Genomic DNA, 57,671 nt, shown 5'->3' with positions numbered 1-57,671 from the left:
AATTTAATGCAAGGCCGACAGACAGTCAAGATCGACCGACGAAGCAACGTCAACGAGACACTTCAAGATCATGTGATCATTGTCGGATACGGACGACAAGGTCGACAAATCGTCGAGACCTGCGAACAGTACGATCAAGAGTACGTAGTGATCGAGAACGATCCACTCCTATGGGAAGACGTTCGTATGACGTGTAGTAACTATGTTCGAGGCGACGCACTCTATGATTATTCTTGGACTGTCGCAAACGCATCAGATGCGACACTTATCGTCTCGACAGCCGATTATCGACCGACATCCGAGCAGATCATGTCCCTAGACATCGAGAGTGACGTAGTTTTGCGATCCCGATCAATTGTACAGGCAAGGGAATGGTTGGAACGCGGTGCGATCTACGTTGCAGTCCCAGACTTGCTTGCGTCTGATCAGCTGATCGACCACGTCGAAACTATCGTCGGCAAAAGTTCGACGACTGAAGAGCTTCGCGAAGATCACCTCAATGAACTGGGGACCGTCGATCGGGAAGTATCGACACTGTGAATCGCCTCGAGGTCCAGCACCGAAGTGATCGATCTGTTCCGTCTGTAGATGATGCAGCAGACATGTGGTGGGTCTGTTGTCTTACCTCTTTCAGGAATGTCTGTCGATTGAACTCACGGTACTGCAGTGAACTACCACGCCCTACTCGCTCCCTCCGGTCGCTCCTTAAGGGCGGGGGCTTGACACTCTCACCGCCACCGCTAATGAGCAGACATCCCAGGGACGATGTTAACAGCCTGTTGCTGGCAAATGATTAGAATCTGTTGAAATATACCGATATTTAGCATTACGTCGATACCCAACATCGTTTTTAGTGCCGGAGTTGTAGTTTTCACATGAATAGTTGCGAAATGGAATCTACGAATAAATGCTCAAGATGTGGAAAACCAATGAAGAATGAAGATACTTTGGTGACTCTTGGAAGGGTATTCAGATGTACAAATGACAACTGCATCCGAATCTTAGCTTCATACCGAATTGAATAATATCCCCTCTTGTTTTGTGTTCTCAACCCAAAGTCTGCGTATGTTCGATACCCTTCTCTTCCCGGTCGACGAGAACGATGGGACGACAGACGTATTTGAGCACGTCCTCGATATCGCGACCACACACGATTCGACAGTCCATATCCTCAACGTTGCGGATACAACGCGAGATAGTGTGACACGAATTCGAGGGGACGTTGTCGATACCCTCGAACAGGAAGGCAAGCAACTCGTTCGAGAAACAGCTGACCGTGTTGAGCAACGAGGCGTGAGCACTGTTACAGATGTTCGACAAGGAGACCCATACAGAATCATCATTGACTACGCTGAAGCGAATGACATTGATCTCGTCGCTATGCCCACTCACGGTCGGCAAGGCCTCGAGCGCTTGCTCCTTGGGAGTACCACCGAGCGGGTAGTCCGACGATCGGACGTACCAGTCCTCACAATTCAACCGGATGCAGCCGATGAACTCCAGTACCCATACGAAGACGTCCTCGTCCCAACTGATGGGAGTGACTGTGCGAATCAAGCACTCGCAATGGGCGTAGACGTCGTGAGCGCCGAGGAGGCAACGCTTCACCTCCTCTCTGTTATCGCCCTCACGAGTCTCGGTGTCGATGTCCGGAGCGACATCCAGCAGTCGATGTTAGAGGGAAGCGCGACCGAGTTGCTCGACGAGGCAGCGGAATTCGCAACGAACGCTGGCGTCGAGTCGGTTTCGAAGACGATCGAACACGCCTCTTCGATTCCCAAAGCGATTCTCTCGTACATTAACGACAACGATGTCAATCTCGTCGTCATCGGGACGCACGGTCGAACTGGCTTCGATCGATACATGCTCGGAAGCGTCACGGAATCGCTCATTCGGACGTCACCGATTCCCGTTCTGACGGTTCGAGAGCCTGTTGAGAACGGTGAGTGACGCACACAAACTGGTACCTGATAGTGAACTGCACTCGCTACATGCAAGCCGACAGTAGGTTTCGAGTCGTGGAAACTGCTACCTTTGTTCATACAAATGTCCACTGTCTGGTCGACTATGAGAGAATTCAAACCCGAAGAACCGAGAACGCGAGCAGCGGTTGCCACGTCCCCCCATCAATTGACTGGCCACTCGAAGACAACAGCCCAGTCACGCTCGAAATTGGGAGATGACGGGTGACGCGTGATTTCGTCGACTCGTTCACGTTCGAACGCGAGGAGAACGCTGACTGGTCACACAGAGATCCAAAACAGAGTATCGAAGCTGCGTTGGCCGATAGCGTGAAGCGACGACAGCCGAGGACAGACCACGGGATATCGGGACGGCTGTGGACCGATAGCGTTCCGGTATTCATCGGGCCACCGTCGGACCCCGTCGAACACCAGGAAACAGCTCAGCAACTCGAGGCGTGGGAGAGATACATAACCGAGCGCTCAGCAGCGACGAGGCAGGTAGTATGACGGGAAATCCTCGAAACGACCGCACAGAGCCGTGGCATGGCAAGTCCACAAGAGACACTCTCGAGACGCTCGAGACTGACGACGGTGGGCTGTCATCCGCCGAGGCGAGCCGACGGCTCGAGGAATACGGGGAGAATGACATCCGCGAGGCAGAGCGCACGTCGCGCGTCGAACTCCTGCTCTCTCAGTTTCGAAATCCGCTCATGTACCTGCTCGTCGTGGCGGCACTGCTTTCACTCGGCGTCGGGCTCTTCCCGGAGAGTGAACCGAACTACGCCGAAGCCGCGTTCATCGCGTTAATCCTGTGTGTGAACGGGCTATTCGGATTCGTCCAGGATTACCAGGCCACGAAATCGATCGAGGCACTTCGTGAACTCGCGAGCCCGAATGCGATCGGAATTCGTGATGGAACGAAGCAGTCCATCGATTCGAAACGGCTCGTCCCTGGTGACGTAATCTACCTCGAACAGGGCGACGCGGTTCCAGCGGATGCACGGCTCCTCGAAGCTGACGGGCTACGGACGAACGAATCCGCGCTCACGGGGGAGAGTACGCCGGTCGAGAAGAATCCGGAAGCCGTCGATGACGATACGCCACTAGCCGACCGGCGTAACATGGTCTACATGAATACGACCGTCGTGAAAGGGCGCGGGAGAGCCGTCGTTGTCGAGACCGGTATGGAAACGGAGGTCGGCGGGATCGCAACCCAGCTCGGCGAGTCCGACGACCGACAAACCCCGTTCGAGGCGGAAGTCAAACAGCTCGGAACGCAAATCGGCGCTCTCGTCGCTGTCCTCATCGTCCTCGTCACTGTCGTCCAGTTTCTCTTTACCGCGACGGGTATCGTCTCGGTCCTTCTCGTCAGTATTACCCTGGCCGTTGCGGGAGTCCCGGAGGGATTGCCTGCGGTAGTGACGTTTACGCTCGCGCTTGGAGGCCGAAAGATGGTCAATCGAAACGCCCTCGTCAGACGACTCCCAGTCGTCGAGAGCCTCGGATCGACCGACGTCATCGTCACCGACAAAACCGGAACACTCACCAAAGAACGGATGACGGTGACACGCCTCTACGCCGCTGGAACCGTCGTCGAGTCGTCCGATCTCAGTCCGGTATCGGCCGACGGGAACGGAGGGAGTCAGCGAACGGACACTCGGCACAGCCAGGACATCGACCAGGCACTCGAGTGGCTTCTCCGATGTGGTGCCGCGTGTAACAATGTGGAACGAACAGACGAGAACGAGTACAGAGGCGAGCCGACCGAGATCGCGGTCCAGCGAATGGCGGACGACGCCGGTGTCGATCGGCCCGGCGAGCGGATACGCGAGATTCAGTTTTCCTCAGAACGCAAACGGATGACAGTACTCGTCGATGTCGACGAGCCAACCGCCTACATGAAGGGTGCGCCGGAAGTCGTGCTCGAGCGGTGTGAACGCATCCTCGAGGATGGCAAAGTGTGTGAGCTTACCGACGCGAAACGACAAGACGTCCTCGAGCGAACCCAGTCGTTTGCGGGTGACGCGCTCCGAGTGCTGGGGTTCGCATCGAAGACGGTCGACGATCCAGACGCGGATGCGGACCAGATCGAGGACGGGATGGTGTTTCTCGGTCTCCAGGGAATGCTCGATCCGCCACGTGCGGAGGTCGAACAGGCGATCGCCGACTGTCAGTCCGCCGGGGTTCGTCCCGTCCTGGCGACAGGCGACAACCTTGCTACTGCCAAGGCAATCGGCGAGCAGATCGGGTTCGGTCCGGAAGGCGCGCTTACCGGCAGCGACATCGACGACCAGTCGGACGACACGTTGCGCGACACCGTCGAAGACGTTGACATCTTTGCACGAGTCACGCCGGACCACAAAGTCCGGATACTGACCGCGTTACAGGCGAACGGCCATAACGTCGCAATGACCGGCGACGGCGTCAACGATGCACCCGCACTCACACAGGCCGACGTCGGGATCGCCATGGGGAATCGTGGAACTGACGTCGCACGGCAAGCGTCAGATATGATCCTCCGTGACGACAACTTCGCGACGATACGGGACGCAATCGAAGAGGGGCGCGGAATATTCGAGAACGTTCGAAAGTTCGTCAACTACCTCGTTTCGACTAACACCGGGGAGGTCTTGGTAGTCTTTTTCGGTGTCCTGCTCGGCAGTCTGCTGTTTCCCGAGCGGTTTACGGGGACTTCCCAGGCACTGATTCTGACTCCCGTCTTGATCCTCTGGATCAACCTCATCGCTGATACGCTGCCTGCGCTCGCTCTCGGAGCGGATCCACATGCTGCCGGACTCATGGAGCGTCCCCCGAGACCGTCGGACGAAGGCGTGATCAATACGCGTGTGCTCGTGTCGATTGTCACGATCGCCGTCTTACTGGCGCTCATCGGGCTCGGGCTTTTCTTTTACGGCCTCGAGGCCACCGGCTCGCTCGTCCGTGCACAGACGCTTCTGTTTACGTTCATCGTCGTCGGGGAGATGATCCGGATCTACGTCATTCGCTCCCGGTACGGTCTAACCCTCGGATCCAATCTATGGCTGTTGACTGCTATCGGGCTCTCATTTCTCCTCCACCTGACAGTTCTGTACACGCCAGTACACGACTTCTTCCAAGTCGTTCCGCTCGCCGTTCACGAGTGGGGGTGGATCGGCGTTGCCTTCGTCGCATTCCTTCTTCTCAATGTCCTCACGTCTACCGTCTATGACCGACTTTTCCGCTCGACGACGGTAAACGAACAGGTGCAAGATGAGGCCCATCAAAAACAGGACGACAAGCAGCGATAATCCGCCGACACATCAATCACGACCTCCGTCTTGAGGTGATTTCATACTGTCGGACAGAACTATTTGAAGATCACTCGCTCAGACACGGCCGCCACCGCCGGAGACGACCGGTTCTCGCGAGCGACTTCTCACTGACTTCTGCCTGACAGTATCAGGCGCTAACACCACCCTCACGAACCGAGCGAGTAGGGGGTCATCTTCCAAGAACTAACTCGCTTCCTGTTGAGTCACCATACATGGGACCAATCCTGCTGGCCACTGATGGCAGCGAATACGCCAGACAGGCGGCCAAACAGGCAATCGAACTCGCAACAGATCGCGGGGTGGCGCTGCATGTCATCTGTGTCGTCGACCAGCGTCGCTTCGACGATACCGCCCTCAGCTCAGCGGAACTGGCGACTATCTACGCTGCCGATCACGCCGCAATATGCGTCGAAGAGGTCGCGGAGATGGCAGCAACAGAAGACGTTCGCGTCGTGGGAAACACTCGACACGGGAGTCCACACGATGTCATCCTCGAGTACGCCGACGAGGTAGACGCAGAAATCATCGTCGTCGGAGAACATGGCAACCACACAGAACACTTCTCGGGGGTTCGTCGAAAACTCCTCGAGGAGAGTGATTGGGAGGTTCGCATCGTCGAAGGGACTGGCGGGAAAATCATGGAGGAGTCTGGATAACACAATGGCGAGACAGTACACCTCAGAAACCACGTTCACGAGAGGACGACTATGACCTCGGACGAACACCAGCAATGGCCTCCATTCGAGATCTTTCTCTCGGCCCAGCAGACGGCACTCGAAGCGACCACAGATGTCGTTCGCAAAGCGACTGTCACCCAAGACCGGCTCCAAGACGCCGCGTCTGCCGATGTCGGTCAAACCCCGAGTGAAGTCGTCTACACGGAGAACAAGCTCGAGTTACTCCGCTACGAGTCACTTACCGAGAACCAGCATCAGATTCCGATTCTCATCGTTTACGCCCTCATCAACCGACCGTATATCCTCGATCTCCAAGAAGATCGATCGATCGTCCGCCGACTGCTGGAAGCCGGTCACGACGTGTACCTCATCGATTGGCACGAGCCATCACACCTCGATCAACGGCTCGGACTCCAAGACTACGTCAACCGCTACATCGACAACTGCATCGACGAGATACGCGAGCAATCGAATCAGGATGCTATAAACATCCTTGGCTACTGCATGGGCGGCACGATGTCGGCCATCTACGCCGCGCTCCATCCGGAGAAGGTGAATGCACTCGCGCTAATGGCAACTGGCCTGTACTTTGACGACACCGGCGGCGTCCTCGAGCTGTGGGGCGACGAGGACTATTATGATCCGCGGACAGTGACCAATACGTTCGGGGACGTCCCCGGGGAGTTTCTCGCTGCCGGCTTCGATGTGATGGATCCAGTAGCCAACAACGTCACGAAGTATGTGCAGTTTTCCGATCGGCTCGAAAACGAGGATTTCGTCCGAAACTTTGCGCGAATGGAACAGTGGCTCTCCGATAGCGTCGACGTCGCTGGTGCAGTCTATGCTGAGTTCCTCAAAGAGATATATCAGGACAATCTCCTCTACAAGAACGAACTGACCATCGACGGCGAACATGTCGACGTCACGAACATCGATATGCCCCTTCTACAAATCGTTGGTGAATATGACGTTCTCGTTCCGCCGACGGCAAGCAAACCGTTTAACGATGTCGTTGGGACTGCTGACGCATCAACCATCGAGTATCCCAGCGGCCACGTTGGTCTCGCGATGTCCAACGGGGCACATCGCGATCTCTGGCCCGAAGTCGCCGAGTGGTTCCTCGAGCAATCCGAGCGGCCAACACTTGCAGACGTTATCAGCGACGGTATCGAGGAAACGCTTGGCATCGACGTTGAAACCGATGTCACGGTTGGAGACATCCACGAACTGGAGGTCGTCCTCGCAGACGACGACGGTGTGCTCGAACGTGGACTGGTAGCTCGTGATGCGACAGCTATCAAAACGTTTCTCGAAGACGCACTCGGTCATGAAATCGGTTTGAATACTGGACCACAGGGGATCGCTGTCGAAGTCGAAACCGGCGAGGGGGTCGAGACGGTGGTCATTGAGAACGTCAGCGAGGCGACTCGTACCGAAGTCGAAGAGGCCGCTGACGAGGTCGCTGTCGCTGCCCCATACTCGTACGATCTTGATGATGTTGGAGGAATCGGACCGGTATATGCTGAACGGCTTCGATCCGCGGGAATCGAGTCAGTCTCCGAACTTGCCGTCGCCGACAGTACACACGTCGCGACGGCCGCTAACACCACCGAGGAACTGGCAGAGAGTTGGATTGACCGGGCCCAGAAACTGATCGGGGTGGAGGGATCGAATAAGAGAGACGAATGAATTGCTCTATTGAAAATGTGGTACGGCGGTACGATCACAGCTTCTTAGCGGTCTTTTTGATGTTATGGAGAGCGAACATGAGGCGACATCGAGGACGAGTTGGGAGACGTGCAACGACACGACTTCGTTGCGACGCAAACCCCACCCACACAGTGCAAGTACCAACAGTTCTTCGTCGGGACTCTCAACGGCGTCGTACAGCCGCCGAGATTGCTCACTAGAGAGGGTCGGATTGTCGGGTTCCGAGCGTTCCCATCATATTCATTTCACTGGTCTCGGTGGGATTGTACGCGGCTTTCCACCGACGCTGGAGATACTCGTAGAAATGTGATGCACCGCGACCAAATGATCGTGGTTGCATATGCCACAGGCTATGTTAGGGGGGAACCTAACGCTTATTGTGTTAGGTCTCATACTAACAAACAGGGATGAGTGATGACGTCACAGTTGTTCGTGACGAGATTGAAGCCTATGCGGACGGTACTGTCGCCCGTGTCCGCGTACTTGCGGTGCCCGAGTCCGAGAAGTTTCCAGACGGCATCAAGTACGCCTTCCATTACGGCGTCGCCGGCGCTGATAATCCAATCATCTGATTCGATAACCACCACGGAATTCACGAACTGCATCTTGACTCGGAGGTCTACGAGACCGACTATCCGGGACTGCAGACGCTGTATCGTGCTTGGCGTTCGGCACTTCCGTTCGCTAAACGAACCGACTGGTAATACACCGATCCCACACCCATGACCCAAACACTTCACGTCCGTATCAACTCATCGTCCGACCGTAGCGATCTCGAAGACACGCTTGCTGCTCTCGATGCTGGCGAGAGTGTCGACCCCAAGCCGTCGACGCTCTCCGTGGAGGACCTCGAGACGTTCGGTCGAATCTTTCGGCCGACGAATCTCAAACTCCTCGAGGCGATCGCTGATCATGAGCCAGACAGTATTCGTGAACTCGCGCGAATCGTCGGCCGTCATCCGCCAGAAGTCACTGAGAACGTGACTGAACTTGCCGACTACGGACTCGTCGAACTCGAGCAAAACGGTCGCGCAAAGCGTCCGGTTGTGTGGTACGATGAGATCGATATCGATCTTCCCATCGGCCAGCACTCTCCCGATGTTGCACCAGCGTGATATCCTGCTCAGTCTTCGCTCAATTCCTCATAGAGGCGCTTGCGAAGCCCTATATCTTCGTCCGCGATCTCAGAAAGTACACTCCGGAACTCTTCGGCGGACGCCGCTGCAAGGAGTGCATCTAGCGATTGATCACCGCCGACGGCTTCGATGTCACCGCTAGCCAGCACGGCTGCGACGATATGCTTACACGGCACTGCATCATCAGGACAGCTACACTGGCCACTGACATAGCTTCCCTGCGAGAGTGTAACCCGAACATCGTATGGACGGCTCCCTTGGACTGTTGCTTGGAGAGTATCGTCTACGTACTCGAGCTCAGTCACTGATCCACGTTCGTAGTAGCGGCTTCCTCGCTCATAGCGGCCTGGCTCGGTTACTTCTCGAAGCGTCTCGAGATCGACTGATTGAGATGGTGTCTGTGTTTGGAGACGTGGAAATGCGTCTTCAACGGGCTCGTCACCAGGAATAGAGGGATCAGCTGACCGACGGTGGATCCACCCTTGCTCCGGCCATCCGATCGGGTACCACTTGGTCGGATCGCTCACGACATCCCAACACGTTCCGATCACCGATGAACTATCCGCGGGAAATATTCCTTTGATCGTTGCCGTACGCGGCGTCATACCGATATCTAGCGTGACATCAGTCTGGTGGGCGGTGTCGTCAGCAACTTGATCGGCGTAGTTCGAACGAATCTCCTCGAGTGCAGCGATCCCGTCGGCTGAGAACGCGTGGCCGGTTCGCTCGAGTTCGAGCACCAGCTCAGCATATTTATTCTTTTCGCGGTATTTGATCAGTGGGCGATTGCTCCCGACCAGTTCGGTAGGGTCATAGTCCGGGAGTGTTGCTCCGAATACTATCGGTTCAACCGGCTCTGTTGGCGTTTTCGGCAGGAGATCTTCGTCTGGCGCATTTTCAGCAGTTGGCTCACCGAGTGGTGTTTCGAAGAGGCGGCCACAGGCTGGACAGACCGTACAGTTGAGCTCACTACTGTGCCATGTCGTGAGTTCGTGGGCGCGGCACCAGTCACAGGGGCGTTTAGTCTCCTCTTCAACCATCTCCCAATCGATGTCACGAACCGGCGTCACTCGCTTGAGTTGAGTGATGACTTGTGAGCGCCGCTTCTGCTGCTGTTCTAGTTGTAGGCGGCATGACTCACACACGTCAGGGCTCTTCTCACGAATGTCAGTCGGGAAGACAAGGCGCTGCTCAGTGGTCCGGCCCTGTAGAACGGGCCTCCCTGTAGAGGAGAGTGATCTCGAACGAGATTGAGTACTGTCTGGTGATTCAGGTGGTTCGTATGCGACAATATCTGTTGCTGTGATGGACTTATCTGGTGAGTTCCCTGTCTCATCAGCAAATGCTCGTCCATATCGGCATCCATCAGGCCCGACGATGTGCCATTTCCCAGATTGTGTTCGGCCAAACGTTGGCACGGTTGCTTGCGAGAACGAGACGAACCCTCATAGAGTCTTTCAAGCACTTCCAATCATCTTGTGCAAGAAGGAATTGGCCGACATATATCATAGTCGCCGTCGGTTCTCTTTCGAGTACTGTAGCCTACCCCGCTCGTTCAGAGGCCTTACGGTGGATTGCTCCCCGCATTGAGGGGTGCGTACGAGTCAGTGTGATAGGCAACACGCCAGAGTTTGAGGACAGCACGAGTGACTAGTTCTTCAGGAGACTGTTTAATGCAGGAGTCTTCAACATCGTCAGGATTAGAGCTAGCATCAGGCGGTGGATGGTAGTGTTCGAGATCAGAGACCGAAATGTAGTCGCCATCGTGGGGATGCTTCCCCCAACGGAAGTTCACATCCTTTGAGTCAGTGTAGTGGAACTTATAATCGGCCTGTGTTGTCCACTGAACGTCGATTCGAGCACTCGTGGCATCACAAAGCCCATCATCGAGAGTGACTTCGAGGACAGACGGGTTAAGGAAATCATCGAGCTGTGGTGTCGCGAGCGGCTCGGCCTCGTCGACGATATCGCGAATCGTGATGAGAGCTGGCCGATCGATCGGCCCACGGAGCGAGTGATCTTCCTTTGTCGCAGGTGTCTCACCCATCGTTACGCGGGAACGCTGCCATCAGTCAAGTGACGGTCACCATCAACGAAGCGCTGAGCATTCGCAATCGAGAGGGCGGCGTTCGCGAATGCGAGGTTACGGCGGAGCGTCTGCCATTCCTGGATCGTCTCAGCGTCGATGTCTCGTTGCGCAGAGGCTGATTCAGAGAGTGCTTGATTTGTCTGCTCAACGGCTAACTCTTCGGGCGAGTCGACACTGTACTCGGACTGGTAGCTGCTAAGCTGGTCACGCATTTCGGCGATACGCGTGGTGAGTTCGTCAGTTGAGACCTGCTCAAGAATGTCAGCAGCCTGTTCAACGACGAGTGATTCTGGCGAGCGACGATACGTCGTTCCACCATGTTCACCAGTCGCAGTGACGACGAACCCCTCGTTCGCGAGCGCATTCAAATGCTTACGTGCTGTCTTCGGCGATGTCCGTGCGTCGTCAGCGATAGCGTCGACAGAAACAGGCTCGTACGTATGCGCGATAACGTGGCGAACACGCTCGTAGGGAGTTGTCTCAGACACCCACTCCTCACTGACCGCTTCGTTGATATCCTCGAACTCGTCTGGTAAGGTTCGATCGCTCATATCAGTATTGACGAGGTGGAGTAATATAGTCCTTTGGCCAGATACTATTCTACAGTAGGCTGCTCAATCGTGGAAGAATAATGAACTAAGATGGATATAGACAGTCGTTTGAGTTGCATAAAACACCGCACTTCGCCTGAAATCGTGCATTTTAGCCCCGCTAACGGCCCTATAGTCTCAGCACCCGGCGGACAGAATTTCTATAGCGTTATAAGATTCATTAAGTATTGATTTGTGCCAGAAAACACTCGAGCAGTCCGAAATCAGCTGAATGAGCGTTTTCGGAATCCACAGTGCATTAGTGTGGTAATGCACAGTGAATTTATCTACCCCGACACTGTACGGGAAACCGAACGGATCACAGCGATTCAGCGGCGACACCCGGTGAACACGCTCTCGAGGCCGCATCAATGACTTCCTCGAGTCGGGCAACAAAGCTGGCAACTATCGCGATGCCCTCGAGCGCGTCTTGACCGACTGACGACAGCGCCTCGAAGCTCGTGGCATCGAGACGGTTGAACGCGTCTCGAAACGCGACATGGCGACGTATGCGAAAGCACTCTCAAACGACGACGCAAAGACTGCAGCGACCGCGTGGACGTATACGACTATGTCTCGGCGTTCCTTCCTACTACGTGAAATGGGACTTGCTCGAGGACAATCCTGCACAGAAAGGAATCGCACTCGACGATGCCACCGCGACCGACAAAAAAAGAGCGGTGACCAGCAGTTCCGGTCAGCTGAGGACCGCAAAGCGTTGCTTCGGTATGCCGATCGCTGTGCCCACGAAGCCGTCGATGAAAAGGGGTCGGCCGCACTCGAGGAACTGCGCGATCTCGCGCTCGTCTATCTGCTAGCCTACTCCGGCGCACGTGGTGGAGAAATTCTTGCGAACCCACGTGACGACCGGCGTAACGGCTTACGGTAGGGTGACATCGACCTCGAGAACAACCAATTCCAAGTGCTCGGCAAAAGTCAGTTCGAAGACGAGGAGGTCCAACTTCCACGACAAGTGCATCGGCCACTCGAGCGGCTGGAACAGGCCTTCGAGCCGCCGACACCGAGTGGCCCGTGTTCGCCACGAGCCATGCACCATCGCTGTACGGGAATCTCCCCGATAACGTAGATCCGTCCGCGGGCGAACCTCTCGAATTACATCAGAAACACGGGGTCGTTCCACCGTCGCTGTCGACCAACGGCGGCCGATCGGTCCTGAAGCGGCTGTGTGACGAGGCTGACCTCAAGATTGACCGCGACTACTTGAAACCCTACGGCGCACGGCGTGGCGTCGGTGAAGCTATCTATCGCGAGCACGGTGCGGCCGCAGCACAACGGGTGTTGCGCCACGCTGATCCTCGGACGACCTCACAGATGCACGCCCACATCGAGACCGAAGAATTGGCAGAGGAGACGTCTGAAATCTTCGGGAACGAGTGAAGTCGGGGTGTGTAAACTGCTGGTTGATCAAACGATCTTTATCTACGGTGTTATCTTACGCGCTTGTGTTAGAATGTAGATATAATGTCCCAAGTGCAATGACTGCTTCTGCTGCTTTTGAGACAACAGCCATTGGATTGAGGTCACCATTCATATAGAACGCCTCAATGCTGAAGCCTTGAAACATAAACAAACCCAAGATTGTTGCAATTGCATAGCCCGCTGCGACGAAATATAGTTCACTACGCCAGTAATTGGTTAGGTATAACACAGTACCCCCGAGAAAGCCAACCCCATTTAAGATGAACAGTACACCAAGTAGTTGACTGAATCCCATGACTTGTGGTCCGAGTAAGAGATGGATCACACCCGTTATAACTGCTGCAAGTATCACGAGATACCCGATTGGGTTTGATGGGAGATTGCTCAGTGAGTTGTTTTGCCTAGCCGCAGTTGATTGTGTTGCCATATTTTACCATGTCAGCAACCACCAATAAGTCTTAATGGTTTTATCCATATTCTCTTGATAGTAATAATATTCAAGCGACTATTGATATCTATCTCTACTGCACAGAGAACTATCGACTATCAATGCCGGTGATCGAGGACACTGCAGGTCTCGTCAAGATCGAAGACCAGCTGGTTGTCTCTGAGTTCGACGACGATTCGAGCAGTCGGTGAGTCACTTTTGGAAAGAGACACGTCACTCACTCGCGCCAGATCGTGTGGCCCGAGCTGAGCGTCCCGTGGTCCGAGCCCACAGTTGGCGTAGAGCGTCTCGACGGCGGGGTGACCGAGAATCGTGTGTGCGATCGGGATCGGATACGACAACCAGCAAATGTCACATGCCGCAGTCGCGTACGGTACATCATCGAGGAGGTACGTGTCCGGGACGGAGTCGCGAGGAAACGACAAACTGGCGGTTCCCCAGCAGTGTGGACAGACGCCCTCCCGAAGCAGTCGCACGTCGCAGGCGTGTTTCCGTAGCGAGCAGTCAATGACTTCGTCTATTGTCCGGCTCCGGGCCGCCCGTGGAGGCGTGGGATACGCGACCGCAGCACCATGCTCAGGACAGCCGACGTACAGCTGGTGGTTCCGGTAAGTCGCAACGAGCGCTCGATCACAGTGCAGGCACTCACAGTCCATCTCTCGTTGCTTGATGTCGCTCTCCTCGTCGCCAGCCCCAGATTCGCCATATGTGCCCGCCCGAATCGCGGCCACGATCTCGAGAGCGGCCACTCGTGGCAAATACCGCCCATCGACTTTGCGGACGAACTCGTCTTGGAGTTCGGTGAGGTGATAACTGAATCGGCTCGTGTCGTTCACACCGACCTGCGTGCGCAACTCTGAGAAGGTAGGCCACTCAGACTCCCATGCCTCATCGTATCGGTCCGCGAGCGCGAAGAGGATGCGAACGCGGGTCTCGTCAGTCAACACCGCGTAAGCCGCTTCCCGTGTACTGTCCTCGTCCGTCATACCCTGGATACCTGATTTCTGCCCCGTGCGTATTCCGGTCATACCTGTCAGCCTTTCAACTTAATGGTCATTGAGATAACACTTACAACCAATCCAGTACAGTCACTTACCGTGTCAGATTCGACCTCGATGCCGACCGCGGTCATCCCTAAGCGACTCGGCGACAAGACCGGAATTGCTCGCACAGGAATCTTCCTCGCTGGCGTGGTGCTGGCTGCAGTGGTCGGGAACTTCGCAGCATCACTGGCCGTTGTCGTCGCGATCGGCCGCGACGCGGGTGAGATGGCCACCTTCGTTGCGGGAACTCTCGGGACTGAACTGTCTTTCCTCCTGATCGGGGCGGCCTATCTTCGGGTTCAGTCGTCGTTCCGCCCGTCCGTCCAGATGCTCAAGAGAGGGACCGTTTCCTACCTGATTGGTGGCTTGCTCGCGTGTTTCGCTACGGCGTTTCTCTCGCTCGCGGTCACCGATGCGATCGTTCCGGCGATCGACCTCTCGCCAGGATACATGGAGTACAGCAATCTCGGCGAGCCAACTGGTGCAGGGCTGGTTGCCGCGGCAGTCCTGTCACTCGCGGTGATCGGGCCCGTTGAAGAGTTTTTCTTCCGTGGCGTGATCCAGAGTCGGCTTCAGGCAGCGCTCGGTTCCGTGAGTGCTATCAGCATCGCGGGCGCGACGTTCGCGCTGTTCCACGTCTACCCTGTCGCTCTGCTCTCGCCACCACCGATCATGATCGGCCACATGGCGGTGTACTACACGCTTATGGGAGCAATCTTTGGTTGGGTGTACCATCGAACAGACACCCTCATTGCACCCGCTCTCGTTCATGGGACGTTCAACGCTACTGTGTTCACTCTCCCGTTATGGACGTAATGGCAACCACACCGTCTCTTGGGAAGATAGCATCTACGGACACCACGACCGGAACGGCACGCGCGAACGGGACTGACTCACCGACATCGACCGACAAGAGAGACTTTGAGTTCGACGCACTGTCTAAGGCCCTCGCTCACCTCGTCGTTGGCGGTCAGTCTCTCAGTGAAGAATCTCGATCTCCCTGCACAGGCTGACCTTCGTCAGTGAGTCTCCCAACCGTAGTCGCGATTTCACTAGTTTTGGCAGTCAATTCCTCGTTGGCAGCGGCGACATCCTGGATCTTTCGGGAGACGTTTTGTGCCGACCGGGATGCGTCGGTGACCATCGTCTGCATCGCATCGGCACTCTCGGCGGTCTGATCGGTCGCAGCTGCGATCTCCTCCATGCCGTGAGAAGTCTCTTCGATCGCCTCGTGAATGTCGTCCATGTCGTCCATCACGGTCTCAGCCCGACCGATCCCCTCGTCGAGTCGCCTGAATGTGGTTTCGATCCGAGCGGTTGAGGCGGCAATGGTCGTCTTGAGGTCGCTTATCTGGGATTCGATTTCGTCGATCTGGTCGCGGGACGAGTTTACGAACAGCCCGATCTGCTCGGCGAGGGCGTTGGCGACGCCGCCATCCGCGTCGTTCTGCCGGGCCTTGTTCGTCGCAGTGTTGGCGATCATGTCCATCCGTCGAGCCATGTCGTCGAGGTCGTTTAGCACGTCGTCTATCGATTGAGCCTCTTCTGCCAGTGCTTCGATGTCCTCGGACACGGTCTCGGGCCTGATTTTGGACCATGCGAATTGACTCCATCGCCTCTTTGGCCGACTGGCGGCCATTGCGGGCCTGGCGTTCGGCGCGGTGACTCCGGCGCTCGACTTCTTCGGCAGTGGAGGCAATTTCTTCGATGGCAGCGCTGACGTCGGACACTTCTGCAGCGACCTCTTGGAGGTCCTCCGTGGCGCCGATTGCGTGGTCGCTGATCTCTTGGGTGCTGTCGGCGACCTCATCGGAAACCGAGTCTAGTTCCTCTAGAGGCATCTGGACGTCGGTTTTGACCTCTGCGGCCAATTGCTTACGGCGCTGGTTGGCCTTCTCCAGCTGCTGGTTGTACGAGTGAACGTACGTGTCGGTTGCGACCTGCATGTCAAGATTGAGAATGCGGAGCACAGAAAGAATGTCCCACAGCCCCCGGTGGATCTCCTCGCGCACTGTCTCCTCAAGCGACTCGGTGAGTTCGACCACCGTATCGTCGTTTGAGGACCGAAAAGCACCCAGTGCCCCTGCTAAGCCGCCACTGCTTTCGTTGTCCTCAGTCTGTTCAGCAGCCCACTCTTTGATTGCTGCGACGACGTTCTCTTGGACACGATCGTCAAGTTCGTCAAATAACAGTTGGTAGTACACCCCGTACTGGCCGATGTAGTGTTTCAGGGGCATCCCGAGAAAGTGGTGGAGTTTGCCGATGCGGGCGCGATTCCAGAAATAGTCGCGATCATACGACCCTGTCGCGAGCGTCAGGAGGTACGCTCGCTGGGTCTGTTTCAGCTGTTCGACCCCCTTTGAGAGCGACGGATCACCCCCATGGTCTCCTCGTGGGGAGTGAGGTTCGCGTAGAACCGCTCGGCGATCTCCTCCAGATTCTCTCGAAGCATTCCCTCGAGGTCCGATAGCCGACCCTCATCATCCGCGTCAAAGTGGACGAACTCCTTTCGCAACTCGATCTCTTGTTCATCCAGTCCAATCTCTGCGACGAGCGAATCAGGGTCGACTTGTTCGTTTAATTTACCTTTTCCAAAGGTGTCCAGCGGATCTGCATCCATCTTGTCGCGTAGACCGTAATATCCAAAACACAGATTAGTGTTTCTATACGATTAAGTGAAAGATCCACTGGGACCTGATTCGCTCAACAGGACCTCGTCGACGACCAGCAGACCGAACTGGTCTCCGTACTCGTTGATGTACCGGTAGGCCGAATCGTAGGTCGTCACCGTCACGTCTGTGATTGTGTGGCTGCCGCCACCAAGAACGCCGACGTCGTCAGGAAGCTGGTCTCCGAACGCGTTAGTGAGCGTCGCATGCCACTGGTTGAGCAGATCGATCGTGGGAACGACCACGAGCGTACTGACGCCGGCGTCGGCAATCGACTGGATCGCGAGGAACGTTTTCCCGCTGCCGGTCGGGAGAACGACACTCCCCCGACGGTCGTGATCGATCCATGCCTCGAGGGCGGCTTGCTGGTAGCCTCGAGGTTCGATCGCGACGGCAGGTGAGAGGGCAAGGTCACTGTAGGCTCTGGCATCGTCTGCAAGGAGTTCGCTAGCCATCGTGGCCTGCGCGAGGGTCTGTTGGTCGCGACTGGAGGGAGTTGCCCACTGATGGAGGTCGTGATAGCGATAGGCCTGCGCTCGAACTCATCGACGCGGTCATCCCACTCTGCGTAGGGAACACTGTCGGGGGCGTCCTCGAGTAGCAGTGTTCCATCATCGAACGTCAGGCGCATGCAACTACAACCGTCTACGACCGACGCCGTACTTGGGTTTGCTGGCTCTCGCCCGCATATATTCGACCGCCGGGCGTGCTGTGAGGACGTTCTAATTAAATTTGACGTGTTCGTCACTCATATATCTCAACAGTCAAGGGGAGATACGGTTCAAAGACCAGATGAGTAAGTTCCTACATGAGGGAACACAAAGGGGACGTATGACAATCTACAGATTCAGAGTCCTGCTGTTGCCGAACCCACCACTGGAGTTCAAGTCTGAGACCGAAGTCTACCGAGAGATTGAGATTGGCGGGTCCAACAGCCTGGCGGATCTTCACGAGGCCATTTTCGACGCGTTCGACCGCTACGATAGCCACGCCTACGAGTTTCTCACACGTGATGAACACGGAATCGGCACCCGGAGCTACGTCCATTCACAGCTCTACGAGGGCGGTCCGAGTTGGCGACCGATGGACGACGCGGAAATCGACCGCTTCATCGAGCAGGCTGTACCCGACGACGCCACCGAAGCGGCCAAAGAGCGGTTTCGCGACCTCCAGTCGAATCCGCCGCCAGAAGGCAACGCCGCGGAGACAACGATCGACGAACTCGATCCGGACACGCTGGGCGCGCTCTCCTACACGTTCGATATGGGCGACAACTGGGAACACTACATCGAACTCCAGGACATGCAGGAGGGATCGCTGGAGGGGGATCCGGTTGTTGTCGACGAACAGGGCGCGGCACCGCCACAGTACCCCGATCTGGACGAACAGTAAGCTATGCCACGCGACATCGCTCCGCTGACGAGCGCACTCGAGTACGCGACGCCCGACGAACAGAGTGACGTCTACAGCCTGCTTGCCGCCTGGAACCAGTCGATACAGACTGCACTCGATCGCGGTGGCTGGAGTCGGTTGCAGGAGATCAGGGATCAGTATCTCGAAGACGTAATCGACCTCGTCGATACCGCCGCGACCGCCAACGGGATCAACTGGACGTTTCTCGAGGAGTGTGTCGATGCGTACCCGCCCGGGGTCGGCGATCACCACTGTTCGTCGATACTCGCCAACGTCGTCGCCCGCTGTGTGATCCGGACGCGAATCCGCGAGGGCGTCGACACCATTCCGACCTGGGCACTCGAGTACCTCGCCGACGTGACGGTCGAGGACGACAGCGAGTGGGCCTGGGAATCGACCGCCGCGTTCGGCTGGGCAGTCGGTCACCCGAAGGTCGCCGTCCTCGATCGGGCCCTCGAACGTGCTGAGAGCGACGACGACTCGTGGGCGATGGGAATACTCACACACGCCACGTTCGCCGACCCCGAGGCCGGAATCGACCTTCTCGAACAGCTTCTCAAATCGCCGGATGTCGTTGAGGATCTCGTGTTCGTTGGCTGTCTGCACGCGCCGTTCGAACAGGACTTCCCGGACTTTCCACAGTGCTGGGAGCCAGACACCGAACTCGACTACCAGGTGGAAATGTCCGACGACCTACACGAGCGACTGCTCGCCGTCATTGGCTCGTCGATCAACCCCGGCCGTCTCCGACACTTCGATGACTCCTACCGGTTCAATCTGGAACGCGCTGCAGACGAATACGGCCCTGCGAACGACACATGATGGAATACGAAACGCACGTTCATGAGGAAATCGAGGCCACGATCGATCGGGCGGGGTTCGACACGCTGGATCCCGCCGCGATCCGAGTCGACGTCACTGATTCCTTTCGCCGCAAGCTTGGCGAGTACCGTCGGCTCTCCGCTGCTGACCGCGACGCCGAGACCACAGTCGAATACGAGATCCGGATCGCCCGCCGGCTGTTCGAGGATGGCCGCGACGACCGGTGGCGCGATACCGTCCGTCACGAGGTCGCACACGCGTACGTGCTTGAGACGGTCGGTCCAGACGCCCAGCCCCACGGCGACGCGTGGAAGACCGCAGCACGCCGGGCAGGCGCGGATCCGGTCGCCCGCTACGAGGGAGACAATACCGTCGACGCGGAGTACGTGCTCGCGTGCCCAAGAGGATGTTTCGAGCGCGGATACGTCCAGCGCTCCAAGCGGATCAAACAGCCCTGGCAGTACACCTGTGACGAGTGTGGGACGCGCCCGGTCAGCTACGATGTCGGCGAGCGGCCAGCCGATCCCGACCCGGGGACCTGTTACGTCGATAGCATTCCGTGGCGGACACCCGATGACCAGGATGAGCCAGACGACGCCAGAAGCACTGCCCGCTATCTGCTGGCCTGTCCGAACGGCTGTACGGCCTGGCCTTACCAGCGGCGTACCAAGCGGATCAAAAATCCCTGGCTGTACGCCTGTCCGGAGTGTGACACGACACTCCTCAGTTGCGGCATCGACGACAGTCCGACCGAGCTCGAACCTGGGCGGTGTCACGTCGGGAGCGTCCCCTGGCAGGTACCGCGCATCGTCCACGCCTGTCCCAACGGCTGTTTCAGCACGGGATACGGACAACACACCGAACAGACCCGAAAGCCCGAACGCTACCGGTGTGAGGAGTGTGACACGCGAACGGTCGCCTATCTCGCGGATGAGCGACCCGAAACCATCGATCCGGAAACGAACTACCTGGAGTGACCGTATCGCCACGCTTTCGGATTCCGTGGGAGGAGATCCCCGAACACAGATACGTCTCCTCCTCGCATATCCAGACGAACACGAACGATGCCACACGAATGCCCCGCCTGCGGCGAGACGTTCAACACGTTAAGCCGCCTTCGTCTGCACGACTGTCCGACCGATGAGCCAGAAAGCGAGGACCCGCTGTCGTCGTTCGACGCGTTCCTCGATTCGATTTCGGACGCACTCGATTCCAACATGCAGCAACGGAGTTCGGAGCGCAAGAAGCGGGGGCTTGAAGCCGCGAGCGACGGGCTGAAAACCACGCTCGAGGAGGCTGCCCAGGGAGACGTCGACGCTGCATTCGGGTTGATCGGCCGGTACGAGCGAGAGCTCCGAGAGTACCACGACAGAGAAGACTACGACACGTATCGCGGGATCCTCTGGGCGTTTTACGAGCCGGCCGCAGCGGCTCTCGACGAAATCGCCACGCGCGAGGGTTGGGACTTTCTCACAGAGGTGATCGATGCCTATTCGCGCGAGAATACAGCCGAGGAGACCCTCGTGAGCCCGTTCATCGAGAACGTGGTCGGACGCCACGTCATCAGGACGCGACTGAACGATGGCGTTGCGGCAATCCCCGTCGAAGCGTTGGTGTATCTCGGGTCGTTCTGGGAGTCGACGGGAGACGTCAGCGGGGAGGAATCACTCACCTACGGCTGGGGGATCGGCCATCCCGAGCACTCGGTTGCAGACCACGTCCAAGAGGTCGTCACCGAAGAACTGTTCTGGGTGCGGGGCGTGCTCCCACATACGTTCTACGCCGACCAGCACGCCGCGGCCGACCTGCTCGACGCGTTGCTCACTGACGAGCAAATCGATTACGAAGACCGATGCCTACTGGCGTCGATTCTGGCAACGGTCGATCACGATTCAACGCCGAAAATTCCCCGGTACTGGGATCTTCGCGAGGAGCTGGACTACCGGTTCGAATTCGACGAGGCAGTTCGGTCGCGGCTGCGAGAGACGATCGAAACCGAGGGTTTCCACCGGCGACTGGGCGAAGACTGGACGTTCAGCGACATGGAGATATGAGCGACATCGAGAAGAAACTCGAAGAGACGCCGCCGGAGGTACTCCGAACGTTTCTCGTCCGGGAATTGGCAGCCGACCCGGACCTTGAACGGCGGTTTCATTCCTTTCTGGACACGTCGGATCTCGATGTCTACGAACTACGAGACGAAATCGAAACCAAATACGGGTACCAGTCTGCACCAAACTTCACCACGTACGAAGACCGGGCAGAGTCGTATATCGAGAAGGGGCGATACCGCGACGCTGCGACCATCTATCGTGCGATATTCGAGGCGGGGCGCGATCACCTCCACGAGTTCGATCCTCATCGGGGTGGCTTCGAACACGACGAAACCTTTCAGGACGCCATCGCGAGCTACGCAACCACTATCCGTGAGGCGAACCTCCCGCACGAGGAGAAACACGAGTACATCGAATACTGTTTCGACCAGTGGATCAACGAACACGAGGAGGGAGGATTCCCCCAGCACTTCAGAGAGGCGCTCTGGGAGTTGTGCACGACCGAGGACGACTATCGCTACTGGCAGTCCCTGTTGCGGGATCGACTCGACGAACAGCTCGATTCCGATCGACTCTACGGTGGCCAGTACGACGAGGATGCGGATACGTGGCGACGCGGTGATCTCACTACCCACGCCAACGAAGAGGAGTTACTCGACGGATTCACCGAAACCGCCTGGCTGCGCGGCTACGTGGAACTGCTCGACCGCATCGACGAGCAGGCAGAACTCGGAGGCATCCTCAACCGACACTATCCTGCATCTCGACACCTCTGTCTCCGATATGCTCGCCTCCTAGTGGAGGAAGGTGAACGGGAGGCCGCTATTACCGTCGCGGAGTACGGGACTGAGGCATTCTCTGGGTCAGATACAGTCGGGCTCTGTGAGTTCCTTGTCGATCAGTACGAGGAGACGGACGCCGACACGATCATCGAAATCCACCTGCGAGAGGATCGGATCGAAGACGCCTTCGAGACAGTCACGAACGCCCACGATCTCGATCTGTTCGAAGCCTACATCGACCAACTCGGAGCCCACGATCCCGCTGCGTACTTCGATGCGTATCGTCGCGAAATCAAGAAGGCCGCTACCGACGCGAGTCGTCGCAAGTATTACAGACAGGTCGCCGAACACCTCCAGACGATACAGACGCTGGGACGTGACCGACGGTTCGAAAATTTAGCGGTGGCGGTGAGGGTGCCAAGCCCCCGCCCTCAAGGAGCGATCGGAAAGAGCGAGTAGGGCGGGGATACGGCATCCGCACGAGTCTCAAACACGGGACAACCAGAATCTTTACCGTAGAATCTATCGTACATAGAGACACATCGGATGATATACAGCCCTCGCTTTCGATTGCTCCCAACCACCGAGCAACGCGAAGCGATGGACTGGACTCGGAACATCGTGCGACAAACCTACAACCACGCACTCTGCGAGTTCAACAAAATTCCCAACGACGCGGGCACGCTCCGCCAGCGCGTCTGGAGCATCCGCGACACGCTACCCACGATGAAAGACTGGTGGCCAGACCTGAAACAGGTCTACTCCACCGTCCTGCAGAAGGCCGTCGAGCGCATCCGAGACAACATCGAGAACCTCGGGAAGCTCAAAGCCAAGGGCTACAACGTAGGATCGTTGAACTGGAAAAAGCCCCGAGAGTACAGGAGTTTCACGTACCGCCAATCAGGCTTCGAACTCGACAAGAAGAGTGGCCCGAACGGACGCGGACTCCTCATCCTCACGAAACTTAAGGGCAAAACTCGCGAAATTCCGATTCGCCTCCATCGAGACCTCCCTGACCACGAGCAAATCAAAGAGGTGACTCTCAAGAAAGAGCCGACCGGCGCGTGGTTCGTCTCGTTCTGCATCAAGACTGATACACCCGAGACATCCGCCGTCGAAGACATCCATCCCGATGACACCGTGGGTCTTGACCTCGGTGTGCTCAACTTTATCCACGATTCGGATGGGCGCTCGATCGAGCGGCTCGACCTGTCCGCTGACCGCGAGCGGCTCGAACGCGAGCAACGCTCGCTCTCTCGAAAAGAGTACGAATCACACAACTGGGAGAAGCAACGCCGCCGTGTCGCGGAAGTCCACGCCCGGATGTCAAACAAGAAGCAAGACTTCAAGCACAAGCTCGCGCATTTCTACACCACTGAGTACGACGCCGTCTTCGTCGAAGACCTCTCCGTAAAGGAGATGCTCGAATCGCCGGAGAATGCACGGAACAAGGCCGAGGTCGGGTGGCGCGACTTCATTACCATCCTCAAACACCACGGCGAGAAGAACGGCTGTCACGTCAAGGAAGTCGAGCCGCGCGGGACGACCAAGGAGTGCGCCTCGTGCGGCGTTTCGACGTGGAAGCCCATCTGGAAACGCGAGCATTCGTGTCCAGCGTGCGGGTTCGAACTGGACAGGGATTGGAACGCGTCGGTGAACGTGCTGTCGCGTGGTCTCAACACACTAGGAGTGGTTCACTCCGAATCTACGCCTGCAGAGACTGCGACCGCTGTGGACTCGGTTTCCGTGTCTGCAAGTCGTGTCGTTGAAACGGGAAGCCCCGCCCTCAAGGAGCCGCCGAAGGCGGCGAGTAGGTCGGGGTAGTTCACTGTCGTTCCTGCGAGACGAGTACTCGAATCGGCCGGCGTTTCTCGACGAGCTGGAGAAAGCCGGGATCTGAGCCTCGATCAGGATCTCATCCGAAGTAGTTCGGGAGGATGCCGTACGTTCTGGCGAGCGTCACGATTTGTTCCTTGAACTCGTCTGATTCTGTGCCGTGCGATTCCGCGAGTGCTTCGACCTTTGTGGAGTATGCCTCGCGAATTGCGCTCGCTTCGGCCCGTCCATCGACTGTCGGCTCCCAGAGAACTGTAGTCTCGTAGTCACCCGGTTCGAGCGGTGGGCCAAGCCGCTCGCGCTCCCCAACACGCTCAATCAGGCCCCGTTCCTCGAGTGATTCGAGTGTCGTCTCGACCTCTGGTTCGAGATCCGCGTCCGCTGTGAAAAACTGCTCTATCGATGGAAGTCCGGGTTCGTCCCCTGACGTGATGAGATCGAGTTTCACACAGGCTGAGACGAGGTCATCGGTCGTTTTTTCGACGCCACCGTAATCGTGTTTGTAGCGTCTGTCGTGGGTAGTGAGTTGGTCGATGATCGTTCGCCCGATCCACGTCTCGGTTTGCATCGGTTGAAGTGTATCCACGAAGACAGAGAAGGCTATCGCACGAGGTGCTAGCCGGGAGCCAAAAGGAGACTGCCCCATCGCTCTCTATCCGCTCTTTCAGCACAGACTGACGTCAGGCCCGTCCGGCGCGGTGAGAGCGGTCTCTGGTATCTCTGTCCACGCTTCACCTGTTTCGGATCAACACGAGAACTCCTCCAACAGATCCTCCAACATCGGTCGCAACTTGTACTTCTGATAGTGCTCGTCTCGTAAGTCCTCCACGTAGGTACGCCACTCGTCGAGGTTTCCCGACGCCTGGGCTGCCTTTCCCGCGTACTCCAGCCAGTCCACCGCATGGTGATACTGCTGAGACTGTCCCTCCTCGATGATCGGCTCGGCCTGCTCCTTGCAGGCGTCGATCGTCCAGTGGGGGTGCTCCTCCCAGACGGCCTCGACAACCGGCTCCACGACCTTGTAATCCGAAAAGCGGTCCGCAATGGCAATGGCCTCGTCGTATCGCTCCGCGTATAGAAAAATCTCGACGTGCCGTCGCGCAGTCCGCTGTCTCGTGTCCTTGTCTGCAAGCGATTCCAGTAGCTCCTCGCGGACGGTTGGCCACTCCTCGCCAGCGAATTCCTCTGTAGCCTGATAGGCCGCAAGCGTCGTCGAAGCGTCGAACGCGGCAATGGCTGCCTCCAGCGCAATCTCGGATTCGCCCATGCTGCTGACCCGGTCGCGGAGCCACTCGGCCAGCTCCGCTTGCTCGCTGCTGTCGTTGAGGGTCAATCCGTGCTGGGCGATCTCCAGGGCGGCCTCCGGCCGGTCGTGTTCTCGAAGGGCTTTGGCCAGCGTGAGTGCCTCGTCCGGGGAGTACAGATTGTGTCGGCCGTACTCGATCGCCTCGTCGATCCGTCCCTCCTCGACGAGCATGGTCCCGTAGTCGTCGATCAGGTCCGCAGCTTCCGCCAGATTCAGGTACTCCTCGATGCGGTCTTGGCGTTCGAGGACGTTGAGGCGGGCCCTGACGAAGTCCTCGGCGTACCACGGCGGATCGCCCTCCCAGAGGTCCGCGTAGCCGATGTCGCCCTGCATCGCCCGCTGGACCGGCTCGAAGTTCCAGCCCCGCTGTGCCGCTTCGAGGGCGACGCTGTACGGTGGCTGGTGGGTATAGCCTTCCATCTCCTGTTCCCACGCCCAGAGCCGCTCTTCCCAGTCGACACGCTCGGCCTCCGAGAGGTCGGCCGTGAGCAATGCCTCGGCCAGCACTCGGTCGACCTCGTCGAAAAACTCGAAGATCGCGTGCGAATCGTCGTACGAGAGAGCGAGCCACTCCTCGTCCATGAGTTCGTCGACCAGCGGTTCGAGGATATCCAGTGTCGTCTCGCCGTCGCCGGTCTCGACGGCTGTCCGTGCCTGGTCGAGCAGGTTTCGCAACTTCTCGACGTCAGTTTCGACCGCCTCATACGGGTCGTACGCGTGGGCGCTACGTCCCTCGGTGGGACGGAGAATGTACTGCACCTGCTGGCGGATCGACTCCCGATTGATGTCGGGCGTGCGGTCGCGAGCGTCGTCACCCTCATCTCCTATGTCTAGTGGTTCGAGCCGGGACTCAACCTGCTCTGCCAACTCCGGGTAACTCTCGACGAGGTCGACAAGAACGTCACGGAGATCCTCGGGATCCGCGTCGGCGACCAGTTCGGAGACTGGCGTTCGCTCGTCGATCCTGTCGGGATCACAGACGTACGTCAGGAGGACAGCTACACGGTGCTTGCAAATCCCACCGTGATCGTATGGACAGGAACATGCCGTGTCGACGACCCCGGTTTCGTCGAGCTCGATCCGCACCTGGTAGGGCTCGTACTGGCTGCCTTCAACCGCCGCTCGGATCGTCTCACCGCGCCGGACGAGCTCAACGACGGCACCCTCGTCGTAGTAGTTTTCCCCCCGGTCGTATGATTGGGGGCGTGCCAGATCTCGGACTGCTGCCTCCGTGAGTGTCGGGTCGGAACTCGCCATCCTTGTAACGTATCTATTGCCCTGGGTCCGTAGTAATACTGTAGTGGACGGCTGGGGCCGTGTGCCTACGAATCTGGAACCCAGACGCCTTTCACCGGCTGGAAGACGACGTAGGCGTCAACATCCGACGTGTCGGCCGGATGGGCGGTGTGGAGCGTGAGTTGCCCCCTGCTCGTGTGTTCTCGGTTCTGTTCAGTCACCCACTTCTCTGCGTCCTCTTTCGATCCGAACACAAGTCGAGAATCCTCATCGAAATTCGCCTCCGCGAGTGGTGTCTCGCGAAAGACCGAGTCTTTGAGTTCCACGATGTAGTCGGCCTTGGCTGTTCGTTCGCGGTAGCACCTCTTCAGGATTTCCCGAATTGGGGTCGATTGGTTCTATTGAATCGCCATACGGCGTTGGACTCAGCAGGTTACGTACTGTTTGATGTTATAGACGAGACACATCAGGACAATCTCACGGAATTCGCGGTACCATTCACGCGCTCGGACGGCGGGAGTGGTCTGCGTCACTTCTGAATCGTGGCTACGCCGGTACGCTATTCGAATCCGGTGACTCGAGCGAACGCTTCCGAAACGAGTATTCAAACCAAACCCCGATCACTCGAGCCGTCCGAGCGCTTGACCGAGGGATTCACGGTCTTTCACTCACAACAAATACTCCATTCACTATGAGCCAGTAACGTCATCTAAGTTGAATAATTGGATATCGTCACGCTCGGACACGGCTTCATGTACTGATTGTGTTGCGCCACTTCGTGTGAACAACGCGTATTCCGTGTCAACTTCACCGGAGTCTGGCGTCCAGCGAATTTTCGACGCGTGATCTTCGAGTGATGACAGAGCACTGTAGTCCAGTGGCGAATTAGTGAACTTGCATTCACCGACAACCATCGTTCCGTCTGTGGTGAACCCGACAACATCCACTTCATGTTCTTTGTACCACCAGCGGCCGATGTCGAGGAACAACTTCTCTGGATACAGGTTCGGGAGTGCATTCTGGCAAAGCGTTTCGAACTTTTGACTGACGAAATCAGGCAATTCTGGTTCGATAACTGCTTCGTAGGCGTCCTCACCTAGACGCTCGTATCGATCTTCTTTGCCGTAGACGAAGCGGAACCAGAAGCGAAAGAGGGGATCCAGGATTCGATAGCGTCCGCGGCGTGACTTCGCTTTCTCCTCAGTGATGGGAACTTCCCGTTCAATGAGCCGCAACCGCTCTAACTTCTGAGTGTACGTCGAGATTTGTTTCCCGTCGATTCCCACCGTTTGGGCAATCTCGTTCGAGGTCGTCTTTCCTGCGGCTATTGCAGTGAGGATCGCAAAATACCGATTCGGGTCTGTGAGTTCGGTTCGGAGGACGTATTCTGGTTCGTTGTGGAGGTACCCTTTCTGAGAGAGCACTTCCTTCGTGAGGACTGTCCCGAGGTCCTGATTGAGATCGATACCGTCGAGATAGTATGGGACGCCACCGAAAATCCCCCACGCGAAAACACGCTCTTCTGGGGAGTACTCGTCTGGAAGGAACTCTTGTGCAGCGGTGAACTCGAGCGGCCGCAGATCAAGTTTCTCGGTGAAACGCCCGTACAGAGGACTGTTCCCAAGGAGCGTCGCTTCTTCCATCATGCTGATCGATGAGCCAACCAAAATGAGTGTTCCCGATGTGTTTTGGAATCGCTGGTCCCATAACCGCTGAATGACCGAGGGAAGGCTCTCATCGGCGTCAATCAGGTAGGGAAATTCGTCAAGGACAACGATCCCGTCTCGGTCGCCGAGATACCCCAGGAGTGCTTCCCAGTTCTGTTTGATATCCGTAATCCCTGGAAACGTGTCGGCAGCGACGTCGACGAACTCATTGAGTTGTATCTGTGGAGTGGTTTCCGTAGCCTGATAGACAACGGCGTCGTCGCGCTCGGCAAGCGAGTGCTGGACGAGTTGCGTTTTCCCAAGACGCCGCCGGCCGAAGATGACGACCATCTCAGCGTCATCGGAGTCGTAGCACCTGCGGAGACGTGAGAGCTCCTTTTCCCGGTTGACGAAGCGCTCCATATCAATACGTTATCCCACCAGAGGATAATACTTCCGAGTAGCCTATCTCAAGATAGGCTATTCTGAAATAGGCTATTTTGGAACTGGCTACAGGACACTCTCCGTACTCTTGGAATCGGAGTACTGAAGCGGGTAGTATTCCATGTTGGGAGGAACTCTATAGAGAAGGCAAAACGAGTACCTCAGCTTCGACCTCGTGATAACACGCGACACCTCACAGACCCAGTCCGGTACAACTGGTGATCACTCCCGTAAATCTATCTCAAGGACAATATCGGCCCGCATCGAACACTCATAGACGTGGTACTTCCCGCCGTCCCGCCCTTTATTTCGAAGGATCTGATCAGCGAACCCCTGCATCGAGAGCTTGTCAAGGTGTTCCCGTACGCTCCGCGTCGTCGAGAGCGGATCGAGCCCGGATTGCTCGCAGACCGAGGTGTATAGAGAGTAGATTTCCTTTGTTCTGGCCGGTGTCTGGCCGTCAGCTTCCAGCAGCGCGAGGGTGTAGAGGATGTGTTGTTGCTGAACGGTGAGGCTATTTATTCGTCGCTCAATATTCCCGCGTTCGACATTGCGCTTACCCGTTCGGATATGCACTTCAGTCACCTGCTCGTCGTTCTTTTTATCAGCCTCTTTCCCCGCAGCATGGAGGATATCAAGCCCTTGACGAGCATTACCGCTGTCTTGGGCTGCGATCGCCGCACACAGATTGATCGCCGCTTCCGTGATCGCACCGTCGCGGAACGCAATCTCAGCCCGGTCGCGAAGGATTGCTTCCAGTTCGTTGGCAGTGTACGGCGTGAAGTCGAGTTCTTCCTCGGCGAACGTTCCTCTCGTCTTCGACGAAAGAATATCGCGAAACGTATAGTCGTTCGAGATCCCAATGATTCCGACCGTCGCGTGCTCGAGATTCCCTGTCGAGTGGCTCCGACTCAGATCGTAGAGCAGTGAGTCGATGTTTTCGATATGATCAATCTCGTCAAGGATCAAGATACACGTCCCCTCCCGATTGTCGATCTCCTCGTACAACGCGTCGAGGGCGTCCCGCGTCGAGAGCCCGCGCGCAGGGAACTCGTCTTTATCCTCGTCGCGAAGCTCATTGACGAGCGTCCGAACAACCTTGAAGGCGGTCATCTCGTTGCAGTTTAAGAAGACCGTAGAGAGTGCATTTCCGCTGTTTTCGCACGCTTCATACATCATATCGATCATATACCGCGTCACCGCGGTCTTACCGGCCCCGGTATTGCCGTAGACCATGATGTTGTCCGGCGTCGATCCCTCAACGATCGGACGGAGAGCGGCCGCATACTGATTGATTTCTTCGTCCCGCTCGAGAATGCGATCGGGCTCGTACGACTCCGAGAGTGCGTCACGGTTCGAAAATACACTCTCACCGAAGTTGAGCAACGGATTCTCTCTAGGCTTGGGCATCCTTGACTCCGGTACGTTCGTCCAGATTGATAAATAGTAGGTTTCCTTTGTTTCCTCTGTTTCCTCTGTTTCCTGTGGTCTGGTTTCTTTAAATACAGAAAGAGAGTCCATTTCCGCTGTTCTCGGCTGCGAAGGAAGAAACAGACCAACCACCGAGAATCCTCGGCAAAAAGGACGACGCGTGGGATATGGGGGCAACGAGAAATCCCCATCAGGACAATCGAGAGCGGTCGCTCACTTACTTCGCTTGCTCTCTTCGAAGCCCAGTACGGTTCTTGTTTTGAACAAGCGGTCTTGAATGTTTGTATCTATCAGAATAAAGAGAGAAAGGGGAGGGAGGGGGTATTGTCGTGCGAAAGAACGGCCGTGTTTAATCGCATGAGGGGAGCGGAATTTCCTGTTTTGCGGCCTTCTTGATGTTGTAAACCGCACACATCAGCGCGATCTCACGAAATTCTCGGTCGTGTCTCAAACTCGTCTAGAGTCGTAACTGACTCCTGTGGAAGCAGGGTCACCTCTGGTATCCAGCCCGAAGTGACCCATGCACGCCGAAATCAACGTGCGGTTCGCAGTTAGCATCGCCCAAGACAAAACGCTACCGCTCGCCACGCTCGCTGAATCTCTTACCGAGATTCAGCTTGAGGCCACTATCCTCGAGGAGCTCGTCAGAAGCCTCGACGAGCGCCTCGTCGAGGCGTACTGTGGTGAGAAACACGCGCGCGGAAACGGCGACTGCCGTTTCCAGCGCGCAGGAACCTCCACACGAACCGCTGTGACAACCGCAGGAGAACACGAATTCACCCTCCACCACGTCAAAGACACTGCTGCCACCGACGGCAACCCGACCTATTTCCGTCCGCTCGAGGATCTTATCGACTTCGACGGCCAGCGCATCTATCAAGAAGATATCTCGCTCCAGGCTGCCGAACTCGCTACTTCGCTCAGCTATCGTGATGCCGTCGCCCACGGCGACGGCTTCACTCCCATGCCCTCGATCACGACGGTCAACCGCCGAGTCCGTGAATACGGCAGCAAGCTCGGTGACTTCGTTCGTGATCGGCTTCCTGGGACGAATGCAGACACTGTCGTTCCTGACGGAACGAAGTGTCATAGCCAGCAGGATCACTGCACCTACCATGATGTCAACGTCACCCTCGGGCAGACGGCCGAGGGTGACGACACAGAAACCACACTCTTAGACGTCAACGTCAACGAATCCTGGGATGAAACAGCAGAAGCCCTCGAAGAGACTGAGGCGGTCACTGACGACGCCACGGTCGTCAGTGACGCCGAAAAGGCACTCGTCGATGCGTTCGAGAGTGGTGACCGATCTCACCAGCTCGATCTCGTTCACGTTGGTCGAACGCTCGGGTACAAGCTCTGGAAAGACGATACGTTTCCGCTCTCCGAGCGGAAAGCGATCGTCTCTGGCGTTACGGATGATCTGTTCCATCTGAAGAACTCTGTCGCACTCCATGCACCGAGGAATGAGCGTTTGGCGATCCGCGAGCGGATCGACCAAACGCTCGAGAATCTCGGGAAGGAAGCCTGGAGGTTAGAGCGTCAAGACTCCCCGAAAGCTACGGCGTACCTCCGGGAATGGGCAGAAGCAACCGTGACGTTCGCGGAACTCGCGCTTGATCAACAGCAGGTTCCGTGGACGTCAAACGTGGTCGAACGAGCCATGGGTGAAGTTTCGAAGCGGTGTAAGAATCAATGGATGCAGTGGTCAGAAGCAGGGTTAGAGTCACTTCTCTGGTTGAATTTGGTGCAGTATGCCGATCCCGAGCAGTTCGCGGCGTTCGCCGACGAACTGCTCGAGCGATCAGCCAAAACAGCCATCACAATGGAGGTGTCAGTTGACGCTACCAGAGGCGAACTCTAGACGAGTTTGGGACGGGACCAAATTCTCGGTACCAGGTTCGCGCTCGCAGGGCGACGCCCAGCGAGCGCTTGACAGAAGAGAAGACGGTTTCTGACATTGCCCGTTGGCCGTAGAGTTCGTCATCGATCCGCGCGTTGTGCGCGTGATCGTACGGTGCATGGACGCAGTGCTTGATCAACGGCCGAATGTCGAGCTCTCGGAGGTCTTCTCGAAGCCAGTTACAGTCATAGCCCTTGTCCGCCGTGAGGACGCGCAACTCGCCCGCGTGCTTGCGGGCGAGTTGCTCACAGATCTCTGCATCACTCCCTTCCCACGTCGTAGTACAGTGCAAATCGAGAATCGCTTGCGTCTCTGTATCGACGAGCTTCGTCACTTTCATCGTCTGAACGCGGTAGTTTGTCCGTCGGCAGTAGTGGCGACTTGCACGGGAGCGGTCGAAGTACGTTGCGTCGATCGCGCCGATCTCACCGGTCTCGTGCAGCTGCGCTGAATAGCGCAGCAGCACTCGGCACACACGCATTTCGAGCCTATCGAACGCTAGACATAGCGTGGATGGATGAGGGAGATCGGCCGGTTCAAGGCCGATCTCCCGGGTTATTCGTGGCATCTCCGTCAGTATGTCAATGGTCATCCGATAGGACGTCCCAAGGTAAATTCGCAAGCAGTGAAGCGGAATCATCGCATAATCGGCGAATCTGCCGCCACCTTCCGGGGCGGCGGATTCGTCCGTATCGTCAGCAACTCTTTTAGCAATCCAGACACAGCGTTCGGTGAAGCGGAAGATTTGGGTTGGCACAATTTCCGGTCTTCCGCTTCAACACAGTGATTCTAACGACTCAACTCGACGCCGTCTAGCGATTAAACAGAGCCGAAAGAACAGCGGAAACGTACTCTATCTCTCGTCTGGGTCTTCCTGCAACAGAGAAAACAGACTCTCTCAACATCTATCCTCCCAAACTGGCCTTCTCAGTCTTTCAATCACTCTGTACGATGTGACTTTGCGGGAACAATATCAACACGCGGTGTACATGCCCCTACGACGGTGCGGGTGATTGCAAGCATGTCGTGGCGGTGTTGCTTTCCCTTGCTACAGATCCGCCAGCCGATGTGAGCGACCAAATCGAAGTGGTACTTGACGACGTCTCCGCTGGGGACCTCGAGCAGCATCTCGTCGCGGCGACGGAGGAGTGACCCAAACACCTTTTACTGTTTCGCTGTAAACTGTAATCAAGACCAAAGCCATGTCACGTACGTCAAACCGAGCCAACGGCGACGTCATCCGCGACTTCCTCTCGGTCGCGGACCTGCTTGAGGAGCCACAGCTCGCTCAACTGTACGCGTATATCGATCAGGAGGAGGAAGTGACCGTTCAGGAGATGATGAACGCCCTCGACCTCGCGCAGGGGACAGCATACACCTACGTCAACCGGTTGGTTGACGCTGGCGTCCTCGAGGCGACAACTAACGAGCAACCACGAACGTATGTCGCTCGTGACATCGACCTGACCGTCACAGCTGCCAATGAGACCCGAGAATACACGATCACGCCAGCTCTCATCGATGCCGTCGGGCGCCGAACAACCGACGATGACATCGATACATACATCGATCGGCACGGAATCGCGGGCCTCGCGACAGCACTGACCTACACCGTAGACCGGGAGAGGGGAGAGGTCACCCACCGGCTGATGGCCCGTGATCTCGATATCTCGCCGCTTGCGGCCGAGATCATCCTTCAAGGGCTCCGGCCCATTGTCCACAAGCATTTCGATATTGAGGAGGCAGGCGCGTCGGTCGCAGATATCGAGGGTGTCAATGGAGACATCATCGGCGACGACACGTGAGCGCCATCCACATCGCGGATACTGGCCTGTTCGCAGCAATAGGGAAATCCTCGAATCGCCGGTATTCCGTGGTCAGAGCGTTCGCTCGCCGGAACCATATCACGTTCGTCCTCCCCGAGCGTGTCTACGATGAACTGGCCGTCAACGATTCCGATGTCGATACTCTGCCAATCGACACGGCAATCAACGAGGGGTGGGCACGAGTCTCAGAGCCGTTGAAGTATACGAACGCGCTAGTGTCACGGACGATGGACGGTGTCCAGCGGTACATCGCGAACGCGGATGATCGCCCTGCCGGCGATATCGAACGTGCGGATCCAGCGCTCGCTGGAGTCGCCGCTCAGGCGTTCGTGGAGGGGAGGGCAGACCAGGCGTACATCTACACGACCGATATTCTTGCCGGTGAAGGAGCTGAGAGCGTGTTCGCTAGTGAGGGGTACGGTGATTCAGTCACGTACGTGAACGGCTTCCGCTTCATTGAGGATCTCTTAAAGTGGTTCACTCCTCGGAGGGTAGTGTTTAGATAAGCTGATTCCATGCGAAGCTGAACGATCTAAGCCAGTCGTCGGCGGTTTCTGCGTCGGCGTTGTTAAAACAGTTTGAGAAGCAGATGGTTCTGCGTTTTGTCTCCCGGAAGACACGTTCGACAGCGTTCCGATTTCCGTGTTTCTCGTATCTGAAATCGAAGCCGTGGCGCTGACACGCATCCTGCAACGAGTGCGACCCATCGATTCTAATGCTCGATTCGCAGTTCCCATCTACTGGCTGTTTCATTATACATTATATATGAAGAAAAGAACTTCAACAGAGTCAATAATCTCTATCAGCGGAGGTACTGCTCATATTTCCTACAATTCGCTTGGCGATGCCCATTACACCCGTGATTTCTCCAGACTTGTTCTTGATAGGTGCCGTGGATATACGTAGATGGCTTCGCTCGCCATCTTTCGTCCGTAGCTGTATTTCATGATTGGTGAGCGTTTCACCCTCTAAAGCACGCTTGAAGCGCTCTCGTAATTCAGAATATTGTTCGTCACTGTGTAACCCAACAGACTGAATTGATTCGCCAATTACCGTATCTGCAGTGTACCCGAACATGTCTTCAGCTGCATCGTTCCACAATTCGACAGTTGCGTCCTTGTCAAGTCCGACAATTGCATCTGGGGAGGCTTCAAAGATAGCTTCGAGCCGTTGTGTCGTCTCTTCAAGGGCTTGCTCGCGTTCAATCTGGTCGGTCACATCATCCTGGAACGCGACGTAGTTGGCCAGTTCACCGCTCCCGGTTGTAATCGGCGCAATCGTCAACTGATTCCAGAATTTGGTGCCGTCTTTCCGATAGTTTCGGATGATTTCTGTCACCGGCTCCTGTTCCTCAATAGCCTGCCGAATTGTCGATACAGTTTCCGGATCGGCTCCGTCTTCCTGTAAAAACCGACAGTTCTTTCCAAGGATTTCTTCTTTATTGTATCCAGTAAGTTCACTGAACTGCTCGTTTACATATGTAAGTGGATTGTCTTCCTTGTTCGGATCGGACAATGCGATCCCAACTGGGGCTTTGTCGATCGCCCGCGTTTTCGACTCGAGTTCCGCCTCGCGTTCAAGCCGTTCTGAGATGTCTCGAAAGATGCCAAATATGACCGATTCATCGCGAAGCGATACCGTGTCGACGCTAATTTCGACTGGAATCTGCTCCCCATCGCCTGTTACGATATAGATTTGAGATCCATCGGGTAGTTGCCCCTTCATTTTGCCCTCTTCAACCTGTTCCTCGAACAATTGGCGGTACTGCTCAGACTGATCTGAAGGATGGAGATCGGATTGATGTCGGCCGATTATATCCTCACGCGGTTCACCGACCAACTTTTCAGCAGCGGCATTCACTTCGATAATCTCTCCAGTCTCGGTATCCCCAATGAATACGGGGTCCGGAGCCGCGTCCAATAAGGTTTCGTACCGCTCTTTTAGGGATTCTAACTCGTATTCGCGCTCCTTGCGCTCTGTGATATCAGTAACGATACCGACCATCTGGTCGGCCCCTCCATTGGAGAATAGTTCACCGCGGGCGTTCACCCAGCGTTGCCCGCCATTGTTACGCTGGATGCGGTACTCGGCTTCGAACCGCTCATCTTCCTCAATGGCTGTCTGGATGGCGATATCGAGTCTTTTCCGGTCATCCGGGTGGACGCGCTCGAAGAACGCGTTGAGCGTCCCTTCGTACGTGTCAGTTTCGAGACCGAACAGCTGTTCCATCGTCTCGTCCCAAGTCACCTCGTCGGTTTCCATGTTCCAGTCCCACACGCCGGCGTCGGCACCGTCAAGGGCTAGATCGAGTCGCTGTTTTGCCTCGCGTACCGCCACTTCACGTTGCTTCTGTTCGGTGACATCCCGACCGAGGAAGAGATGTTGTCCGGGAATAATATCAACTGTCGCCGAAAATTCGAGTATCCGCTCCACCCCATCAGAGTCGACAATCGTCAATGTGTCTCGTTTATTCCCGGTCTGCAAGAATTCACGCCATTCGGCTTCGAAATCGGGCTCATTAGAGAGAAATTCCGACATTGACCGACCTAATAACTCCTGCGTGTCCTGCCCTACAATGGATCCCATTGCAGGATTTGCCTCGATGATTCGGCCCTCATCATTGAGAACAACCATCATGTCCTTCGCCTTGTCGAAGGTCGTTTTATACTTGTCACGCGATTGTGTGAGTTCTGTAAGCTGTTGCTGGAAACCAACGGTGGGCTTACGAGGGATAGAGACTGTCATCGTCGTCCCGTTCTCGGTGACGTCTGGATCAATGGAACCATCGTGGCTAGTGATAATCCAGTGGGCCAACCACAGTCCTAATCCGGACCCATGGGTGAGGGGTGTCTCTTCACCCTCGGTCAGAACCTTCGCTTCCTGCTCGGGGAGTCCCGAACCATCGTCTTGAATCCGGATCTTGACGGCATTTGGAATTAATTCGATCTCAATTGTGACTGTGGGGTGGTCGCCACTATGCTTGGCAGCATTTCTGATGAGTTCTTCGATAGCCCGGTCGAAGTTCTCTAAGACACTTGCATGGATTTCCTCATCGTATTCGACGGAGATCGATGCATTCGGATAATCCTGAGCGATTGTTTCGGAGAGTTCCTCAATGAAGGGACCAACCTCTGTGTGCTGTCGATCGGAGCTAGCCGAGATGACATCTTCCAGCTCACGGGCCTTCTGAGTCAATTGCATGAGGCCATCGATTTCGCTAAGGAGGATTTCGGCAGTATCGTTATTATTTATCTGATCGGTAATAAGCTCTGTATAGCCCCGGATGACGGTGAGGTCATTGCGGAGATTGTGTCGTAACACCCGATTCAGAACAATGGAAAGGTTGGTCTGATTCGTGAGTTGAGTCGCAACTTCCTCTCGGTCGAGTTCCCGTTCAAGCAACCGAGTGATGTATTCCGCAAACTGCACCTCGGTCTCGCTAAACGGTTCGGAACGGGCGTTTTCAGCCACAAAACAGACCGTCCCATAGAGGTTTTCGTCAATGATAAGCGGAGTTCCAAGATAAGTGTGGACACCTCCCGTTTCGAACGCGGGGTCATCGTCCCATCCCTGTTCGGGAGCGTCGTGAAGTGCGAGCGGTTCGTCGTCTTTGATAGCTACACGACAGTACCGCTTACTGAGATCATTCTCCCCATCTTGAATGGGATCCTCATCAGTTATATCGACCGTAATGATTGCCTCTATGTAATCGGTTTCTTGGTCGATCCGATTGAGATAGCCGACATTCGTGTCGAGATACTGCGATCCGAGTGCTATTGCCTCGCGGGCTTTTTGATCGAATGGGGCATCTCTTCGAATGATTTGGTGAAGTTGCTGTTTAGCTTCCTGGATCGGGAAGGTGGTTTCTGTCATTTCTAATACCCTAATAGCCTAAATACAGCTCTTAAAGTGGATCACTGGTCTTCCGATACTCTGTAGTACTCTTCGACATTGGAAAAATAGTAGATTTTGGAAGTATTAAGAATCTGTGGTAGTTACTTGATACCACACTACTTTTTCCTCACCCAACGCTTTGTCCTTGTCTACGCTCACATCTGGTAAGCCAACGAACATCAGCAGTGTGAGGCCTGTTTTGGCAGACCGTTTAAATAGTTCGTCAACAAACACCACGGGGGCATTCCAGAATCGAAAAGTAAGGAGTGTCTCAAGTTCGTTCTCAGCCACGAACGTCGTCGATCGAATCGGAGACGTCCTTCATCTTGACGTCGGCGTAGGCCTCGTGGGTAGTCTCTATCGAGTTGTGTCGTAACGCTTCCTGAGCCTTTTCGGACATCCCGCTGGTATAGAGGTCTCGTCCGAGTGCCCGCCGAGCGCCGTGCAGCGTCAGATAGTCGTACTCGCCGTCCGGATCGATCCCGGCTTCGTCGGTGAGCCGTTTCAGCAGTCGGCGAACGCCCTCTTTCGAGATCGACGGCGGCGGAACCTCGTGCTCACGGTGTTGACGGTCGAGCACCTCGGTCTTCCCGGCGTCACCCCTCTCCTCGAGCGCCCGAGAGACTTCCTTCTCGCCGAGTGCATCCTCGAGCGTGCGCTTTTTCGACCCGTAGTGACCGGTCGGAAAGACGGGCCACGCTTCGGTCGTCGGCTCTTGCACCCGGTACCAGCGCTTGAGGACATCATGGACGCTTGCGGGGAACGGGGCCTGTTCGTACTCACGGGACTTGCCGTAGACTTCGATCAGCTGCTCGTCGAAATCGACGTTCTTCCACCGGAGGCCGTTTCGTTTATCGTCTTTTGGATCGGCGAACAACTCAGCACCACGCGCCCCTGTCCCGTCGAGCATGACGACGATTGCCCGGTCACGAAAGGCCGCCTCTACATCGGTCCGGATGGTTCCCTCGAGAGCCATGCCCACGCGCTTGGTGGCATACTCGAGTAACGTCTCGCGGTCCTCGGCGCTCCAGTACTGGCGCTTGCGTTTCCCGTCGTCCTCTGGCAGCGGGTCCATCGCGGTGTTCGTATTCGCCGGGTTCGACTCGAGGTGTTGTTCTCGCACCGACCAGGAGAGAAAGGCCCGGACGTACGCGAAGTAGTTGTGAGCGGTTGAAGCCGCCAGGTCCTCATCGATTACGACGCGGTCGTAGAGGTGCTCGCTATAACTGCGGACATCGTGGGGTGTGAGCTCGTCGACGAACTCGAGATCACGCTCGTCTCGACAGTGGTCAGCGAACTCACGTAGTGGGGAACGCATGGTCGTCTTTGACCCGTCGGCGTTGATCTTATAGCGCAGGTAGCTCTCGATGGCCTCGTGGACGGTTGTCCCCCCGGAGGAAGCCCCTCGTTCCGTTGATCCAGACATTCGTATGTGGGGTACAGTGTCGACCCTCGTAAAGTCCCTTGGTTAAACTTGTTTTTAACCAAGTGAATGTGAAAACGACTCTCGCGGTTGATTTCGACAGTCTCGGGTGCTCGAGCGTGCAAAACCATATTCTATAAATTATATAGCGCTATAGCTTCTCCGAGCGGTGTAGTTCACAACTTCGGGATCTCAAATTCTACAAACCACCATACAGCTGACACCCGTTACGATCGCCCTCAGAGAAGCTGTTTGAAAAAGAAACTATTCTTCGTCTTCCGAGGCAACAGCGCTCATAGCGTCCATTCCTTGCTGAATCGGATGCTCTTCGTAGAGCTCTTCGCTTCGCAGAAACCCATCTGAGAGGATGTTATCTTCCATACCGCTCTCGTAGACAACCCTCCAGCCGTGACCTGCTTCGTAGGTCACGGCTGTCACCCAGTCGTAGCCAATGAACATCGCGGTGTCCATAACCATCCCGTGTTCCGGATCAAATTTCGTCGTCTGAGGCATTATTGACTGGATGCTCTCGTGTCGTTCGAGTGAGTCACGCTCAGTATCCTTGAGTGGGCGGTCTGGAAGCGATTCAACAAGGGATCCATCTTGAGCCATACTCCAAGTAGCTCTTGGTGCGTAAATAACCGTTCGGCGTGGGTCCAAATGAGGTGCCCTAATGGGGAGTCTCTCCTTCGGTTTCAGTATCTGGACTGACTGTTAATGGCATCTAACATCACTCCTGCAGTTGATGACGATGCCCCCGCTTTGGCGGGGGCGATCGTCATCCACGCCAAGAAAGTCTGTGAAACAGCTGATCATCTCTGGCGTGTACTTGGAGACGTCTCGATTCCCGTGGATGGACTAACAGACACTCGACAACAGCACAAAGTCTCGTTCGGAACCGAGTCAATGGCACGAGTCTACATCTACCAGACGATCTACGACCTCGCCCAAAGCGAGGTCGCAGATCGGCTTGAGAACCGTCCAGCACTGCTGAAACAGCTAGGTTTGAACAGGGTGCCGACTCAGCAGAATCTCTCATACGCTTGGAACCAATTCAGCGAGCAAACCAAGACCACGCTTGAGGCCGCTGCGAAGGGAATAGCTCGTGAAGCCCGTGATCACGACGTTATTTCGGAGGCACTCATTCCAATTAACCTAGATGAAAAGGAAACGAACGACGATAAATCCGATTCGACAGTGTCTCGCGCACACGTGCGCGAGCACGGGAGTAAGGTCGTCGAACTCGCTCGCCGACACGGCTTCGCCGAGTTCGACTCCGATAGAGCCGACAACAGGGTATATGAGGACGAACAGATCCTTGATCTGTTCTCCAACGCGTGCCTCACGCAGGGGAGCGCTCATTCAGAGGGAGAAGCTGGGTGGTTCCTTGAAGAGAACGAGATCTGTGACGACTCGACGTTTCTCCGAGTAATCAAGCAGTTTGCGACGCCATCCGACGAGGAAGTAACTCGCTCCGTTCAGGAGTTGCAGATCGAGGATATCGTCGCGTTCACTGAGCTGTATCGAGAGGCTGTGATGGCCTCGTTCAACGCGGCGACCGAAAATATTCTCAAGACGATTCGTCACGAGGATCCCTTCGACGACCGCCACGTTGTGGCGGCCGTCGACTTCACACACGTCCCCTACCACGTCTGGCCGTGGATCGACAAGGACGAGAAAATCCCGAAAGCAGAGTATCCGCCGATGGTCAGCGGGTACAAAGAAGACGGTGAAATCAAGCACGGGTATACGTTCGCGACGATCACGATCGTCGGGAACGATGTCCCAATCATCCTGGGTATCGAGCCAGTCAAGGAACGCTCTGCATGGGAACCAGAAGATGCGCCAGCCGATTCGAAGGCGGATGTGGTTGACGTACTGCTGGACACAGCCCAGCAGTACGTCGATCTCGACGAAGTGCTCCTAGACCGGGGATTCTACAGTAACGAGGTGTACGCAACGATTCACGACCGCGGGCTTGTGTACATGACGCCAGTGCCGAAGTATGAAGACGATTATGAGGCAATCGGGAAAATCAAGAGCAAAGAAGGAGTTGACGCCGCTGTCAAGAACGATGTTCCGTTCGCCATTGATGGCGAACTCCACCACACCGCAGAGTTCCTGTACGCACCAGCGACTGATGAGGAAGCTGAAGGAAGCTATGCCGTGTTCGTGACCAACCGTGATCACGTCGCTCCCGAGGAGATCATACACGTCACCAACAGCTACAGCCGACGCTGGGATATCGAAAATCAGTACAAGTCGGTGAAAGCATTTCTTCCCAAGACGTCCTCGAAGGACTACCGTGTTCGGTTGTTCAGCTTCACGTTCGCAGCATTGTTGTACAATCTCTGGAAGCTTACCGATTACTTGGTGAAGCTCGGAACAGATCGCGAGATCAGATCGCCGCCGGTCGTGACCGCCAGGACATTCGTCCGGGCGGTCAGTCAATCACTCCGACAAGGTGGCTAAGCGGAAAGCACTCGGTGTGGCTCGCCTGCGGCAAGCCGCAGGACTCGCGTTCTATCTCCTAAATCGCGTGTTGGACGCTGCTCAGCACATCTTGCTTAGCGAACCAAGAATTGCGACATAGGATTCGAGAGAGTTCCACTCGGATTTTATTTGATTCCTCCGAAGCTCGTTTGTAGACACTCTACATCCCAGAAGCGTGGTAGTTCACAACTTCGGGATCTCAAATTCTACAAACCACCATACAGCTGACACCCGTTCCGATCGTCCTCAGAGAAGCTGTTTGAAAAAGAAACTATTCTTCGTCTTCCGAGGCAACAGCGCTCATAGCGTCCATTCCTTGCTGAATCGGATGCTCTTCGTAGAGTTCCTCGCTTCGCAGAAACCCATCTGAGAGGATGTTATCTTCCATACCGCTCTCGTAGACAACCCTCCAGCCGTGACCTGCTTCGTAGGTCACGGCTGTCACCCAGTCGTAGCCAATGAACATCGCGGTGTCCATAACCATCCCGTGTTCCGGATCAAATTTCGTCGTCTGAGGCATTATTGACTGGATGCTCTCGTGTCGTTCGAGTGAGTCACGCTCAGTATCCTTGAGTGGGCGGTCTGGAAGCGATTCAACAAGGGATCCATCTTGAGCCATACTCCAAGTAGCTCTTGGCGCGTAAATAACCGTTCGGCGTAGGTCCAAATGAGGTGCCCTAATGGGGAGTCTCTCCTTCGGTTTCAGTATCTGGACTGACTGCTAATGGCATCTAACATCACTCCTGCAGTTGATGACGATGCCCCCGCTTTGGCGGGGGCGATCGTCATCCACGCCAAGAAAGTCTGTGAAACAGCTGATCATCTTTGGCGTGTACTTGGAGACGTCTCGATTCCCGTGGATGGACTAACTGACGCTCGACAACAGCACAAAGTCTCGTTCGGAACCGAGTCAATGGCACGAGTCTACATCTACCAGACGATCTACGACCTCGCCCAAAGCGAGGTCGCAGATCGGCTTGAGAACCGTCCAGCACTGCTGAAACAGCTAGGTTTGAACAAGGTGCCGACTCAGCAGAATCTCTCATACGCTTGGAACCAATTCAGCGAGCAGACCAAGACTACGCTTGAGGCCGCTGCGAAGGGAATAGCTCGTGAAGCACGTGATCACGACGTTATTTCGGAGGCACTCATTCCAATTAATCTGGATGAAAAGGAAGCAAGCGACGGTACATCCGATTCGACAGTGTCTCGCGCACACGTGCGCGAGCACGGGAGTAAGGTCGTCGAACTCGCTCGCCGACACGGCTTCGCCGAGTTCGACTCCGATAGAGCCGACAACAGGGTCTATGAGGATGAACAGATCCTTGATCTGTTCTCCAACGCGTGTCTCACGCAGGGGAGCGCTCATTCAGAGGGAGAAGCTGGCTGGTTCCTTGAGGAGAACGAGATCTGTGACGACTCGACGTTTCTCCGAGTAATCAAGCAGTTTGCGACGCCATCCGACGAGGAAGTAACGCGCTCCGTTCAGGAGTTGCAGATTGAGGATATCGTCGCGTTCACTGAGCTGTATCGAGAGGCTGTGATGGCCTCGTTCAACGCGGCGACCGAAAATATCCTCAAGACGATTCGTCACGAGGATCCCTTCGACGACCGCCACGTTGTGGCGGCCGTCGACTTCACACACGTTCCCTACCACGTCTGGCCGTGGATCGACAAGGACGAGAAAATCCCGAAAGCAGAGTATCCGCCGATGGTTAGCGGGTACAAAGAAGACGGTGAAATCAAGCACGGGTATACGTTCGCGACGATCACGATCGTCGGGAACGATGTCCCAATCATCCTGGGTATCGAGCCAGTCAAGGAACGCTCTGCGTGGGAACCAGAAGATGCGCCAGCCGATTCGAAGGCGGATGTGGTTGACGTACTGCTGGACACAGCCCAGCAGTACGTCGATCTCGACGAAGTGCTCCTAGACCGGGGATTCTACAGTAACGAGGTGTACGCAACGATTCACGACCGCGGGCTTGTGTACATGACGCCAGTGCCGAAGTATGAAGACGATTACGAGGCAATCGGGAAAATCAAGAGCAAAGAAGGAGTTGACGCCGCTGTCAAGAACGATGTTCCGTTCGCCATTAATGGCGAACTCCACCACACCGCAGAGTTCCTGTACGTACCAGCGACTGATGAGGAAGCTGACGGAAGCTATGCCGTGTTCGTGACCAACCGTGATCACGTCGCTCCCGAGGAGATCATGCACGTCACCAACAGCTACAGCCGACGCTGGGATATCGAAAATCAGTACAAGTCGGTGAAAGCGTTTCTTCCCAAGACGTCCTCGAAGGACTATCGTGTTCGGTTGTTCAGCTTCACGTTCGCAGCATTGTTGTACAATCTCTGGAGGCTTACCGATTACTTGGTGAAGCTCGGAACAGATCGCGAGATCAGATCGCCGCCGGTCGTGACCGCCAGGACATTCGTCCGGGCGGTCAGTCAATCACTCCGACAAGGTGGCTAAGCGGAAAGCACTCGGTGTGGCTCGCCTGCGGCAAGCCGCAGGACTCGCGTTCTATCTCCTAAATCGTGTGTTGAACGCTGCTCAGCACATCTTGCTTAGCGAACCAAGGATTGCGACATAGGATTCGAGAGATATCTACTCGGATTTTATTTGGTTCCTCCGAAGCTCGTTTGTAGACGCTCTACATCCCAGAAACGTGGTAGTTGCGAATAGCCCGGTTTTGCTGAACGGGATCTCCAGTTTTCGATGACCTCAGCGCCCTCTCAGTCCCAGATCAGCCGCTGAAATACCTCAAAAATCAATCAGACTTGTCGAGGATACCGAGTAACTACGAAAAATACGTCATCTGGCTACTGATGGCTCTCAGGAAAAGGAGCGAACGCAGAAGTGAAGGCCGACTATATCAACCGGTTGAGTCGCCGCCTGATGTACGCGATGAACCGCTGCGCTGTAATCCGAGGTTTCGGTCGAAATTCCACATCCAGCCCAGCTTGGACGAGGAAGTCAACCATCAGCCACGCGTTGTACAGCAAGACGGCGAACCCGAAATGGAAGTTTCGAACCTCGAATTCCTTCGATGTCGTCCATGCAGCGAACTCTTTTATTTTCTTGAATGCCGTCTCAATCCCACCGCGACGATTGTACTTCTCGACCTGCCGCTTCGTCTGCCGGCGATCTAATGCCGTTTCGTCATCGACGTGCAAGTTCGTGTAGAATGGAACCGCAGTCTGGTCTTCCTCATCAACGATCTCCTCGTCGTCATCAGGTTCTTCCCCGTACCCGTACTGCCGCTCATCAGGATCACCGGGTAGCCCGATGAGGTTCGTTGTTACCTGTTCGTTCGAGACACCGTGTTTCACCGACCCGTGAAACGTCCAGTCTTGTTCAGTGGCGACGATGCCGCGCTCCATGTCTACGTTCCGGCGTAGCCACCGCTTCGCCCGCTTGTTTCGTGGCGCAGGCATCAGGTACCGCAGGTTGTTCTCTTCGAACGCACTCACAGTATCGGCCGTAGCGAACGCCCGATCTGCGTAGACACACCGTGGTGTGATGTAGTCTGAGACGATTCCGATCAGCTTGCGGACGACATCGCCATGGACGAATGACTGTTCCTCCTCGCCAGGATACGCGTCGTTATCCGTTCGCTCGGCGTTTCCCACGGGGATCATCCCGACGACCATGTGGACGCCGTCACCGACGAGCGTTGCCGTGGCGAACTTGTGACACCAGTCATACTGTTTGTGATCCGGCGTTCCCGATACCCACTCCATCTTCTCACGCCCACCATAGTAGGCGATGTACGTGATGTCGATTGCGAGGAACACCGGTTCCGGGAAATCGGCGTACGGTTTGATGCGCGTCAGCGCGCGTCCAGCTGCTTCATTCACCATATCGGTGATTTCCTCAATGGCCAGTTCGTGAATGGCGTTCAGTAGTGTCTCGCCGCGCATTCCGTCTTCGTAGAACGGATCCTCTGTCGGATGGATGTCCTTCTGCTCGGCGAGCCGGTCTCCATTGATGTCAGCGCCGTTGTTCGCAGCTTCACTGTTAATCCCCATCACCGTCAGTAGTTCCAGCAAGTCCTCTTCATCATAGATCGCGTTCTCCGGGCGTGGAAGGTTGAGTGCCGGGAAAATGATGTCAGCCATCTGGTCCAGCACTTCTTTCGTCTTCTGCCGCAGGAGTCGTTGCTCTGTTCGCTTCGATGTGCCGTTTGTTTCATCGGGTTGTAGTCCAGTATGCCCGCCGATCGGACTACCGCGTTCCGTAGCGATTTCGTCGATAGTCTTAGCAGACGTCTCAATTGTGGTGTGGAGATCTTCGAAGCGGTTCCGCCACGCACGAGCGAACGTATCTCCGTGCGGGATCTCGTCTGTGTCGAACCCGAATGCCTCAGCAATCTCCGGATTGTCTTCGAGGCGGTCGGAAAGGCCGGTGATGGATTCCTTTTCGGTTTTCGCCCACAAGGCAGCGAGAAACATCGGGTCGAAGTCGTTTACCTCAGCGTGCCACTCAGGGTACGGGTCCTGATTCCGGTAAGTGGACGGAACGTCGATTTGCTGCCCGAGCTCTGCCCAGTCCGTTCCTTCTTCGAGGACATCGTCGGCCTGTTTCGAGAGCTGGTTCAGAACTCGGTCCAGATCGAGGTCATCAATATCAGGCGTGTCACTCATCGAGTGTCACCATCCTGTACAGTCGTGGTTGCGTGCGATGCCGCGTCTCGGATTGGAGTAGCAATCGTGGTCTCATCCTGCCGGATGCCACTCGAAGTTGGAGTGTATCCATCTGGGTGTGATTTCCGAGTCAGGCGTTAAAAACGCCTGTATAGGGCGTGTTGTTCGATTTTTCTGGGATTGCGAGAATTTAGGTTACTTCCAAATTGGAGTTGGCTCGGGATTCTAAACGGCTTGATTCTGAAGCTGTAAGTGATGAGCCTCACCGTGCAGGAGTTTCTACGCCGAAAAGGTGCGATAGGGATGCTCTCGATGCTTCATGAACGTCCAATGACGTATTCGGAACTTGCACCGCAAATCGAGATAACGTCCTCAACGATTACAGAGCGGCGGGATGAGGCAGCGGAACTCGGATTGCTGGAAGTCAATCTCGGAGAAGCCGAGGTTGGAACGAAGAAGGTGTATGAATTGACGGACATGGGGGAGTTCCTGACAGACCAGATGGCTCGCCAGGGAATTGTGAGTAACTACCGGAAAATGCGGGCGTTACAGGAACTTCTGGATGAACAGACGGACGATTTTGCCGAATGGGTTGAGACCAATCCGTCGCAACTGCTGCAGTTTCCCGAGGCCGAAGAAGGCACGATCACTAAACGGGAGATCCCACAGGATGACGGGGAAGATTCGGAAATGGAATCTTCGGAATCCACAGACATCAGTGACTCCACTTTCGGTGAAGGACAGATCACCAGTAAGCAAGACGATTCATCGCTGGACCACCCTGACCCGCCAAGTGAACGACAATCCAGTGAAGAAGAAGAGATAGAAGGCGGAGAAACTGATGAGCGTAGCGCGCTTCACAGACGCCCGTCCGACATGATCTTAGACGACGGTAAAGAGCCTGACCCGGAAAGCATGAGTCAGGGTACGTTTTCGGATATGGGGGCAGACGAGGAATCAAGCGACAGTGAGCACAACGAAGAATAAGCTTAAGAATCAGAGTTGGTCGGCGGCCGCTGGACCGCTAAGTATGAACAGGTCGCCGTCAGCAGCGCACGATGGACAGAATGGCGGGTCAGCTGTATCACCGTCCCACTCAATGGCGCTCCACTCGAACGTCTTACTGCACTTTGGGCACGACCAGTCATACACTTCGTACGTTTCTGCGAGACTATGAGAGGTGTACGCGAGGGTAGGCGTGAGACGCGCGTCACGGTCATCGTGTGCCTGCAGGTATTCTTCTACGTTCTGCCGGTCGTACCCATCAAATAGCGGCAACAGACCGTCGTAGCCGATGTCTGAGAACGGCGCGTCGCCCTTCCCACACCGTTCTTTGAACGAGCAATACGAACACTCCCACTCCCGCTCTGGTGTCGCTGGCGGTAGCTCACCCGTCTGCTCGTACTTTCGGCGGTGATGGCCCGTTGAAATACGCCTGTCCCTCTAGAATGTTCTGCTCGAACTGTTGCTCATCGTACCAGGCGTTGAATCGCAAATTCGAGATCTGTTCAACTAGCGCCTGTATATTATTGGTCCCAGCAGTGTCTGGCGTCGTCTCACTGGTGGATTCGACTTTGTCTTCCCTCTCGTTTGAGTTGTCTTCGGTCACGTAAAAGCCAACTTCCCTGCGCTAAATAGAGTGCCGCGTGTAGCTTCCGAAATCGGATAGCTCGTACTGGTCATCAACAGGCATTGTAGAGGTTCAAGCAACCGAACGGTAGATCCGCGCCTTCGTATTGCCTTTCCCCTCGACGAGGTTGTAGTGTTCTAACTTCGCTAAGTAGTTCCGCATCATCCGACGTGTCTTCGGCTCACTTACGTGATCACAATACTCCTCGTAGAGGTCACTCGGTGCGATTTCTCCGTACTCAGCGATGATCTTGTAGAGAATTTGCTGGTGGGTTGTGAGTCGATCGACTGTTTTCTGCTTGATTTCCGATTTCGCTTCCGGAGTAACCTTCTGAATCACACGGTCGGGGATACTGTCCAATTGTTCCTCCTGAGCTGTGCGAGCCGCTTTCCGGAGGATTCCGATTGCAACGCGAGCATCGCCAGCCGCGTTGTTCGCAATCACGTTGAGTCCCTGCTGGTTGATTGCCTCGCCTTTGAGTCCCCATTGGACGCGATCGTGCAGGATTGCGACTAACTCGTCGTGAGTGTACGAGTGGAAGTGAATGCGGGTACAGACACTAAGACGGCTATTCAGCCGGTCGTCCACGTCGGCAAAGAGGCCTTTTTCATTGTTAGCAATGAGGATCATCGTGATGCGAGGGATGTGGTATAATTCGTACAGGAGGCTCTTGTCCTTTAACTGGTCCACCTCATCAAGGATAACGACGTATGGTGGGCCATCGTAGTCGCGGAGACGGTCGAGTAGTAGATCTTTCGGGGTAGATTGACGATGGATGTCGATGGTTTGGTTGATGCCGTCGAGAAGGCTGTACAGCGTTTTGAACCGGTTGTGATTCTCCCAGCAGTTCACGTACTGGTGGTTGATATCGACGACGTTCTCTCGGAGTCGTTCAACTGTGAACTGAGCGATGCAGGTTTTCCCGACTCCGGAAGGACCGTAGAGGAAGACTGGATCAGCTGATTGTCCGTCTAGGATCGGCCGCAGGACGCTTGAGAGATGGTTGACCTCTGCGTCCCGGTGTTTCACCTCTTGCGGGATGAACTCCGGTTGAAGCACCCGAGCGTCTGTAATCATACCGCGTCGACACAGGTCTATGGTAATAAATCGAAGTGGGTGGTTTCCGAATCTTCCGAAATAGGAACTATGGTCGGGGGCTACGACATAGATGCTGAAATCAGGCTAGTTTGTTTCACAGTAGTTGGTAATACGGTTTATTTATTTAGGTTTCATCTTGGGATTCGCGGTAAGTACAGGTGAAATAATCAACGCCACAGCAATTTATTTCTCAGCCAATTCAGAAGGCAGGCACGTTACGAATAATCGGTTGGATTACTCAGTGTGAGTGTACCACGACTGTTCAATTGTCGCAAATACCCCACCGAAGGAACCTATTAAAATACATTAGGATTGTTGTATCAGATTCGAGACAAAGAGAGCAGATAGTGTATGCATCGATTCTCTCCCTTTTACATATCTCCCCTATTATTCTCCATACGTATTTTTATCTCATCAGACTCCGAGATATAAATAAGAGCGTTCCCACAATCAACCATCTCTTCTGTAACTAATGTATTATTTTTTGAGAGACTTGCTTCAAATGTGTATTTATTACCATGGTAGATTTTTGTATTGACTTTAACACCGTCAAACGTGTCTTCATGTGGTTCTAATTCAAGAGTGTCTGAAAATAAAACGGTGTCATCATTATCTGTAATCTTCACTGACAAATCCTTCATCTGTTCAGATAGATTGGATATTATAACACCCCATTCATCTGGACATTCATTTTCTCCAGAATTTTCTTTTGGTTCTTCATTCATACACCCTGCTGTATATACGACGAAAGGGGAACAGGACGCGGCGAGAAATGTACGACGGTTCATGTGCTAAATATGAAGTAGATGCATTACTAAACTTCTTTTGGGTATCATACACGTAACAAATCGTCACATGTAATCTCACCCCGTCTGGTGGGGAGCCAGTTCAGAGCGCGGTCTTCCAATACCAAAGGAATCCAGCTGTGAAAGTCCCGATGACTACCTGAGCGATCACGTCTTCGATCGATGTCGGAGGAAGATATTCAGTGAGAAAGTAGACCATCACCGCTTCAAAGACACTTTTGCTGGTGAAAAGATGTGTGAGTCCGGATGCGATGGAAAGCAACCCTCCACCGAAGATGTACATCGAAACGAACCCGACGAGCGTCAGCGGTGTCTTGACGATGTACTTCACTAACCCGCGTTCGTAACCAAGTGGTTTAGCCATTGTTTGCAGTCTGGCTGTAGGAACGCCTGAAACATAAGTTGTCGAGAGATTGTAATTTGTCAATGGGCTCGGCTGATGGGAATCACTCTACGTAAATCCCGTTCAGCAATCTTGGCATTCGCATCTACAGCGAGCGAGACGAGTTCACTAGTGCCGCTTCAGGTCTGAGCTGCTAGATTTATCTACTCAGCGCGCGTCTTAGTACCATTCAGAAATATTCTGAAGCCCATCATGCCACGAACTCAGGAGTACGTTGTCGATCTGTCTGCCGATGAACGAGCCGAACTGAACGCATTGCTCGCCTCTGGAACGCACAAAACGCGTGTTCTCACACGTGCCCGGTGTCTCTTGCACGCTGATGACGGCTTGACTGATGACGAAGTCAGTCAAGCCGTCGGCTGTCACCCTGGTACCGTTGGCCGTTACCGCAAACGCTACACCGAAGACGGCCTCGCGGCGATCAATCGCCGCAAGGCCGACCGTGTCTACGAGCGTAAGCTCGATGGACGCGAGGAAGCTCATCTCATTGCTTTGGCGTGCAGTGACCCACCGGAAGGATACTCCCGCTGGTCACTGCACCTCCTTGCAGAGCATCTCGTTGGACTTACCGAGATCGACGTTGAGTCGATCTCTCACGAGACCGTTCGGCAGGTGTTAAAAAAACACGACTGCACCCTCACCGATCCAAATCATGGGTGATCGAACCCAACGAGAATGCCTCATTCGTCTGCAAAATGGAGGACGTCCTCGACCTCTACCACGAACCGTACGATCCACAGCGGCCAGTCATCTGTTTTGACGAATCCAACAAGGACCTCCACAAACACGTCCGCGACCCGCTCCCGGCGCGTCCGGGAGCGGTCGCTCGATACGACTACACCTACGAACGCAACGGAACACGGAATCTGTTCATGATGAGTGAGCCACTCACGGGATGGCGCCACGTCGATGTGACGAAGCGCCGGCGCAAGCAGGAGTTCGTCGAGCAGATGCGGTCACTCGTTGATGAGCACTACCCGGATGCGGTCCGCATCCGGGTGGTGCTGGATAATCTTTCGTCACACCAACGGTACGCTTTCTACGAGTTTCTACCACCAGCAGAGGCGAATCGACTGCTGTCAAAACTGGAGTTTCACTTCACACCAGAGCACGGCAGCTGGCTCAACATGGCTGAAATCGAATTCAGCGCACTCACCACAGAATGTCTTGACCGACGCATTCCCGACGCAGCGACACTCCGAGCGGAGGTCGCTGCGTGGGAACGTACCAGAAACGACGATAACTCTGACATTGACTGGCAGTTCACGACCGACGATGCACGCATCAAACTCCGCCAGCTATATCCAACAAATCACGATTGAAGCGGCACTAGTGTACTGTCAGCCGTGAGTTGAAAGGCTCATATTGTCGTGGATAGTAGGTTGGTGGCAATGACCCAGTCGACGTATCCAATCGAGTTGACCGAAGAAGAGCGAGATACACTGAACAGCATTACATCGCACGGCGTCCACCGGGCGCAGAAGATTACTCGCGCACGTATCCTCCTCCAAGCCGACGACGGTAAGAGTGACTCGGCGATCGCCGAGTCACTCGGCTGTAGCCCGAGTACTCCGTGGCGAACACGGAAGAAGTTCCACGAACGTGACCGGCTCGAAGCCATCGAACGCAAGGATCCTGACCGCACCTACGAACGCAAACTCGACGGTGAGGACGAAGCTCACCTTATCGCCCTCGCGACCAGCGAACCGCCCGAAGGCTACTCCCAGTGGTCGCTCCGGCTTCTTGCCGACGAACTCGTTGTCCTCGAGGAGATCGACCACGAGTCGATCTCCCACGAGACCATTCGTCAAGTCCTCAAAAAAACGAACTCCAGCCTCACCGATCCAAACAGTGGGTGATTCCGCCGGGTCAAGACTCCGAGTTCGTCTATCACATGGAGGACATCCTCTCGCTCTACCGCGAACCATACGATCCAGACCGACCTCTCGTCTGTTTCGACGAGCACCCGACACAGTTGATCAAGCACGTCAAGCAACCGCGCCCGGCAGAGCCGGGCACGGTTGCCCGTGAGGATTACCACTACGAGCGCAACGGCACCAAGAACCTGTTTCTGGCCTCCGAACCGCTCGCCGGCTGGCGAGCGGTAAGGGTCAAAGACCGACGAACCACCGAAGACTGGGTGCATTTCATCCAGCATCTCGTGGATCAGCACTACCCGGATGCGGACTGCATCCGGGTGGTGCTGGACAATCTCAACACGCACAACCCAGCTGCCTTCTACGAATATTTCGAACCGGCTGAAGCACGTCGGTTACTCGACAAGCTCGAATTCCACTTCACGCCAGTCCATGGCAGTTGGCTCAACATGGCGGAAATCGAGTTCAATACGCTGCAACAGCAGTGTCTCGACCGACGTATTCCCGATGCGGCGACACTCCGTCAGGAGGTCGCCGCATGGAAAAAGGAACGAAACAGCGGTGAAACGGATATTGACTGGCGATTTACGACCGACGATGCTCGCATCAAATTGAAACGCCTATATCCTTCAATTGACGCCTGACAGAGCACTAGAACCCGTCCGTACCTGGGCCCCTGTTCGGCGCAGACCGTGCGCGAGTCTGTCTCGTCGTTCCCACATCTTCAACATACGAGAAATTTCTAAGGAGTCACTTGCTCTCGGAACCTTCATCAGTCGATATACTCACATTCATATATGTACGATCTCACTGCATTCCAACGTGACATCTTGTACGTGATTGCTGGCCAGAACGACCCACATGGGCTCGCGATCAAAGACGAACTCGAGGAGTACTACGAGAACGAGGTCCACCACGGACGACTGTATCCGAATCTCGACGAGGTCGTCGACAAAGGGCTTGTCGAGAAAGGCGAGGCCGACAAACGAACGAACTACTACACGATCACAGCGCGTGGGCAACGCGAACTTGAGGACCGTCGCAAGTGGGAAGACCAGTACGTCGGTGAACTTCTCTCGAATTCGGAGTGAGACGGGCTCGGCCGCTGAGCGTGCGCGCTAGATCGGATCCCTCGAGTGTCGTTCTATTACGATCACAGTGTCAGGATATCGTGACTGGAAAGAGAATCAGTTAGTGGTATAAAAATCGACTAGTTGGATCAGCTTACATCTACGTACGTGTGGAATAACAAATATCACCTCGCCTGAATGGCTGTCCCATGGACGTCCTCACAGGATTCCAACGAGATCTGCTGTACGTGATCGCGGGCGCTGACAGGCCATCCGGACAGGATGTCAAAGACGAGATCGAGCAGTACTACAGTTCAGAGATCAACCACGGGCGACTGTATCCCAATCTCGATACGATTGTGAATAAGGGCCTTGTCGAGAAAGGACAACTCGACAGGCGAACGAACTATTACGCGATTACAGACGAGGGAGAACAAGCGATTGAGGATCGCCGTGAGTGGGAATCCCAGTACGTTGACTGAATTGAGAGCGGAATCGCCCTTGATCATTCCTTTGTTTCCTTAAACTAGTAATTATAAGATGTGGACTGAGAAGTTATATCAGCCACAACTGAGGGAATCTGTTGGCGTAGTAGTCATGACTGCCTCAGTCTCAAATGGCATGTTCCAGAGTTCTATCGATGCCTGGAATAAATGTTGCCACGCAGTAACCATGTGTTCAGATGGGCGTCTGCGAAAGACAGGGGTACTTGTCGAACATGGACGTTCAGTAAGAACGGTATCACACTGTGGACACACATACTGGATATAGTTATCTTGAGTCTGGAGAACCCAATTACCCTCAACAGAGTCTGCATAGTCACACTCCCAGCAGAACAGCATCGATTTCTGATCTTCTGGACTATCGCTGTCGTGGTAAGAGAGATGGGGATTCATGTCCTAAAGGAGGGGAGCAAGCAAAATAGTTCTGTCTACACATCTCCTTAGGTAATTAAAGGAGGTAAGAAAGATATCACTTCTGGACGAGTATCCTATATCAGGCCGAGTTTAGAACGCTAAATGGACACTCACTGCAATAGTGTAGAATAAGTTCGCAGCCGTGGTATACGGATAGATCACTAAAATAGACTACTCTCCGCACTGCGAGACGCTTGTTGCGCTCGAGCGCGAGGGCAACCTCGCGGACACGTCGGTGACGCCGTGCCTCTTAGGAGAGGTGGACCCTACTCAGAACGAGCGTGACTGCTATCTCTTGATGCAATAGACTTTCCGTGTGGCACACTTTCTACTTGTATGACGATAGACACTGGCGATTCTGTGACGCTTGAGTACACAGGGCGACTTGACGATGGAACAGTGTTCGATACCTCCCGGAAGTCCGTCGCCAAGGAGACGGGCCTCGCCGAGGCCCAGCCCGACCGGGAGTACGCGCCGCTGACGGTTAATATCGGTGACGAGCAGGTTATCGAGGGAATGGAGAAGGGACTGATCGGCTTAGAGGCTGGGGAGACTGAAACCCTGACGATCCCGCCGGAGAAGGCCTACGGTGTGCCCAGCGACGATAATATTCAGGAGTTTGAAACCGAGGAGCTCCGAGAGATGCTCGGCGGCCAGACGCCTGAAGAGGGCTCCTATCTTGAGGCCCAGAACGGCAGCCAAGGCGAGGTTGTCCACGTCGATGAGGAGGTTGTCCGAGTGGATTTCAACCCTCGTCTCGCCGGCGAAACGCTGACGTTCGAAGTCGAAATCATCGACGTCAACTGACCTCGAGCGGGGCATTTCCAGCAGAGCGATATAAGCATCATTCCCGCAACTTACTGGCTTGGCCTACCAACCGGAAGTGTGCCTTGATTATGGACAAGAGAAATACTCTCCAGTCACCGGCAGATTCTCCCAATAGGGATCAATCAATTCAATGCACTGCTTGTGAGTCTGCTCTACAGTCACCGGGAAGAGAAAGCATCTCATTCCTGCTTCTTGACCAATTTACTATTCCACTCGTCGGGTGTGACAACCACCTCGAAGAGTTCTGTTCTCTCTGCGGCCTCGCTACTGAAGATCGCGCCGAACTTCTCAACCACCGTCCGGCCGGCGGAGTTCACTGTCCAAGTTGTCGCCATGCACCGCACAAGCCACAACAACCGATCATCCCAGTTGGGGGCGGTGGGCTGGCTATACTCGCATGCTCAACCCATCAGTCAGACGTACTCGCCCGGTTCCGCACAGGCCTGCAGGTACGACACCATCTCAATTCCACACTTGACGCATTCTCCACTAACCCGTGACGGAGAGCCTGTCATAGAAGGGGTCACAGTAATTTGTTTCAATCTCTTTGAGTGAGTCATCCAATAAGTAGATGTGCGTATTGACCGCTGGACATTCTACCAGTTTCAATAGATGTTCTTGCTGCCGTGCAAGATACAAAGCGCAAGTCGGTCAAGAGAGTGTACCGATGTGAATGAGGCAAAGAATGCTAACGCTGGGGGATGAATATTATTAGCGGGCCGAATCTATACATGTGTATAGATGGATTCGTCTCTCCGGTTCCTTCTTGTTGCTGGCGCAGGCCTGTTGATTGGAGTTCCTCTCTGGATGGCTCTCTTGGCACCTGAAATGCTCTCTATCTCGCTGTTTACCAGTCTGGGATTTTGGGGTCCAGTAGCCTTCCTTCTGCTCACAATGCTCTTTGTGTTTCGGTCAGCCCAGCAGCCAAGCTAGTATGAGTTGTCCTCCTTGACTGGTTGGACAATCGGTAGTCCTACTGAACACTTACTCGATGGTTGAACAGCAGATGAATGGTGTACTGAATATACGGCTCTGTTTAATCGCTAGACGGCGTCGAGTTGAGTCGTTAGAATCACTGTGTTGAAGCGGAAGACCGGAAATTGTGCCAACCCAAATCTTCCGCTTCACCGAACGCTGTGTCTGGATTGCTAAAAGAGTTGCTGACGATACGGACGAATCCGCCGCCCCGGAAGGTGGCGGCAGATTCGCCGATTATGCGATGATTCCGCTTCACTGCTTGCGAATTTACCTTGGGACGTCCTATCGGATGACCATTGACATACTGACGGAGATGCCACGAATAACCCGGGAGATCGGCCTTGAACCGGCCGATCTCCCTCATCCATCCACGCTATGTCTAGCGTTCGATAGGCTCGAAATGCGTGTGTGCCGAGTGCTGCTGCGCTATTCAGCGCAGCTGCACGAGACCGGTGAGATCGGCGCGATCGACGCAACGTACTTCGACCGCTCCCGTGCAAGTCGCCACTACTGCCGACGGACAAACTACCGCGTTCAGACGATGAAAGTGACGAAGCTCGTCGATACAGAGACGCAAGCGATTCTCGATTTGCACTGTACTACGACGTGGGAAGGGAGTGATGCAGAGATCTGTGAGCAACTCGCCCGCAAGCACGCGGGCGAGTTGCGCGTCCTCACGGCGGACAAGGGCTATGACTGTAACTGGCTTCGAGAAGACCTCCGAGAGCTCGACATTCGGCCGTTGATCAAGCACTGCGTCCATGCACCGTACGATCACGCGCACAACGCGCGGATCGATGACGAACTCTACGGCCAACGGGCAATGTCAGAAACCGTCTTCTCTTCTGTCAAGCGCTCGCTGGGCGTCGCCCTGCGAGCGCGAACCTGGTACCGAGAATTTCGTGAGATCGCGCTGATGTGTGCGGTTTACAACATCAAGAAGGCCGCAAAACAGGAAATTCCGCTCCCCTCATGCGATTAAACACGGCCGAATATACCCTCTATATTCAGCAGTTTGTTTCCGACGCCTATCCGAGAAGTGAGCAGCGACTCCGGTAACTGCTTCCCCTGTACTTACCATTTGCCGAGGTGTCTAATGATGGGTATGAGAACTGTTCTATGACACCCTGGTGATGAAGTAGCACTCGGCGAGTGAATTGCAATCATCACTTTCGATAATAGGATGAAAGCCCCTGTCACGCTCGAGTCCCGCGCCTGGCGAGACGCACGCGTCTCGCTGCCCTTCGCTCGTTTTACTCGCGAAGACCTCGCTGCGCTCCTCACAGGTTGCAGTGCTTGCGTCGGCGGGGTTCCTCGAGCGCACCAGCCCCTTTCAGACCCGCCCACGTAGACTGATCGGGATGCTGTTGCGTTGGTTGCTCGTTTGCGAGTATCGGCCCGCCCCGCTCGCCGCGTGCTGCCCTCCGCGTCGCTCGCGACCGACCATTCCGGGCTGCGGTTCGCTCCTGGCATCGCTCACCGTTCCGGGCTAAAATGAATCTGGTCTCGACGCCAGCATTAAGCGCGTTTTCGGTTGCGCCCCTCGCGGGCTTTCGCGTTCCAGCGCTTGGTGCCGCCTGCGCTGTCGCGCGCCACATCGCAGCGCGCGTTCTCGACGACAGTCGCGCTGGACACGAACCCGCAGTCCGGGCCGGACACGAGAAACGGCTTAAAGCTGGTCGCTCGCTTCGGGCAGGACGCCGCGCGGTGCTGGTTGGAGCACCTCATTCAGGCGCGCTCTCGCTCGCGCCCAAATGGGCGCTCACGAAGGCGCGAGCGCGAGCGCGCAGATAGATCTAGTCGGTCGGTGTCGTCGGAAAACCGC

51 protein-coding genes and 6 pseudogenes (1 of these 57 running past the window's edge) are annotated in these 57,671 nt (G+C 55.4%); 29 read left to right on the top strand and 28 right to left on the bottom strand.

The features are described 5' to 3' along the window. The 7 genes and pseudogenes from E2L06_RS15575 to E2L06_RS15540 all read left to right on the top strand — a co-directional run. Positions 1-540: the 3' end of a cation:proton antiporter gene (locus tag E2L06_RS15575; protein WP_138782618.1), read on the top strand. The gene continues 1,122 nt to the left of window position 1, outside the view; 540 of the gene's 1,662 nt are visible here — the last part of the coding sequence; its start codon lies beyond the left edge, outside the window; it ends in the stop codon at positions 538-540. Between the two features lie 525 nt (positions 541-1,065). Next, positions 1,066-1,950, top strand: coding sequence for a universal stress protein (locus tag E2L06_RS15570; RefSeq protein WP_138782617.1), 885 nt, complete (start codon positions 1,066-1,068; stop codon positions 1,948-1,950). 517 nt (positions 1,951-2,467) lie between these two features. After that, positions 2,468-5,251, top strand: coding sequence for a cation-transporting P-type ATPase (locus E2L06_RS15565; protein WP_138782616.1), 2,784 nt, complete (start codon positions 2,468-2,470; stop codon positions 5,249-5,251). 236 nt (positions 5,252-5,487) lie between these two features. Continuing rightward, positions 5,488-5,931, top strand: coding sequence for a universal stress protein (locus E2L06_RS15560; RefSeq protein ID WP_138782615.1), 444 nt, complete (start codon positions 5,488-5,490; stop codon positions 5,929-5,931). 51 nt (positions 5,932-5,982) lie between these two features. After that, positions 5,983-7,641 (top strand): class III poly(R)-hydroxyalkanoic acid synthase subunit PhaC, encoded by a 1,659-nt coding sequence (phaC, locus tag E2L06_RS15555; RefSeq protein WP_138782614.1) that lies wholly within the window; start codon positions 5,983-5,985, stop codon positions 7,639-7,641. A gap of 428 nt (positions 7,642-8,069) precedes the next feature. Further along, a pseudogene (locus E2L06_RS23005) lies at positions 8,070-8,366 on the top strand (DUF6516 family protein). Positions 8,367-8,384: 18 nt separating this feature from the next. Beyond that, positions 8,385-8,777 carry a MarR family transcriptional regulator gene (locus tag E2L06_RS15540; RefSeq protein ID WP_138782613.1) on the top strand — a complete coding sequence of 131 codons (393 nt, stop codon included), beginning with the start codon at positions 8,385-8,387 and terminating at the stop codon, positions 8,775-8,777. An 8-nt stretch (positions 8,778-8,785) separates the two neighbouring features. Here E2L06_RS15540 and E2L06_RS22410 read toward each other — a convergent pair whose 3' ends face one another. The 3 genes from E2L06_RS22410 to E2L06_RS15525 all read right to left on the bottom strand — a co-directional run bounded on the left by E2L06_RS22410 (position 8,786) and on the right by E2L06_RS15525 (position 11,438). Further along, positions 8,786-9,538, bottom strand: a complete 753-nt coding sequence (locus E2L06_RS22410; protein ID WP_249361464.1) for an SWIM zinc finger domain-containing protein — start codon at positions 9,536-9,538, stop codon at positions 8,786-8,788. An 824-nt stretch (positions 9,539-10,362) separates the two neighbouring features. After that, positions 10,363-10,845: a hypothetical protein gene (locus E2L06_RS23000; RefSeq protein ID WP_138782611.1), complete on the bottom strand. Its 483-nt coding sequence runs from the start codon at positions 10,843-10,845 to the stop codon at positions 10,363-10,365. A gap of 2 nt (positions 10,846-10,847) precedes the next feature. After that, positions 10,848-11,438: an Rrf2 family transcriptional regulator gene (locus tag E2L06_RS15525; protein WP_138782610.1), complete on the bottom strand. Its 591-nt coding sequence runs from the start codon at positions 11,436-11,438 to the stop codon at positions 10,848-10,850. 757 nt (positions 11,439-12,195) lie between these two features. On the opposite strand from E2L06_RS15525, the gene E2L06_RS22405 reads away from it, so the two are divergent. Continuing rightward, a complete protein-coding gene (locus E2L06_RS22405; RefSeq protein WP_249361463.1) occupies positions 12,196-12,366 on the top strand; it encodes a hypothetical protein in 171 nt (56 codons plus the stop codon). A gap of 143 nt (positions 12,367-12,509) precedes the next feature. Beyond that, positions 12,510-12,875 (top strand): hypothetical protein, encoded by a 366-nt coding sequence (locus E2L06_RS22400; protein WP_249361462.1) that lies wholly within the window; start codon positions 12,510-12,512, stop codon positions 12,873-12,875. Positions 12,876-12,930: 55 nt separating this feature from the next. Here the strand turns inward: E2L06_RS22400 and E2L06_RS15515 are convergent, their stop codons facing one another. Beyond that, on the bottom strand, positions 12,931-13,344 hold the full coding sequence (locus E2L06_RS15515) for a hypothetical protein (RefSeq protein ID WP_138782609.1): 414 nt from the start codon (positions 13,342-13,344) through the stop codon (positions 12,931-12,933). Positions 13,345-13,463: 119 nt separating this feature from the next. Next, positions 13,464-14,351, bottom strand: a complete 888-nt coding sequence (locus tag E2L06_RS15510; protein WP_138782608.1) for an ArsR family transcriptional regulator — start codon at positions 14,349-14,351, stop codon at positions 13,464-13,466. 111 nt (positions 14,352-14,462) lie between these two features. Between E2L06_RS15510 and E2L06_RS15505 the strand changes: the two genes are divergently transcribed. After that, a complete protein-coding gene (locus E2L06_RS15505; RefSeq protein WP_138782607.1) occupies positions 14,463-15,224 on the top strand; it encodes a CPBP family intramembrane glutamic endopeptidase in 762 nt (253 codons plus the stop codon). Positions 15,225-15,378: 154 nt separating this feature from the next. On the opposite strand, the gene E2L06_RS15500 is transcribed toward E2L06_RS15505, so the two are convergent. The 4 genes and pseudogenes from E2L06_RS15500 to E2L06_RS15485 all read right to left on the bottom strand — a co-directional run. After that, the gene (locus tag E2L06_RS15500; RefSeq protein ID WP_171052404.1) at positions 15,379-15,981 is read right to left on the bottom strand and encodes a methyl-accepting chemotaxis protein; all 603 of its coding nucleotides are present in this window, start codon (positions 15,979-15,981) and stop codon (positions 15,379-15,381) included. Between the two features lie 649 nt (positions 15,982-16,630). Beyond that, a pseudogene (locus tag E2L06_RS22995) lies at positions 16,631-16,726 on the bottom strand (hypothetical protein); the annotation flags it as partial. 23 nt (positions 16,727-16,749) lie between these two features. Then, a complete protein-coding gene (locus tag E2L06_RS22395; protein WP_138782605.1) occupies positions 16,750-17,028 on the bottom strand; it encodes a protoglobin domain-containing protein in 279 nt (92 codons plus the stop codon). Positions 17,029-17,121: 93 nt separating this feature from the next. Next, positions 17,122-17,708, bottom strand: a pseudogene (locus E2L06_RS15485) (DEAD/DEAH box helicase family protein); the annotation flags it as partial. 200 nt (positions 17,709-17,908) lie between these two features. Between E2L06_RS15485 and E2L06_RS15480 the strand changes: the two are divergent. The 6 genes from E2L06_RS15480 to E2L06_RS15455 all read left to right on the top strand — a co-directional run bounded on the left by E2L06_RS15480 (position 17,909) and on the right by E2L06_RS15455 (position 23,972). Beyond that, positions 17,909-18,469: a plasmid pRiA4b ORF-3 family protein gene (locus E2L06_RS15480; protein ID WP_138782604.1), complete on the top strand. Its 561-nt coding sequence runs from the start codon at positions 17,909-17,911 to the stop codon at positions 18,467-18,469. A gap of 3 nt (positions 18,470-18,472) precedes the next feature. Further along, the gene (locus tag E2L06_RS15475; RefSeq protein ID WP_138782603.1) at positions 18,473-19,312 is read left to right on the top strand and encodes a hypothetical protein; all 840 of its coding nucleotides are present in this window, start codon (positions 18,473-18,475) and stop codon (positions 19,310-19,312) included. After that, positions 19,312-20,289, top strand: a complete 978-nt coding sequence (locus tag E2L06_RS15470) for a SprT-like domain-containing protein (RefSeq protein ID WP_212750784.1) — start codon at positions 19,312-19,314, stop codon at positions 20,287-20,289. Before E2L06_RS15475 ends, E2L06_RS15470 begins: the two co-directional genes overlap by 1 nt. Positions 20,290-20,376: 87 nt before the next feature. After that, positions 20,377-21,366 (top strand): hypothetical protein, encoded by a 990-nt coding sequence (locus E2L06_RS15465; protein ID WP_138782601.1) that lies wholly within the window; start codon positions 20,377-20,379, stop codon positions 21,364-21,366. Next, the gene (locus E2L06_RS15460) at positions 21,363-22,607 is read left to right on the top strand and encodes a hypothetical protein (RefSeq protein ID WP_138782600.1); all 1,245 of its coding nucleotides are present in this window, start codon (positions 21,363-21,365) and stop codon (positions 22,605-22,607) included. Before E2L06_RS15465 ends, E2L06_RS15460 begins: the two co-directional genes overlap by 4 nt. A gap of 87 nt (positions 22,608-22,694) precedes the next feature. Next, a complete protein-coding gene (locus E2L06_RS15455) occupies positions 22,695-23,972 on the top strand; it encodes an RNA-guided endonuclease TnpB family protein (protein ID WP_138782599.1) in 1,278 nt (425 codons plus the stop codon). A gap of 91 nt (positions 23,973-24,063) precedes the next feature. Here E2L06_RS15455 and E2L06_RS15450 read toward each other — a convergent pair whose 3' ends face one another. The 6 genes and pseudogenes from E2L06_RS15450 to E2L06_RS15425 form a co-directional block, all read right to left on the bottom strand. Then, a complete protein-coding gene (locus tag E2L06_RS15450; protein WP_138782598.1) occupies positions 24,064-24,552 on the bottom strand; it encodes a hypothetical protein in 489 nt (162 codons plus the stop codon). Between the two features lie 177 nt (positions 24,553-24,729). After that, positions 24,730-26,547: an SWIM zinc finger domain-containing protein gene (locus E2L06_RS15445; protein ID WP_138782597.1), complete on the bottom strand. Its 1,818-nt coding sequence runs from the start codon at positions 26,545-26,547 to the stop codon at positions 24,730-24,732. 65 nt (positions 26,548-26,612) lie between these two features. Further along, on the bottom strand, positions 26,613-26,852 hold the full coding sequence (locus E2L06_RS15440) for a hypothetical protein (RefSeq protein ID WP_249361460.1): 240 nt from the start codon (positions 26,850-26,852) through the stop codon (positions 26,613-26,615). A 99-nt stretch (positions 26,853-26,951) separates the two neighbouring features. Then, positions 26,952-27,041: pseudogene (locus E2L06_RS15435) on the bottom strand (IS5/IS1182 family transposase); the annotation flags it as partial. Between the two features lie 174 nt (positions 27,042-27,215). Then, positions 27,216-28,595, bottom strand: coding sequence for an ATP-binding protein (locus E2L06_RS15430; RefSeq protein ID WP_138782595.1), 1,380 nt, complete (start codon positions 28,593-28,595; stop codon positions 27,216-27,218). Between the two features lie 243 nt (positions 28,596-28,838). Beyond that, positions 28,839-30,026, bottom strand: a complete 1,188-nt coding sequence (locus E2L06_RS15425; RefSeq protein WP_171052403.1) for a Cdc6/Cdc18 family protein — start codon at positions 30,024-30,026, stop codon at positions 28,839-28,841. A gap of 541 nt (positions 30,027-30,567) precedes the next feature. On the opposite strand from E2L06_RS15425, the gene E2L06_RS15420 reads away from it, so the two are divergent. Then, positions 30,568-31,911, top strand: coding sequence for an ISH6 family transposase (locus E2L06_RS15420; RefSeq protein WP_138782593.1), 1,344 nt, complete (start codon positions 30,568-30,570; stop codon positions 31,909-31,911). Here E2L06_RS15420 and E2L06_RS15415 read toward each other — a convergent pair. Then, positions 31,892-32,707, bottom strand: coding sequence for an IS5 family transposase (locus E2L06_RS15415; RefSeq protein WP_394348745.1), 816 nt, complete (start codon positions 32,705-32,707; stop codon positions 31,892-31,894). The genes E2L06_RS15420 and E2L06_RS15415 overlap by 20 nt on opposite strands. 209 nt (positions 32,708-32,916) lie before the next feature. On the opposite strand from E2L06_RS15415, the pseudogene E2L06_RS15410 reads away from it, so the two are divergent. The 3 genes and pseudogenes from E2L06_RS15410 to E2L06_RS15400 form a co-directional block, all read left to right on the top strand. Beyond that, positions 32,917-33,081, top strand: a pseudogene (locus E2L06_RS15410) (SWIM zinc finger domain-containing protein); the annotation flags it as partial. 71 nt (positions 33,082-33,152) lie between these two features. Beyond that, positions 33,153-33,755 (top strand): helix-turn-helix transcriptional regulator, encoded by a 603-nt coding sequence (locus E2L06_RS15405; protein WP_138782591.1) that lies wholly within the window; start codon positions 33,153-33,155, stop codon positions 33,753-33,755. Beyond that, positions 33,752-34,282 (top strand): hypothetical protein, encoded by a 531-nt coding sequence (locus tag E2L06_RS15400; protein WP_138782590.1) that lies wholly within the window; start codon positions 33,752-33,754, stop codon positions 34,280-34,282. The genes E2L06_RS15405 and E2L06_RS15400 overlap by 4 nt, the downstream gene beginning before the upstream one ends. Here E2L06_RS15400 and E2L06_RS15395 read toward each other — a convergent pair. The 5 genes and pseudogenes from E2L06_RS15395 to E2L06_RS15375 all read right to left on the bottom strand — a co-directional run. Continuing rightward, a pseudogene (locus tag E2L06_RS15395) lies at positions 34,275-34,487 on the bottom strand (IS6 family transposase); the annotation flags it as partial. The gene E2L06_RS15400 and the pseudogene E2L06_RS15395 sit on opposite strands and share 8 nt — an antisense overlap. Before the next feature lie 78 nt (positions 34,488-34,565). Continuing rightward, positions 34,566-37,649: a PAS domain S-box protein gene (locus E2L06_RS15390; protein WP_138782589.1), complete on the bottom strand. Its 3,084-nt coding sequence runs from the start codon at positions 37,647-37,649 to the stop codon at positions 34,566-34,568. A 105-nt stretch (positions 37,650-37,754) separates the two neighbouring features. Beyond that, positions 37,755-37,961, bottom strand: coding sequence for a hypothetical protein (locus E2L06_RS15385; protein ID WP_138782588.1), 207 nt, complete (start codon positions 37,959-37,961; stop codon positions 37,755-37,757). Further along, a complete protein-coding gene (locus E2L06_RS15380; RefSeq protein WP_138782587.1) occupies positions 37,954-39,096 on the bottom strand; it encodes a tyrosine-type recombinase/integrase in 1,143 nt (380 codons plus the stop codon). The genes E2L06_RS15385 and E2L06_RS15380 overlap by 8 nt, the downstream gene beginning before the upstream one ends. A 261-nt stretch (positions 39,097-39,357) precedes the next feature. Further along, the gene (locus tag E2L06_RS15375; RefSeq protein ID WP_226778710.1) at positions 39,358-39,705 is read right to left on the bottom strand and encodes a hypothetical protein; all 348 of its coding nucleotides are present in this window, start codon (positions 39,703-39,705) and stop codon (positions 39,358-39,360) included. 105 nt (positions 39,706-39,810) lie between these two features. On the opposite strand from E2L06_RS15375, the gene E2L06_RS15370 reads away from it, so the two are divergent. Next, positions 39,811-41,565: a transposase gene (locus E2L06_RS15370; RefSeq protein WP_138782046.1), complete on the top strand. Its 1,755-nt coding sequence runs from the start codon at positions 39,811-39,813 to the stop codon at positions 41,563-41,565. 292 nt (positions 41,566-41,857) lie between these two features. Here the strand turns inward: E2L06_RS15370 and E2L06_RS15365 are convergent, their stop codons facing one another. After that, positions 41,858-42,205: a hypothetical protein gene (locus E2L06_RS15365; protein ID WP_226778710.1), complete on the bottom strand. Its 348-nt coding sequence runs from the start codon at positions 42,203-42,205 to the stop codon at positions 41,858-41,860. A gap of 105 nt (positions 42,206-42,310) precedes the next feature. On the opposite strand from E2L06_RS15365, the gene E2L06_RS15360 reads away from it, so the two are divergent. Further along, positions 42,311-44,065 carry a transposase gene (locus E2L06_RS15360; RefSeq protein ID WP_138782586.1) on the top strand — a complete coding sequence of 585 codons (1,755 nt, stop codon included), beginning with the start codon at positions 42,311-42,313 and terminating at the stop codon, positions 44,063-44,065. Between the two features lie 398 nt (positions 44,066-44,463). Here E2L06_RS15360 and E2L06_RS15355 read toward each other — a convergent pair whose 3' ends face one another. Next, entirely contained in the window at positions 44,464-46,239 is a 1,776-nt protein-coding gene (locus E2L06_RS15355; RefSeq protein WP_138782585.1) for a transposase, read from the bottom strand. Between the two features lie 255 nt (positions 46,240-46,494). Here E2L06_RS15355 and E2L06_RS15350 point away from each other — a divergent pair, with 255 nt between their 5' ends. After that, a complete protein-coding gene (locus E2L06_RS15350; RefSeq protein ID WP_138782584.1) occupies positions 46,495-47,226 on the top strand; it encodes a winged helix-turn-helix domain-containing protein in 732 nt (243 codons plus the stop codon). A 400-nt stretch (positions 47,227-47,626) separates the two neighbouring features. On the opposite strand, the gene E2L06_RS15345 is transcribed toward E2L06_RS15350, so the two are convergent. The 4 genes from E2L06_RS15345 to E2L06_RS15330 form a co-directional block, all read right to left on the bottom strand. After that, entirely contained in the window at positions 47,627-47,848 is a 222-nt protein-coding gene (locus tag E2L06_RS15345) for a hypothetical protein (protein WP_138782583.1), read from the bottom strand. Positions 47,849-47,941: 93 nt separating this feature from the next. After that, on the bottom strand, positions 47,942-48,946 hold the full coding sequence (locus tag E2L06_RS15340; RefSeq protein ID WP_138782582.1) for a Cdc6/Cdc18 family protein: 1,005 nt from the start codon (positions 48,944-48,946) through the stop codon (positions 47,942-47,944). Positions 48,947-49,338: 392 nt separating this feature from the next. Further along, positions 49,339-49,692: a hypothetical protein gene (locus tag E2L06_RS15335; protein ID WP_138782581.1), complete on the bottom strand. Its 354-nt coding sequence runs from the start codon at positions 49,690-49,692 to the stop codon at positions 49,339-49,341. A 163-nt stretch (positions 49,693-49,855) separates the two neighbouring features. Then, complete coding sequence (locus E2L06_RS15330) at positions 49,856-50,104, bottom strand: hypothetical protein (protein ID WP_138782580.1); 249 nt, start codon at positions 50,102-50,104, stop codon at positions 49,856-49,858. A 264-nt stretch (positions 50,105-50,368) separates the two neighbouring features. Here E2L06_RS15330 and E2L06_RS15325 point away from each other — a divergent pair. The 5 genes from E2L06_RS15325 (at position 50,369) to E2L06_RS15305 (ending at position 54,847) form a co-directional block, all read left to right on the top strand. Next, positions 50,369-51,498, top strand: a protein-coding gene (locus E2L06_RS15325) for an IS630 family transposase (RefSeq protein WP_212750783.1) whose coding sequence is annotated in 2 segments (ribosomal slippage) — positions 50,369-50,804 and positions 50,804-51,498 — 1,131 coding nt in all. Because the reading frame shifts where the segments join, the coding sequence is not laid out codon by codon here. Between the two features lie 69 nt (positions 51,499-51,567). After that, positions 51,568-52,697 (top strand): IS630 family transposase gene (locus E2L06_RS15320; RefSeq protein WP_138778477.1). Its coding sequence is split into 2 segments (ribosomal slippage): positions 51,568-51,994 and positions 51,994-52,697, totalling 1,131 coding nucleotides; the frame shifts between segments, so codons are not numbered across the junction. A 153-nt stretch (positions 52,698-52,850) separates the two neighbouring features. Further along, the gene (locus E2L06_RS15315) at positions 52,851-53,144 is read left to right on the top strand and encodes a PadR family transcriptional regulator (protein ID WP_092936115.1); all 294 of its coding nucleotides are present in this window, start codon (positions 52,851-52,853) and stop codon (positions 53,142-53,144) included. Between the two features lie 188 nt (positions 53,145-53,332). After that, entirely contained in the window at positions 53,333-53,605 is a 273-nt protein-coding gene (locus E2L06_RS15310; protein ID WP_138782579.1) for a PadR family transcriptional regulator, read from the top strand. Between the two features lie 795 nt (positions 53,606-54,400). After that, a complete protein-coding gene (locus E2L06_RS15305) occupies positions 54,401-54,847 on the top strand; it encodes a peptidylprolyl isomerase (protein ID WP_394348747.1) in 447 nt (148 codons plus the stop codon). Positions 54,848-55,047: 200 nt separating this feature from the next. Here E2L06_RS15305 and E2L06_RS22015 read toward each other — a convergent pair whose 3' ends face one another. Beyond that, entirely contained in the window at positions 55,048-55,185 is a 138-nt protein-coding gene (locus E2L06_RS22015; RefSeq protein WP_171052402.1) for a hypothetical protein, read from the bottom strand. 785 nt (positions 55,186-55,970) lie between these two features. Between E2L06_RS22015 and E2L06_RS15295 the strand changes: the two genes are divergently transcribed. Next, on the top strand, positions 55,971-56,828 hold the full coding sequence (locus E2L06_RS15295) for an IS5 family transposase (RefSeq protein WP_394348734.1): 858 nt from the start codon (positions 55,971-55,973) through the stop codon (positions 56,826-56,828). Positions 56,829-57,671 lie beyond the last annotated feature (843 nt).

Source organism: Haloterrigena sp. H1, assembly GCF_005938085.1.
GTDB lineage: Archaea > Halobacteriota > Halobacteria > Halobacteriales > Natrialbaceae > Natrinema.
This window is presented reverse-complemented; position numbering and strand designations above follow the sequence as displayed.

Excerpts from the sequence above, each read along its gene's own strand:
- E2L06_RS15570 (WP_138782617.1), top strand. The coding sequence starts at position 1,066 with ATGTTCGATACCCTTCTCTTCCCGGTCGACGAGAACGATGGGACGACA.
- E2L06_RS15565 (WP_138782616.1), top strand. The coding sequence starts at position 2,468 with ATGACGGGAAATCCTCGAAACGACCGCACAGAGCCGTGGCATGGCAAG.
- E2L06_RS15560 (WP_138782615.1), top strand. The coding sequence starts at position 5,488 with ATGGGACCAATCCTGCTGGCCACTGATGGCAGCGAATACGCCAGACAG.
- phaC (WP_138782614.1), top strand. The coding sequence starts at position 5,983 with ATGACCTCGGACGAACACCAGCAATGGCCTCCATTCGAGATCTTTCTC.
- E2L06_RS15540 (WP_138782613.1), top strand. The coding sequence starts at position 8,385 with ATGACCCAAACACTTCACGTCCGTATCAACTCATCGTCCGACCGTAGC.
- E2L06_RS23000 (WP_138782611.1), bottom strand. The coding sequence starts at position 10,845 with ATGGGTGAGACACCTGCGACAAAGGAAGATCACTCGCTCCGTGGGCCG.
- E2L06_RS15525 (WP_138782610.1), bottom strand. The coding sequence starts at position 11,438 with ATGAGCGATCGAACCTTACCAGACGAGTTCGAGGATATCAACGAAGCG.
- E2L06_RS15515 (WP_138782609.1), bottom strand. The coding sequence starts at position 13,344 with ATGGCAACACAATCAACTGCGGCTAGGCAAAACAACTCACTGAGCAAT.
- E2L06_RS15510 (WP_138782608.1), bottom strand. The coding sequence starts at position 14,351 with ATGACGGACGAGGACAGTACACGGGAAGCGGCTTACGCGGTGTTGACT.
- E2L06_RS22395 (WP_138782605.1), bottom strand. The coding sequence starts at position 17,028 with ATGGATGCAGATCCGCTGGACACCTTTGGAAAAGGTAAATTAAACGAA.
- E2L06_RS15480 (WP_138782604.1), top strand. The coding sequence starts at position 17,909 with ATGACAATCTACAGATTCAGAGTCCTGCTGTTGCCGAACCCACCACTG.
- E2L06_RS15475 (WP_138782603.1), top strand. The coding sequence starts at position 18,473 with ATGCCACGCGACATCGCTCCGCTGACGAGCGCACTCGAGTACGCGACG.
- E2L06_RS15470 (WP_212750784.1), top strand. The coding sequence starts at position 19,312 with ATGGAATACGAAACGCACGTTCATGAGGAAATCGAGGCCACGATCGAT.
- E2L06_RS15465 (WP_138782601.1), top strand. The coding sequence starts at position 20,377 with ATGCCACACGAATGCCCCGCCTGCGGCGAGACGTTCAACACGTTAAGC.
- E2L06_RS15460 (WP_138782600.1), top strand. The coding sequence starts at position 21,363 with ATGAGCGACATCGAGAAGAAACTCGAAGAGACGCCGCCGGAGGTACTC.
- E2L06_RS15455 (WP_138782599.1), top strand. The coding sequence starts at position 22,695 with ATGATATACAGCCCTCGCTTTCGATTGCTCCCAACCACCGAGCAACGC.
- E2L06_RS15450 (WP_138782598.1), bottom strand. The coding sequence starts at position 24,552 with ATGCAAACCGAGACGTGGATCGGGCGAACGATCATCGACCAACTCACT.
- E2L06_RS15445 (WP_138782597.1), bottom strand. The coding sequence starts at position 26,547 with ATGGCGAGTTCCGACCCGACACTCACGGAGGCAGCAGTCCGAGATCTG.
- E2L06_RS15430 (WP_138782595.1), bottom strand. The coding sequence starts at position 28,595 with ATGGAGCGCTTCGTCAACCGGGAAAAGGAGCTCTCACGTCTCCGCAGG.
- E2L06_RS15425 (WP_171052403.1), bottom strand. The coding sequence starts at position 30,026 with ATGCCCAAGCCTAGAGAGAATCCGTTGCTCAACTTCGGTGAGAGTGTA.
- E2L06_RS15420 (WP_138782593.1), top strand. The coding sequence starts at position 30,568 with ATGCACGCCGAAATCAACGTGCGGTTCGCAGTTAGCATCGCCCAAGAC.
- E2L06_RS15405 (WP_138782591.1), top strand. The coding sequence starts at position 33,153 with ATGTCACGTACGTCAAACCGAGCCAACGGCGACGTCATCCGCGACTTC.
- E2L06_RS15390 (WP_138782589.1), bottom strand. The coding sequence starts at position 37,649 with ATGACAGAAACCACCTTCCCGATCCAGGAAGCTAAACAGCAACTTCAC.
- E2L06_RS15380 (WP_138782587.1), bottom strand. The coding sequence starts at position 39,096 with ATGTCTGGATCAACGGAACGAGGGGCTTCCTCCGGGGGGACAACCGTC.
- E2L06_RS15375 (WP_226778710.1), bottom strand. The coding sequence starts at position 39,705 with ATGGCTCAAGATGGATCCCTTGTTGAATCGCTTCCAGACCGCCCACTC.
- E2L06_RS15370 (WP_138782046.1), top strand. The coding sequence starts at position 39,811 with ATGGCATCTAACATCACTCCTGCAGTTGATGACGATGCCCCCGCTTTG.
- E2L06_RS15365 (WP_226778710.1), bottom strand. The coding sequence starts at position 42,205 with ATGGCTCAAGATGGATCCCTTGTTGAATCGCTTCCAGACCGCCCACTC.
- E2L06_RS15360 (WP_138782586.1), top strand. The coding sequence starts at position 42,311 with ATGGCATCTAACATCACTCCTGCAGTTGATGACGATGCCCCCGCTTTG.
- E2L06_RS15355 (WP_138782585.1), bottom strand. The coding sequence starts at position 46,239 with ATGAGTGACACGCCTGATATTGATGACCTCGATCTGGACCGAGTTCTG.
- E2L06_RS15350 (WP_138782584.1), top strand. The coding sequence starts at position 46,495 with ATGAGCCTCACCGTGCAGGAGTTTCTACGCCGAAAAGGTGCGATAGGG.
- E2L06_RS15340 (WP_138782582.1), bottom strand. The coding sequence starts at position 48,946 with ATGATTACAGACGCTCGGGTGCTTCAACCGGAGTTCATCCCGCAAGAG.
- E2L06_RS15335 (WP_138782581.1), bottom strand. The coding sequence starts at position 49,692 with ATGAATGAAGAACCAAAAGAAAATTCTGGAGAAAATGAATGTCCAGAT.
- E2L06_RS15315 (WP_092936115.1), top strand. The coding sequence starts at position 52,851 with ATGTACGATCTCACTGCATTCCAACGTGACATCTTGTACGTGATTGCT.
- E2L06_RS15310 (WP_138782579.1), top strand. The coding sequence starts at position 53,333 with ATGGACGTCCTCACAGGATTCCAACGAGATCTGCTGTACGTGATCGCG.